The following is a 57,671-nucleotide window of genomic DNA, read 5'->3' on the forward strand; positions in this document are numbered from 1 at the left end:
GGTGCACGCCTACTCCGAGGCGCTGCGCGCACAACTCGCCGGCGCCGACGTGGAGGTCGTAGAACTGGTGCCCCCGGCGGTGGCCATGGTGGGTCAGCAGAAGGTGAACCCGCACGCGCTCCCGCTGGACGGCTTCGCCACCGAGGTCATGGACCTGCTCGCGGAGAACCCGACCCCCCACGAGATCCTGGTGAAGGGCGTCCACATGCACCGCTGGGCCGAGCGGGACGGCACCTACGACGACCTCGTCGCCCAGCGCTCCAAGGCCCTGGCGATGCTCCCCGGCCGCGAGGGCTGAGGCCAGGGGCTCCGTATTCCCTCCTTCGCTACGGCTGTGAAGGCTCCGCTCGTTTCGACGCGCGGGGCCTTCGGCGTGCTGGGTCGAACGGGGTTCAGGGGTGGGGCGCGGGACAATGGCGTCTGCCGCAGAAGGTGACGGGGGGCCAGAGGCCGCCGAGGGTGCTGAGGACGAGGTTCACTCATCGACCAACTCGGCGTCGACACCGGCATACCCGGAACCGACCTGCACGACGACGCCCTCGAAGTTTTCCGGTGCTTCCCGGCGGCACGTAGCTGGTGCCTTTGACTCGGTCGCCGACGAGGAAGGGGGCGTCGGTGCGGGGGCGGGGGTTGGGGGTGAGGTTCTTTCGTGAAGTGGTCATGGGACCACTGCCAGACTCCGGGCACTGACTGCGATTCGCTGGGCACGGTACGGAAAGAGGTGGACGGGGGAGGTGAGTTGGGCAGGGGCATCACGAGAGGCCAGGCGGTGAAGGGGACGAGCGTCTCCGAGTCGTCACTGCACCGCGTGGAGCGGGGGCTGACGAGTCTGCCCAGCGTCCAGGACCTCAAGTCGTTGTTGAATCGGTACGGGGTGAGCGACCCGAGCGATGTCGCGTTCTTGCTGGACATCCACAAGAACTCGCTGAACCGGGGCTGGTGGTCGGTCTACCGGACCTTCATGCCGTCCGGGTTCAACATGAGCGTTGGCCTGGAAGGTGACGCCAAGATCCTTCGGGTCTACCAACCTGAGGTGGTGTTCGGCCTGTTCCAGACCCAGGCGTATGCGCGTGCCCAGTTCGAGACGGCTAAGCCTGTCGACGAGCGCACCACGGAGTTCGTGGAGCGGAACATGGAGATTTGCATGCGGCGCAAGGAAGTGATCACGCGCTCCGAGCGGCCGGTGGAGATCCACGCGATCCTCGAAGAGGCCACGCTGTGGCGGGTGTTCGGCAGCGCCGAGATCATGCGGGAGCAGTACCGGCACCTGGCGGAACTGGCCTCGCTGGATCACATGACCGTGCAGATCCTGCCGATGTCCCGGCCCATCTACCGGGCATCGGGCAACTTCATCCTCATGGATTTTGCGCCGCCACTGCCTACCGTGGTGAGTGTGTACGCCCGCAGGTTCGACGCCATGAGGGCCGAGGCCCCCGCGCCTCGGGAGACGCCGCGATTCCTGGAACGAGCGGCACGAGACTTGGAACAGTCATGAGCAGCCACCCCAACGCCCTCGAACTGGCCCGAGAAGAGGCCTGGTTCAAATCGACGTACAGCAGCGACCAGGGCGCGAGCTGCGTTGAGATAGCCGACCTCATCCCCACCACTCTTCAGCCGGAGGCGTTTACGAGCTTCGTCGCCCACATGAAGTCGGGCCGGCCATGAAGCCAACCTGGTTCAAGTCGTCCTACAGCAACGACTAGGGCGGCAACTGCGTCGAGGTGGCCAACCTGATCGCCACCCACGCCCGCATAGTCATCCGCGATTCCAAACTGGATCGGCCATGAACTCAGCTGCGGAATCTGCCTGGTTCAAGTCCTCGTACAGCAGGGACGCGGGCGGAAGTCGCGTCGAGGTCGCTAACCTCGTTGCCGCCCAAGCCTTGGTCGCCGTCCGAGATTCCAAGCTCCCGCACGGCCCCACCCTCACCCCTTCACCGCGTTCGTGACGTCACCGACAACCGAACGCCCTTCCCCTTCGCCGGACTTGGGCAACCGCCAAGCCAACACCGCGGCCACCCGCGTCGCATCCACAGACGCCTGCACGCCGGCCGCGTGAGCCGCCCTCGCCAGGTGGGCCCGTGGCCGGCGTAGAAACGGGCCAGCACCGTGCCGAACACAGTCGTGCCCAGCGCGTTGCCGAGGGTCTGGAAGAGGCGGATCGACGTCGTGGCCACCCCCAACTGGTGGCGCGGCGCGGAGTCCTGGATCAACAGGATCAGTTGGCCGATGAGCTGCCCGAACCCCGCGCCCGTCAACAGGAGTTCGGCCCGGAGTAGCCACAGGGACGTGTCCGGTCCGATCGTCGTGGCCAGCAGGGCGAACGCGAGGGCTGGCGTTGCCTTACCGCTCAGCGTGAACGTCCGTGCCGACCAACCCCGCTCCCCCAGCGGCCCGGTGAGCACACCGGCCACCCCCAACCCCACCGCCAGCGGCACCAGGACGTAGTAGATCGCGCACATCATCGCGCCGCCGAGAATCGCCGGGGCCCGGAGTTGGCGCCGTAGCGAAGCCCAAGCCACGATCTTCGGTGAAGTCCACCCGTACCGCTTACTGCCCCAGTCCGTCATCAGCAGCAGCGCGCTGGAGAACCCGGCCGCCAGCCCCGCGCCCAAGTAGTCCAACGGGCGTCGGACATGTTGCTCGGGCAGCTTCAAGACGAAGGCGACCGTCACCAACACGGCAATCTCCACCGGCAGGTTGACGTAGAAGATCCACCGCCAACTCGCGTGGTCGGCGAGCAGACCGCCGATCCATGGGCCGATCGCCGTCGCGCCACCGGCCATCAGCCCACCCGCGTTCGTGTCCTTGCCGGAGTCCTTCCCGCCCGGGCCCCTGAGGTGGGCGATCACGATCATCGTGATGCTCATCAAACCGCCCCCGCCCAACCCCTGCAGTGCCCGCGCCGCACAACGCCGAACCCAGCAGGAACGTCGCGATCGCCGCCGACGCGAGCGCGTACGCGTTTACCAGCCACGGGATCTTGTCGACGCCGTGGGAGGGGTCGAGATCCCGGACGATCGGGACGGTGGCGGCGGACACGATCCGCATATCGAGCCGCGCCAGCACGATCGTGACGAGGCAGAAGGCGAAGCCGATTTTTCGCTGGGTCTCGGTCATGGAGCCGAGCCACCATGCAAGCCAGTTATGCCTGGAGACCGCGAGGCGGGTCATCCGGACCGCGATCGCCCTCTTCTCCGAACGCGGCTTCGACAACGCCTCCGTGCAGGGGATCGCCGACGCTTCCGACGTCTCCAAGCCCTGGACGCCGTGCGACGGCGGTTCCTGGAGATGTTCGGCACCCGCGACCCGGCGGTCGGGCTGCACAGTGAACCGTTCGCCCGCCAGCTCCGCGAACTCGTCATGGGGACACCGGCGACCTGATGCAGGCCACCATCGCCGCCGCCGAAGCCCCCGAACGAGCCGAGCGCGCCGCTCCTGAGCGCCGGGCCCGTCAGCCGCCCCTCCCCGGAGGGTACTTCGCGAAGTGTGACACTGACACGAGTAAGTGTCACACTTTCCGAACCTACCCCCCGTCCCCCGGACCCTGCCGCGGCCACGGAATAGGCTCACCGCCATGCCCACGGCCAAGAAGCGCGCGCGTACGTACGACCCCGTCAGGACCCGCACCGCGCTGCTCGCCCAGTTCGGAAACGTGCGGGAGGCCGTCCGCGCCCTGTCCGACGAGCAACTCACCCTGCCCACACGTCTGGGCGTGTGGACCGTACGGGAGCTGGTCGCGCACATCGGGATGGCGGTCACCGCCGTACACCGTTCCCTGGACAGGCCGGCCCCGCCCGCGCAGAACGCCGTGATCCTCGACTGGCCCTTCGCCACCGCGGCCAACTCCTCCGCCATCGCCGACTTCACGCGCACGCTCACCGCCCAGCACCCCGACCTCGACGCCTACCTCGCCGACATCGAGCAGACCTTCACCGAACACCTCGACACCCACCCCGGTACCCGGCTGCTCGACACCAACGTCGGCGCGATGCCCCTGGCCGACTACCTCGTCACCCGCACCGTCGAACTCTGCGTCCACACCGACGACCTCAACGCCGCCGTCCCCGGCCTGGACATCCCCTTCGACCGCCAGGCCCTCGCCGCCTGCACCCGGCTGCTGGCCGATGCCCTGGCCGTAAAGGCACCCGGCGGCTCGACCGAGGTCCGCATCCCGCCGTACGCCGTGGTCCAGTGCGTCGAAGGCCCCCGGCACACCCGCGGCACCCCACCCAACGTCGTCGAGACCGACCCCCTGACCTGGCTCCGGCTCGCGACCGGCCGGACGCGATGGAATGACGCCGTAGAAGAGGCGAGGGTCAGCGCGAGCGGCGAGCGGGCGGATCTGAGCGGACTGCTGCCGATCATGGGGTGAAGTGCCCCGGGGAATCCGGAAGGGAACCCGTCCCTCCCGTCCCACCTCCATGGACAAACAGAGATTCACTCTCGCCGTCCTGGCCATCGTCCCGCTCGTGGTGGCGTGCGACAGGGAGAAGACGACGAGCGGCAGCGGAGACTGGCAGGTGCAGAGCATCACCGTGGCCGGTTCGGCACGACCGGTGCACGGCAAGCCGCACCTCGCCTTCGACGCCAAGACCGGCGAGGTCGGCGGTCGCCTCGGCTGCAACGCCGTCAACGCGACGGCGACCGTATGCGCCGGACACATCACGCTGGGCCGCCCGTCCACCACCCGAATGATGTGCGACGCCTCACTCATGGGCACCGAACGCGCCCTGCTCGGCCTCTTCAACGGTCGGGTCGACTACCGAGTCGATCACGACACCGCCACGCTGACCAGCGCAAACGGCGCGATTGTCCACGCACGCGCCGCCAAGTGATCCACTACCGGCGAGTAACCCGAATTCGGACCAGTGGTCGATCTCGCCTACACTCGGTGCCGTGCCACGTGGTGACGGTCGACTCAGTCATGATCTGCTCCCCGGCGAGAAAGGACCCCAGGACGCTTGCGGCGTCTTCGGAGTCTGGGCTCCCGGTGAAGAGGTCGCCAAGCTCACTTACTTCGGGCTCTACGCCCTCCAGCATCGAGGCCAGGAATCCGCGGGAATCGCGGTCAGCAACGGCTCGCAGATCCTCGTCTTCAAGGACATGGGCCTGGTCTCCCAGGTCTTCGACGAGACCTCGCTCGGTTCGCTCCAGGGTCATATCGCGGTCGGTCACGCCCGCTACTCGACCACCGGCGCCTCCGTGTGGGAGAACGCCCAGCCGACGTTCCGCGCCACCGCGCACGGATCCATCGCGCTCGGCCACAACGGCAACCTGGTCAACACCGCGCAGCTCGCGGAGATGGTCGCCGACCTCCCCAAGCAGGAAGGCCGTACGCCCCGCGTCGCGGCCACCAACGACACCGACCTCCTCACCGCGCTCCTCGCGGCCCAGGTCGACACCGACGGCAAGCCGCTGACCATCGAGGAGGCCGCCCACGCGGTCCTCCCGCAGGTCCAGGGCGCCTTCTCGCTCGTCTTCATGGACGAGCACACCCTCTACGCGGCCCGCGACCCGCAGGGCATCCGCCCGCTGGTCCTCGGCCGCCTGGAGCGCGGCTGGGTCGTCGCCTCCGAGTCCGCCGCCCTCGACATCTGCGGCGCCGCGTACGTCCGCGAGATCGAGCCGGGCGAGTTCGTCGCCATCGACGAGAACGGCCTCCGTACGTCCCGATTCGCGGAAGCGAAGCCCAAGGGCTGCGTCTTCGAGTACGTCTATCTGGCCCGCCCCGACACCGACATCGCCGGTCGGAACGTGTACCTCTCCCGTGTCGAGATGGGCCGGAAACTCGCCAAAGAGGCTCCGGTCGACGCCGATCTGGTCATAGCGACTCCGGAGTCGGGCACCCCGGCCGCGATCGGCTACGCGGAGGCCTCGGGCATCCCGTTCGGCGCGGGTCTGGTGAAGAACGCCTATGTCGGCCGTACGTTCATCCAGCCTTCGCAGACCATCCGGCAGCTCGGCATCCGCCTGAAGCTGAATCCGCTGAAGGAAGTCATCAAGGGCAAGCGCCTGGTCGTCGTCGACGACTCGATCGTGCGCGGCAACACCCAGCGCGCGCTGGTGCGCATGCTCCGCGAGGCCGGCGCCGCCGAGGTCCACATCCGGATCTCCTCGCCGCCCGTGAAGTGGCCCTGCTTCTTCGGCATCGACTTCGCCACCCGCGCGGAACTCATCGCCAACGGCATGACCATCGAGGAGATCGGTACCTCGCTCGGCGCCGACTCGCTGTCGTACATCTCCCTCGACGGCATGATCGAGGCGACCACCATCGCCAAGCCGGACCTGTGCCGCGCCTGCTTCGACGGCGTGTACCCGATGGACCTCCCGGACCCCGAACTGCTCGGCAAGCAGCTCCTGGAGACCGAGCTGGCGGCGGGTCCCGCCGCCACGGCCGCGGCCGACGCGATCCGTCGCCCGTAGAAGCCTCAGGGGGTCTGGGGGTGTCCCCCAGACAATCCGAACCAACCCGAAAGATCCCAGGCAATGTCTGAGACCACTGGTGCCAGCTATGCGTCCGCCGGCGTCGACATCGACGCGGGCGACCGCGCCGTAGAACTCATGAAGGAGTGGGTGAAGAAGACCCGGCGCCCCGAGGTCCTCGGTGGCCTCGGCGGCTTCGCCGGGCTCTTCGACGCCTCCGCCCTCAAGCGGTTCGAGCGCCCCCTGCTCGCCTCCGCCACGGACGGCGTCGGCACGAAGGTCGACATCGCGCGCCGCCTCGGCGTCTACGACACGATCGGCCACGACCTGGTCGCCATGGTCATGGACGACATCGTGGTGTGCGGTGCCGAGCCGCTCTTCATGACCGACTACATCTGTGTCGGCAAGGTGCACCCCGAGCGTGTCGCGGCCATCGTGAAGGGCATCGCCGAGGGCTGTGTGCTGGCCGGCTGCGCCCTGGTCGGCGGCGAGACCGCCGAACACCCCGGTCTGCTGGGCCCGGACGACTTCGACGTCGCGGGCGCCGGTACGGGCGTCGTGGAGGCCGACCGGCTGCTCGGCGCCGATCGCATCCGGACGGGTGACGCGGTCATCGCGATGGCGTCCTCCGGACTTCACTCGAACGGGTACTCGCTCGTCCGGCATGTGCTCCTGAACCAGGCCGGTCTCGACCTGGACGCGCGCATCGACGAGCTGGGCCGCACGCTCGGCGAGGAACTCCTCGTGCCCACGAAGATCTACTCGCTGGACTGCCTGGCGCTGACCCGCACGACCGATGTGCACGCCTACTCGCACGTCACCGGCGGCGGACTCGCCGCCAACCTCGCCCGGGTCGTCCCGGACGGCCTGCACGCGATCGTGGACCGCTCCACCTGGACCCCGGCCCCGATCTTCGACCTCGTCGGGAAGACGGGCCAGGTCGAACGCCTGGAGCTGGAGAAGACCCTGAACATGGGCGTCGGCATGATCGCGATCGTCCCGGAGGAGTCCGCGGACGTGGCCCTGGAGACCCTGGCCGACCGCGGGGTCGAGGCATGGGTCGCCGGCGAGATCACCGAGCGCGGCGACCACGCGACGGGCGCGGAGATGGTCGGGGACTACTCAGCCTGATGAACGGCAGCACAAAACCCGGTCCGGCGGTGTAGCCCCGGACCGGGTGAGGTGCAGTTGTTCCGGAAATGGCGGAAACTGCTGCGAGGGACGCTGTTGCGTTACGCGCCGCGACGTTGCGACTGGGGACCGGACTCCTCGTCCTCGTCCTCGCCGTCGTCGTTATAGAGATCCGCGTACTGAGCGTACGGGTCGTCTTCTTCCTCGTCGTCGTCCTCGAACGGCTCGCCATTCGGCGGCTGGCTCGAAGTCGAAGCGCCCAGCTCATTGGCCAGACGCGAGAGGTCAGTCCCGCCGCTGCTGTACTTCAGCTGGCGGGCGACCTTCGTCTGCTTGGCCTTTGCCCGGCCGCGCCCCATGGCTCGACCCCCTCGGATACGGGGCTCCGTGGCCCCAGAGTCTTGACACGCGTTCATGATCTGGAACGGACTCTCCGTGGAGAGACCGGTCCGTAGGGCTTCCACGGTACCTGAGCCCGCGCCCATACGGTACGTCGCCCGCAGCACGTGCCGGGCTCCAGGACCCGCGAGGTGCCCTGTACTCGCTGGTCAACCGCGATTTTAACCACTTCTTGGCAGGCGACCCGCCGACGAACGTGAGAGTTCTCTCCAAGTCGTCGCCGACGGGTACCGAAGACGCCTGCCGAGCGGCTGAACGGAACCTCAGCGTCCGCGTGCGCCGACGGCCTCGTGCATCCGCTGCTCGGCGATCCGGTCGGCCGCGGCGGCCGGCGGAATACCGTCTTCCTTCGCACGTGCGAATATTGCCAGCGTGGTGTCGAAGATCTTCGCGGCCTTCGCCTTGCACCGCTCGAAGTCGAACCCGTGCAGCTCGTCGGCCACCTGGATCACGCCACCGGCGTTCACCACGTAGTCCGGCGCGTAGAGGATCCCGCGGTCGGCGAGGTCCTTCTCGACGCCGGGGTGCTCCAGCTGGTTGTTGGCCGCGCCGCACACGATCGTGGCGGTCAGCACCGGCACGGTCGCGTCGTTCAGGGCGCCGCCGAGCGCGCAGGGGGCGTAGATGTCCAGCCCCTCGACGCGGATCAGCGCCTCCGTGTCGGCGACGGCCGTCACGCCCGTCGGGTGCTTGTCGAGGATCCGGCGTACGGACTCCTCGCGCACGTCCGTGATCACGACCTCGGCGCCCTCGTCCCGCAGGTGCTCCACCAGGTGGTGCCCGACCTTGCCGACGCCCGCGATGCCGACCGTACGGCCGCGCAGCGACGGGTCGCCCCACAGGTGCTGGGCGCTGGCCCGCATCCCCTGGAAGACGCCGAAGGCGGTCAGCACGGAGGAGTCGCCGGCGCCGCCGTTCTCGGGGGAGCGCCCGGTCGTCCAGCGGCACTCGCGCGCCACGACGTCCATGTCGGCGACATACGTGCCGACGTCGCACGCGGTGACGTACCGCCCGCCGAGCGAGGCCACGAACCGGCCGTAGGCGAGCAGCAGTTCCTCGGTCTTGTCGCGCTCCGGGTCACCGATGATCACGGCCTTGCCGCCGCCGTGGTCCAGACCGGCCATGGCGTTCTTGTACGACATCCCGCGGGCGAGGTTGAGCGCGTCGGCGACGGCCTCCTCCTCGCTCGCGTACGGGTAGAAGCGCGTACCGCCCAGGGCGGGGCCCAGGGCGGTGCTGTGGATGGCGATGACGGCCTTGAGGCCGCTGGCCCGGTCCTGACAGAGCACGACTTGCTCATGACCGCCCTGGTCGGAGTGGAACAGGGTGTGCAGGACGCCGTTGTCTACGTCGGTCACGGTGGTGACTCCTGGGTAAGTGGCGGCGGTTGGAGACAGGCTCCCGTAGGGGTGGCGGGTACCTGTCGCATGAGCGTAGAGCCTGCGTCGGGCCGCCATCCGTGCAGTGTTCAGGATCACCTACCGAAGGGGGGTGTCCGTGCGACGATTTGCATAGTTTTCCCGCGCGTTCGTGAGCGGGTTCCGGAGGTTTTCCCGACGGTCGGCGGGGGAGGGAGCAGGCGTGCCCAAGAAGGTGTCCTCGGTGATCGTCCCGTACGCGACCTATCTGCGCGTCTACGAGCCGCTGGCCGCCTTCCCCGAGCCCGAGCGCGGCCACTGGACGCGTTACGCCCGCCGCCCCGACCGCCCGTCGTACCAGGACGAACTGCGCCGCGCGCTGGCCGACTTGCTGCCCACCCCGCCGGTCCCGGTGCCGGTGCACGAGAGCGCCGACGCCTTCGTGGTGGAGGTCGACGGCGTGGTCTGCGTCTGCCCCTGGCGCACCCGGCTGCGCGGCTGGCAGGCCCTGGGGGACCTCGCGGAGGAGCTTCCGCCGCCGGTCCTGGACGCCGTACTGCCGCCGCTCGTACGGGACCAGGCCACCCAGGACTACGAGCGCTGGCTGGCCCGGAACCCGGATGCCCGGCCGTGGATCCGGACGGCGACCTGGCAGGTGCCGCTGAACTGGTTCGTGCTCGTCGGCGACGAGGAGCGGCGCTACGACCAGGCCGCCGGGGACGTGCCGCCGATGCTGCGGTACCGGACGCCGATGGTGCAGGCGCGGCGGCGGGTGGCGCGCGCGCTGCGGGCGCTGAAGGAGGCGATGGACGACGGGCCGCTGATCGAGGGTCTGGTGGACGTGGGGCGCTGGCTGGAGGAGTTCCATCCGCGGTCCCTGGTCGAACTGGACTACGGCGGTCTCGTGCACGTCCTGCCGGCCGGCGAGCTGGAGGACGACCACTCGGCGGCGGACGTGGCCGCAGGCATCGAGGCGCTGCGGACCGGGGACGGCGCGGCGGCGGGCGAGGCGTACGGGCGGCTCGTGGAGCGCTGGCGGTCGGTCAAGGACCGGCGCTCGGCGAACTGACGCGGAGCCGGACGGGGGCGGGCTCGCCTTCGAACGTGGCTGACATCTTCGAACAGATGCGCATAGGATTCTTACGGTTCGTCAACACGGGACGTAGGTCCCGATCCGGACGTTTGATGCCAAGCGTGACGGACCGCACGTGCAGATGCCTTGCGCCGCTTGCCCCTCCTCATGCCAAAATAGGACAAGGAGTCCGGGGAGGACTCCATCCGTCATGCTTTGGGCGGAATCTCGGCATTGCGCGCTTTGGGGGGTCTGGATGACTCCTGATCACCCCTGTGACTGATCGTCACAGGGGTGTGACTGTCCGCTATGGCATGGTCCATCGGCTTCCGTCGCTGATGGACACCTGGGAGGGCAATTCCATCGGTTTGGCCTACGCGGTTGGACAGATGGTGTAGTTGTAGTGCCGAGGACAAGCCGTTCGTCCTATAACCGACTCGACCCGCACACGCCATTTCGGGCAACGCGGGTCAAGGTGCAGAATTTAGAGGAAAGAACCGAGAAGGTTCGGTTCTCCCGAGGAGGCCGCTCATGACCGCTCGCACCCCTGATGCCGAGCCGCTGCTGACCCCGGCTGAGGTCGCCACGATGTTCCGTGTGGACCCCAAGACGGTCACGCGGTGGGCGAAGGCCGGCAAGCTCACTTCGATTCGCACGCTCGGCGGACACCGCCGTTACCGCGAGGCGGAGGTCCGTGCCCTGCTCGCGGGCATTCCGCAGCAGCGCAGCGAAGCCTGACCAACTGAATAAGGGCACGACGGCTAGTCCCCCAACCGGCCAAGGTGCCCGACAGCACAGCTCCAAGCGACGCGGGTTCTGCCCCAACAGGGCCCACGCCCAACGCTTTTGAAGCAACTTGAACAGGGTGCGTCGTAGATCGCGCTGGACTCCGCCGGGTCCAGCGCGATCTTTTTTGTGCCTGGTCGTGGGTCTGTGCGCGGCCGACAGGCCCTGGGCGCGGGGTCCTGTGAGGGACCTTGTCGGAGTCTGGGGAGGGGTGTCGGATCTCCTGTGCGCGATCCTTCGTAGGGGTGCAATTGCACATATTAAATTGACCAGTTGTAGGTGAGTCGTAAGTTCCGACGTTTCAAAAACTTATGCGGTGACACCCGTCACATGCCAGATGGCTTGTTGCCTCTGACCTATGTGCGCTAGGAGCTTCCGCTCTCCGGGTCGTCCTCCGGCTCCCGCGGTGGCGGGGCGTCCATCGCCAGCCGCAGCAGGCGGTGGCAGATCGAGCAGTGCCGGGTCGCATGACGGTAGGAGCTGGCGGCCGACAGATGCGCACGGAGCAGGGCCCGCGTCTCGTGCCTGACCGAAGCCGCCATGTGCCACCTCCGTGGCCCTGCGTTGAACGGGGCCTGGTTTCTGGGTACCTGGAGGGTTGGGCGGCGTCAAGGGGGCGTGGGGCTCGGCCGGTCACGGGGGCTCACGGGCACCGTCCCTGGGGGCTGCGCCCCCAGACCCCCTTCGGCCCTGAAGGGGCATCGTCCTCAAACTCCCCCAGAGGGGGGACCCCCAACGGGCTGAGTGGTGCGGGCCGGTGCTGACAAGCCGCCGTACGTGCACGAAAAAACCCACCGCCCGAAGGAGGTGGGTTTCATTCACTGCGGTCCTGACGGGATTTGAACCCGCGGCCTCCACCTTGACAGGGTGGCGAGCACTCCAAGCTGCTCCACAGGACCTTGATTCGCGGCACTTGATGGTGCGTTGTGCCGCGAGATGAGACTGTACAGGAGGCGGGCCCGCCTGGTCGAACTCACTCGGTGTACAGGCGCCGTTACGGTGCGGCCGCGTCGATCGCCTTCACGATCCGCTTGTCGGAGACGGCGTACGCCGTGCCGAGCGCGTGGGCGAAATAGCTGACCCGGAGCTCCTCGATCATCCAGCGGATGTCCCGGACGGAGGACGGAACCGGGCGGCCCTGCGGGAGTTGCTCCAGCAGCCACGCGTACTCGTCCTGCATCTCGTGGACCTTCTCCATGCGGGTGGTGTCCCGCTGGACCCCGGTCGGCATCTGTTGGAGACGGCGGTCCGCGGCCACCAGGTAGCGCATCAGGTCGGGGAGACGACGTATCCCCGCCGCCGTGACGAAGCCCGGCTTCACGAGGGCGTCCAACTGGGCGCGTACGTCCGCGAGGTTGGGGAGGAGCGCGGGGCTGTGTGCCGCCTTCAGACGGCGCTCACAGGCCTGCCAGGCGGCCAGCACCTGTTGGACCTGGCCCACCGCGCGGACCGTCGTGTCGACGATCTCGGCGCGCACCTTCTCGTAGAGCTTCCGGTACGACTCCTCGTCCCACGCCGGGCCGCCGAAGTCGCCGATCAGCTTGTCCGCCGCCGCCAGCGCGCAGTCGTCGAACAGCGCCTGGATCGAACCGTGCGGATTCGCGGACAGGGCCAGCTTCTGCGCGTTCGTGAGCTTCTCGGACGCGAACTTCGCCGGATTCACCGGGATGTTGCGCACGATGAGCCGGCGCGTACCCTTCCACATCGCCTCCGCCTGCTCCTCCGCCGTGTCGAAGAGCCGTACGGAGACGGTGTCGCCGTCGTCGACCAGCGCCGGGTACGCCTTCACCGGCTGGCCGGCCCGGCGGGTCTCGAAGACGCGGGTGAGGGAGCCGATCGTCCAGTCGGTGAGGCCCGTGCGCTCCAGGGACTCGCCGCCCTCGCGCTCGGCCGTCGCCGCGGCGGCCTGCGAGATGGCCTGGCGCGCCTTCGGCTTCAGGCGGACCTTCAGCGCCTCCAGGTCCTTGTCCTCGGCGATCTTGCGGCGCCGCTCGTCCACGATCCGGAAGGTGATGAGCAGGTGGTCCGGGACCCTCGACCAGTCGAAGTCGTCGGCGGTGAAGGGGACTCCGACCATGCGCTTCAGCTCGCGCGCCATCGTCGTCGTCAACGGCTCCTGCATGGGGGTCGCCACCGCCAGGAAACGCTGCGCGAAGTTCGGGGCCGGGACGTAGTTGCGGCGGATCGGCTTCGGGAGGGAGCGGATCAGCTCCGTCACCACCTCTTCCCGCAGCCCCGGAATCTGCCAGTCGAAGCCCTCGTCCGTGACCTGGTTCAGGACCTGGAGCGGGATGTGGACCGTGACGCCGTCCGCGTCCGCGCCCGGCTCGAACTGGTACGTCACCCGGAACTTGAGCCGTCCCTGATGCCAGGAGTCCGGATAGTCGGCCTTGCTGATGTCCCCCGCGCGCTCGTTGATGAGCATCGAGCGCTCGAAGTCGAGCAGTTCGGGTTCTCTGCCTTCTTCGGTCCGCTTGTGCTTCCACCAGGAGTCGAAGTGGGCGCCGGAGACGACGTGTTCGGGTACCCGCTGGTCGTAGAAGTCGTAGAGCGTCTCGTCGTCGACCAGGATGTCCCGGCGGCGGGCGCGGTGCTCCAACTCCTCGACCTCGGTGAGGAGTTTGCGGTTGTCGGCGAAGAACTTGTGGTGCGTGCGCCAGTCGCCCTCGACCAGGGCGTTGCGGATGAACAGCTCGCGGGACGCCTCCGGGTCGATCCGGCCGTAGTTCACCTTGCGCTGGGCGATGATCGGGACGCCGTAGAGCGTGACCTTCTCGAAGGCCATCACGGCCGCCTGGTCCTTCTCCCAGTGCGGTTCGCTGTACGTCCGCTTGAGGAGGTGGCCGGCGAGGGGCTCGACCCACTCGGGCTCGATCTTGGCGTTGACGCGGGCCCAGAGGCGTGAAGTCTCCACCAGTTCCGCCGACATGACGAAACGCGGGGTCTTCTTGAAGAGGGCCGAGCCGGGGAAGATCGCGAACTTGGCGCTGCGGGCGCCCAGATACTCGTTCTTCGCGCCGTCCTTCACGTCCTTCATGCCGATGTGCGAGAGCAGTCCGGCGAGGAGGGAGACGTGGACGCTCTGCTCGGCCGCGTCCTCCTCGTTGAACTGGATGCCCATCTGCTTGGCCACCGTGCGGAGTTGGCTGTAGATGTCCTGCCACTCGCGGATCCGGAGGAAGTTCAGGTACTCCTGCTTGCACATGCGACGGAACGCGGACGAGCCGCGCTCCTTCTGCTGTTCGCGGATGTACCGCCACATGTTGAGGAACGCGAGGAAGTCGCTCGACTCGTCCCGGAAACGGGCGTGTTGCTGGTCGGCCTGGGTCTGCTTCTCGGCGGGGCGCTCGCGCGGGTCCTGGATGGAGAGCGCGGCGGCGATCACCATGACCTCGCGCACACAGCCGTTCTTGTCGGCCTCCAGGACCATGCGGGCGAGCCGCGGGTCCACGGGGAGCTGGGCCAGCTTGCGGCCGGTCTGCGTGAGGCGGTTGCGCGGGTCCTTCTCGTCCGGGTCCAACGCGCCCAGTTCCTGGAGGAGTTGGACACCGTCGCGGATGTTGCGGTGGTCCGGCGGGTCGATGAACGGGAACTTCTCGATCTCCCCGAGCCCGGCCGCGGTCATCTGCAGGATGACGGAGGCGAGGTTCGTCCGCAGGATCTCCGCGTCGGTGAACTCCGGGCGCGCGAGGAAGTCGTCCTCGGAGTACAGGCGGATGCAGATGCCGTCCGACGTACGGCCACAACGGCCCTTGCGCTGGTTGGCACTTGCCTGGCTGACGGCCTCGATGGGCAGCCGCTGCACCTTCGTCCGGTGGCTGTAGCGGCTGATCCGGGCGAAGCCGGGATCGATGACGTACTTGATCCCCGGGACGGTGAGGGAGGTCTCGGCGACGTTCGTCGCCAGAACGATCCTTCGCCCGGTGTGCTGCTGGAACACGCGGTGCTGCTCGGCGTGCGAGAGGCGTGCGTAGAGCGGGAGGACTTCCGTGAAGCGGTAGTTCTTCTTCGTCAGCGCGTCGGCGGTGTCGCGGATCTCCCGCTCCCCGGAGAGGAAGACGAGGATGTCGCCCTTGCCCTCGCCCTGAAGCTCCTCCACGGCGTCACAGATCGCGGTGATCTGGTCGCGGTCGGAGTCCTCGGACTCGTCCTCCAGCAGCGGGCGGTACCGCACTTCCACCGGATACGTCCGGCCGCTGACCTCGATGATCGGGGCCTCGCCGAAGTGCCGGGAGAACCGCTCCGGGTCGATGGTCGCCGAGGTGATGACGACCTTCAAGTCCGGGCGCTTGGGCAGCAGTTGGGCGAGGTAGCCGAGCAGGAAGTCGATGTTGAGGGACCGCTCGTGGGCCTCGTCGATGATGATCGTGTCGTAGGCGCGCAGTTCGCGGTCGGTCTGGATCTCGGCGAGCAGGATGCCGTCCGTCATCAGCTTGATGAACGTCGACTCCTGGTTCACCTGGTCCGTGAAACGGACCTTCCAGCCGACGGCCTCGCCGAGCGGGGTGTCCATCTCCTCCGCGATGCGCTCGGCGACGGTGCGCGCGGCGATACGGCGGGGCTGGGTGTGCCCGATCATGCCGCGGACGCCACGGCCGAGTTCGAGACAGATCTTGGGGATCTGGGTCGTCTTGCCGGAGCCGGTCTCACCGGCCACGATCACGACCTGGTGATCGCGGATCGCGGCCGCGATGTCGGCCTTCTTCTGGCTGACCGGCAGCTGCTCCGGATACGAGATCGCCGGGATGCGGGTGCGCCGCGCGGCCATCCGCTCCTCGCCGCGGGCCACCTCGGCCTCGATCTCGGCGAGGACGGCGGCGCGGGCCTCCGGCTTACGGATCCTGCGCGCGCCTTCGAGCCTGCGCCCGAGCCGGTGCGCGTCGCGCAGGGTCAGCTCGGTCAGGCGGGGGGCGAGGTCGCCGAGGGCGGGGGCGGAAGTGCCGGGCGCGGAGGCGGGGTGCGTAGACATACGCCGTCCAGGATCTCACCTCCGCGAAATTCCTGGCGAATGGTTTGCCGGCGGGGGGTGTGCGGGTGGGTCAGGGTGCCGACGCCGGAGTGGTGGGGGTGGGGACGGTGGGCGTTCCCGGGGGCTCCGCCCCCAGACCCCCGTCGGCCTGAACGGCCTCGTCCTCAAGCGCCGGACGGGCTGACTGCTGCCGCTCGGCGTCCTGCTGCCTGCCGGCCTCCTTGGACATCGACTGGGCCGTGTTCGACACGGCCTTGATGCCCAGGTACGCCGTCGTCAGTCCCGCCATCGCGGTGAACGCCGAGGTCAGGACACCCACGATCACCGCCCGGTCGCCGTCCAGCTGCCAGACGCCGAAGATCGCCACCGCCGTGATCGCGATGTTGCTGCCGACCACCGCGAGCAGCCCGTACCGCGCCCGTATCTTCTCCAGGTCGATGTCCTGGCCCATCGCGCCCCACCCTGTGTCGTCCGGGTTACGACGAAAGCCCCGTCCCGGTGGGACAGGGCTTTCGATCCGGTGGCTGGGGCCGGGGTCGAACCGGCGACCTATCGCTTTTCAGGCGATCGCTCGTACCAACTGAGCTACCCAGCCACGAGATTCCTCGCGGAATCTCAGCGGTCCTGACGGGATTTGAACCCGCGGCCTCCACCTTGACAGGGTGGCGAGCACTCCAAGCTGCTCCACAGGACCTTGCTGTTGCGCGCGAACTGGCGGAGCCAGTGTCGCACACGGTGTTGCGTGCCCCCAACGGGATTCGAACCCGTGCTACCGCCTTGAAAGGGCGGCGTCCTAGGCCGCTAGACGATGAGGGCTATCGGCCCGCCTGGGCGCTTCTCAGCGCGTCGGGGACGTGAGAAGCATATGGGATGGCGGGAGGTATCGCCAAAACGGTTTACGGGGCCGATGGGGAGGGGCTCGGGGAGGGGGTCCGGGACGGACTCGGGGACGGACTCGGGGACGGACTGGGGGACTGGACCGCGCCCGGCAGGTTCTCCTTCGGGAGGTGGCGGCTGACCTCTGCCGTCGTCAGGCCGAGGCCGCCGAGTTTGATCTCGTCCCAGGCCTGGAGGCGGTGGGTGTCGCGGTCGATGTAGAGGATCGACGCCTCGATCGGGTCGGGGTACTTGCCTTCCACCGCGCGCAGACCGCTGCCGCCCGTCGAGCCCTCGATGCGCAGGCGCGTGCCGTGCTTCATGACCTCGGTGCCCTCGTGGTGGAGGTGGCCGGCCAGGACGAGGGGGACCTCGCCGTCGGTCTGGCGGGCCGCCGACGGTTCGTGGACCAGGGCGATGTCGACCGGGGTGCCGGCGGTCTGCTGGTCGCGGAGGGAGGAGGCGAGTTGGTCGCCGGCGAGTTCCTCCGCGTTGTTCGCGCCCGGGGCGGTCGAGCGGTCCGGGGTGAACTGGGGGTCGCCGATGCCCGCGAAGCGTATGCCCGCGACCGTTTCCGCCCGGCCCCCGTCCAGGACGTGCACGTTCTTCATCTTCTCCAGGTACCGCTGGGTGGCGAGGGAGTCGTGGTTGCCCCTGACCCAGACGTAGGGCGCGCCCAGGTCGGCGATCGGGTCGAGGAAGCCGTTCTCGGCCGTCGTGCCGTGGTCCATGGTGTCGCCGGTGTCGACGATCACGTTCACCTTGTACTGCTCCACCAGCGACGCGATGATCTTCCAGCTCGCGGGGTTCAGGTGGATGTCCGAGACGTGCAGGACGCGGATCGTGGTCGGGTCCGGCTGGTAGGCGGGGAGGGTGGACGTGACGTCGTAGAGCTTCGTCACGTTCGTCACCAGGCGGGCCAACTCCTTCTGGTAGACGTCGAATTCGGTGACGATGTTGCGCGCGTTGCCGACCAGGGACGGGGCGGAGGAGAGCAGGCCGGAGAACTTCGGTTCGAGGATCGACTTCGGGTTCCAGGTCGCGTACGCCGTCGCTCCGGACGCCGCGAGGAGGGCCAGGGCGAGGCCGCCGGCGGCGAGGGCCCGGCGGGGGCGGCGGTAGACCGCGAGGCCGAGGGTCGTCGCGCCGAGGACCACGGCCGCGCACGACCGTACGGCGAGGTCGAGGGTGCCGTGTTCGACGTCACGGGCGACCTCGGCCTGGAGGCCGGAGATGCGTTCGGGGTGGTCGACGAGGGACTGGGAGCGTTCCGGGTCGAGCTGGTCGACGTTGACGTCCAGGCGGACCGGGGCGTGGTGGCTGTCGAGGGACAGGGCGCCGAGCGGGGACACGTTGATCTTCGTGCCGCCGGTGAGGGACGGGCGCAGGGTCATGGTCGTGTTCATGGGGCCGACCTGGGCCCGTACGTTGCCCACGATCAGCAGGCCGAGCCAGGCCCCGACCACGACGACCATGACGAGGCCGAGGGCGCGGGGCCAGGGGTGGGGCTGGGGGACGAGTTCGAGGCTGGGGCGGGGACGGCGGGCGCGGTACTGGCGGATCAGGGCGTGCTGGGTTCGGCGGAGGCGGTTCAGGGCTGCGACGGGGACGCGGGCCATTGGTCCCGTATGCCCAGAGGTGGGGGTGGGTATGCGGGGCGGGTCGCGGGAATGGGGGCAGGCCCTGTTCGAGGAGAGCGGCGGTGACTGATCGGCGCCGTTGAGCGGGGTGCGATGCGCGCCGGGAGCCCTCCGTCGTCGTAGGAAACGGGGCGTCGGCGGGGGGGCTCCGCGCCCTGGAAGGGGCGCGGGGAACCGCGCGACAAGCCCCCACCGGCGCGCGGCCGAGGAACCGCCACCCGGCGGAGCGCCTAGGGCCTGTCCGGCTGACCAGGTCGCAGGGAAATGAAGGGCAGCTGCTCAGAGCCGTTGAGCGGGGTGTGGTGCGTGCGGCCGCAAGGCGGAGGAGGGAGTCGACGTGGTGGGGGCACCTCCCGGCCGACGGCTGGGGGACGTCGGCGAGCGACGACAACGCGGCTGGGGGTCCCCCACGCCTTTAGGGCAGTGGGGGAGTGCGCGCCAGGCCCCGCGTCTGCGACAGGATCCGCCGGACAGGCCCTAGCCCCAGCCCAGTTCGTGCAGCCGCTCGTCCTCGATGCCGAAGTGGTGGGCGACTTCGTGGACGACGGTGACGGCGACCTCGTGGACGACGTCCTCGGTGGTCGCGCAGTAGCGCAGGGTCGGGCCCATGTAGATCGAGATCCGGTCGGGCAGGACGCCGGCGTACCACTCGCCGCGCTCGGTGAGCGGTGTCCCCTCGTAGAGGCCGAGCAGCTCGGGGTCGGACGGGTCGGGTTCGTCCTCGACGAACACGGCCACGTTGTCCATGACCCGCGTCAGCTCGGGCGGGATCCGGTCCAGGGCCTCACTCACCAGCTCTTCGAACGTCTCGCGTGTCATTTCCAGCACAGGCCCATTGTCCGGGACGAACGCCGGTTCGGGGGCGCGGTCGGGCCCGAAGGTCCGGGAGCAGGGCGGCTGTGCGCTCCAGTTGCTCGCGCTGACCGCGCAGATCCAGGGCGGCCAGGCGGGTGACGAGGTGCCGGGCGCCGGCGGCGACGTACCGGCTCAGACGTTCGCCGACCTGCTCGGCGGTGCCTGTGACGACCGCCTGGATCTTCTCCAGTTCGGTGCGGGGCATGCCGTAGGTGGCGCGGGCGTAGTCGTCCGTCGCCCGGTGCGCGTGCGCCGTGTCCTCGTCGTCCCCGTCGATTCGTACGGTGACGAAGAGCGCCGGGGTGACGGCCTCGGGAGCGCGGCCCGCGGCGGCTGCCGCCTGGTGGATGTCGTGCAGGCCGGTCGTGTAGTCGGCGGGGTCGGGCGGGTAGGGGAACCAGCCGTCGTAGAGGCGGCCGGTGCGGGTCAGGGCCGTCGGGGTCGCGCCGCCGAGCCAGATGGGCGGGCCGGCGGGGCGGTACGGCCGTAGGGCGGGCGGGAGGTCGGTGAAGTGGTGGAACTCGCCGTGGAAGGAGTCGGCGCCGTTCCAGAGGGCACGCCACAGCGCGACCGTCTCGTCGAGGCGGGCGAAGCGGCGGGCCCAGGGGACCTCGGAGAGGTCGTAGAAGGGGCGTCCGAAGCGGCCGGGGTAGCCCGCGCCGACCGCGAGGGTGAGTCGGCCGCCGGAGAGGAGGTCGATGGAGGCGAGGGACTGGGCGGCCTGGACGGGGCGGCGCAGGAAGGGGAGGAGGGCGCCGGTGCCGAGGGTCGCCCTCTCGGTGGCCGGGGCGAGGGCGGCGAGCATCGTGAGGGCTTCGATGCGGGGGCTGATCAGGGAGTCGTTGACGAAGAGCGAGGTGAAGCCGAGGTGTTCGGCGGTGCGGCCGAGGGCGATCAGGTCGCGCGGGTCGTCGGCCGCGTCCCACTGGGCGGTTCCGGTCGGGATCAGTACGCCGACGTCGATGGTGTCCATGGGCCGATGCTCATCGGGGGCGGGCATGGTCTCAATTCCCTGTGGGGAATGGCCGGTTGGCCCGGGTCGTCGTAGAACTGGGCCGTGGACTTCTCCCGGGTGCTGCGTGAACGTCGTACGAGTCGTCGGCTCAGCCAGCTGGAGCTGGCGTTGCGGGCCGGTACCACTCAGCGGCATCTCAGTTTCATCGAGTCCGGGCGGTCCGCGCCGGGGCGGAACATGGTCGTACGGCTTGCCGAGTCGCTCGAACTGCCCTTGCGGGAGCGGAACGAGCTGCTGCTGGCCGCCGGGTTCGCGCCGGTGTATCCGGAGAGTCCGCTGGAGGATCCGGTGCTGGCTCCGGTGCGGGCGGCGATCGGGCACATCCTGCGCGGGCATCTGCCGTATCCGGCGCTGGTCGTGGACCGGGGCGGGAACCTGGTCGCCGCGAACAGCGCGCTCGGTGTGATCACCGAGGGGGCGGCGGCGGAGCTGCTCGGGCCGGGGGCGAACGTGTACCGGCTGGCGCTGCATCCGGACGGGCTGGCGCCGCGGATCCTCAACTTCGCCGAGTGGGCACGGCACATCCTGGCCCGGCTCGGGCGGCTGCCGGAGTTGCGGGCCGAGTTGGCCGGGTACGTGCCCGAACTGGAGCCGTCGGCCGGTCAGTTGGGGTTCGCGGTGCCGTTGCGGCTGCGGTCGGCCTACGGCGAGCTGCGGTTGACGACGACCGTGACGACCTTCGCGACCGCGGTGGACGTGACCCTCTCCGAACTGAAACTGGAGGCGTTCCTGCCGGTGGACGCGGCGACGGCACAGGCGCTGACGGTCGCCGCGTCCGTGGCGGGGGATCAGCCCCCGGGGAACACGTAGTCGACCCGGATACGGCCGTCGGCGCCGAGCAGGAGCACCCCCGGACCGCCGCCGACCACGTCGCCCCCGCCGACGGCCACCGTGCCCCGGCGGACCCGGATCAGGCCGTCCGGGCGTACGGCGCCGGTGTGCGCCCGGAAGGTGAACTCCCCCCTCGCGACGAACCGTTCGGGTCTCCGTGTGACGCGGGTCTCGTGCGGCGGGCGTCGGGAAGGGGCAGTTCCCGGTCAGGAACGGGCGACGGCGGTGCGGCGCGTGTCTTCCGGTGGGCGGTGGGAGTTGAGAGGGGGACTCCCTTTTTCCGCCCTCGGAGGTGGCCCCGTGCGCCCCATCTACGTACCCGTCCGGCTGGCCGCAGCGGTCGCCGTCGTCGTCGCCGCTGCCGCCGGCTGCATGAGCGTGGGCGACGACGCGGGCGGCGGTGCCAAGCCCTCGCACTCCGCCGGGCAGCACGCCGGAGAGGCGCCGGACGGCGGTTCGGGGGCGCCGGGCGGCGGGATCGGGTTCGGCGGCTCGGCGGGCGACGGCAAGCACGGGCACGGGAAGCCGAAGCCGGGGGAGTCCACCTCGGGTTCGGCCTCGCCGAGCGCGCCGGGGGGTGCGGCGAGTCCGTCCGGCTCCAAGGCGCCCGGACCGGGCACGAGCCCGAAGCCGGGGGTGCCGACCACGGCCGCGCCGCAGCCGACCCCGACGCGGGCCAGCCCGTCCGCCGACCCGACGCCGCCCCCGACGCCGCAGTCCCCCGCCCCGACCGTCGCGGAGCCCTCGTCCTCCGCGCACGAGGACCCCGTACCGCAGCTGGTGGACCGGGTACCGGCGCCGGCGGCCGGCTCACCGGCGTAGCAACGGGTGTGACGCACGTCAATGCGGGCCGGTTTGCGTCGGGGGGTGATGGGTGCGTAAGGTGGTAGATCGTTTGATCCCATTGCCCGGCGCCACTGTAGAGCGCGCCGTGTGGCGCGTACTCTCCCTTGCCGTGGCGGACCGCATTGAGGCGGTCGATAGCGAATCACGGAGTTGACGGGCGCGTGCCGACGGATACTCCGGAAGGTTTCGCATTCGCATGTCCATTTCCAGTACTGATCACATCGTCATGCCCGAGAACGAGAACGAGGGTGACGAGACGGCCGTAGAGGCCACCACCGAGGCGGCCCCCGAGGTCACCTTCGCGTCCCTCGGTCTCCCCGAGGGCATCGTCCGCAAGCTCGCGCAGAACGGTGTGACCGCCCCCTTCCCGATCCAGGCGGCGACCATCCCGGACGCCCTGGCCGGCAAGGACATCCTCGGCCGTGGCCGCACCGGCTCCGGCAAGACCCTCTCGTTCGGTCTGCCGCTGCTCGCGACACTGTCCGGCGGCCGCACCGAGAAGAAGCGCCCGCGCGGCATCATCCTCACTCCGACCCGCGAGCTCGCGATGCAGGTGGCGGACGCCCTGCAGCCCTACGGCGACGTCCTCGGCCTGAAGATGAAGGTCGTCTGCGGCGGTACGTCCATGGGCAACCAGATCTACGCCCTTGAGCGGGGTGTCGATGTGCTGGTCGCCACTCCCGGCCGCCTGCGCGACATCATCAACCGCGGCGCCTGCTCCCTCGAAGACGTGCGCATCGCCGTCCTCGACGAGGCCGACCAGATGTCCGACCTGGGCTTCCTGCCCGAGGTCACCGAGCTGCTCGACCAGATCCCGGCCGGCGGCCAGCGCATGCTGTTCTCGGCGACGATGGAGAACGAGATCTCCACCCTGGTCAAGCGCTACCTCAAGGACCAGGTCACGCACGAGGTCGACAGCGCGCAGGGCAACGTCACGACGATGTCCCACCACATCCTCATCGTGAAGCCCAAGGACAAGGCGCCGGTCACCGCCGCGATCGCCTCCCGCAAGGGCCGCACGATCATCTTCGTCCGCACCCAGCTCGGCGCCGACCGCATCGCCGAACAGCTGCGCGAGTCCGGCGTGAAGGCCGACGCGCTGCACGGCGGCATGACGCAGGGCGCCCGTACGCGGACGCTGGCGGACTTCAAGGAGGGCTACGTCAACGCGCTCGTCGCGACCGACGTGGCCGCCCGCGGTATCCACGTCGACGGCATCGACCTGGTCCTGAACGTGGACCCGGCCGGCGACCACAAGGACTACCTGCACCGCGCGGGTCGTACCGCGCGTGCCGGTCGTACGGGCACCGTCGTGTCCCTCTCCCTGCCGCACCAGCGCCGTCAGATCTTCCGGCTGATGGAGGACGCGGGCGTCGACGCCGGGCGTCACATCATCAACACCGGTACGGCCTTCGAGCCCGAGGTCGCCGAGATCACCGGCGCCCGTTCGATGACCGAGGTCCAGGCCCAGTCCGCGGGCGACGCCGCGCAGCAGGCCGAGCGTGAGGTGACCCAGCTCACCAAGGAGCTGGAGCGCGCCACGCGCCGTGCCGCCGAGCTCCGCGAGGAGTCCGACCGCCTGATCGCCCGTGCCGCGCGCGAGCGGGGCGAGGACCCGGAGACGGCGGTCGCCGAGGCCGCCGCAGTGGTCGAGGCCGCCGCCGCCGAGCAGGCGGCCGTCGCCGAGGCGCCGGTGCGCGAGGAGTCCTCCTCCTACGACCGTCCGCGCCAGCAGCGTGACGACCGCGGCAACTACGAGCGCCGTGACCGCGGGAGCAACGACCGCGGCGGTGACCGCGGCGGCCGTTCCTTCGAGCGTCGCGACGACCGTCCGTCCGGTGGCTTCCGCGGCGGCAACGACCGTGGCGGCCGTTCTTTCGACCGTGACCGTCGTGACGACCGTCCGTCCGGTGGCTTCCGCCGTGACGACCGCGGTGGCAACGACCGCGGCGGCGACCGTGGCGGCTTCCGCCGCGACGACCGTCCCTCGGGCGGCTTCAACAACGACCGTCGGGACGGCGACCGCGGTGGCCGTTCTTTCGACCGGCGTGACGAGCGTCCCTCGGGTGGCTTCCGTCGTGACGACCGTGGCGGCAACGACCGCGGCGGCGACCGTGGCGGCCGTTCTTTCGAGCGTCGTGACGACCGTCCGTCCGGTGGCTTCCGCCGTGACGACCGCGGCACCGGCACCGACCGTCCGGCGTCGGGCGGCTTCCGCCGCGACGACCGTCCCGCGACCGGTCACCGGGGCAGCGACCGCCCGTTCAACCGTGACCGCCAGGGCGACCGCCCCGGCTTCCGCGCCGGCGGCCACGACCGTCCGGGCCACCGCGGCACGACCGGCACGGGAACCGGCACCGGCACCTTCGGCCGCCGCGACGACAAGCCGCGCTGGAAGCGCAACGGCTGACGTCAAGTGACGTAGCAGAGCAGTGAGATGGCCCCTGCCCGGGTTCAGGTGGGGGCCACTTTCTTGTGCGGGGGTTGCGGGAGTTGTCGTACGCGGGGGCGCTTTTTGGCCACATCGAGTCCTTATCGATTCCTTAAGTGGCGCATGTCACGCCCCCGGTGAGGGAATCGCTGGGGGCATGACAGATGACGCCATAGCGAGTGGGCTGTCAAAGGGAGATCCCCCCGGTCTCTCCGACGAAGAACGGCTTGCCCAACTCGGCTACACGCAGGTTCTCGCCCGCCGCATGTCGGCGTTCTCCAACTACGCGGTCTCCTTCACGATCATCTCGGTCCTGTCGGGCTGCCTGACGCTGTATCTGTTCGGCATGAACACGGGCGGCCCGGCCGTGATCATGTGGGGCTGGGTGGCCGTAGGCCTGATGACGCTGTTCGTCGGCCTGTCGATGGCCGAGATCTGTTCGGCCTACCCGACCTCGGCGGGCCTGTACTTCTGGGCCCACCGGCTGGCGCCCCCGCGCACGGCGGCGGCCTGGGCGTGGTTCACGGGCTGGTTCAACGTCCTCGGCCAGGTCGCGGTGACCGCGGGCATCGACTTCGGCGCGGCGTCGTTCCTGGGCGCGTACCTGAACCTGCAGTTCGACTTCGAGGTGACGCCGGGCCGCACGGTGCTCCTGTTCGCGGCGATCCTGATCCTCCACGGCCTGCTGAACACCTTCGGCGTGAAGATCGTCGCCATCCTCAACAACGTGAGCGTGTGGTGGCACGTGGTGGGTGTCGGCGTGATCGTCGGCGCGCTGACCTTCGTTCCGGACCACCACCAGTCGACGACGTTCGTCTTCACGAAGTTCGTGAACAACACCGGCTGGGGCAGCGGGGTCTACGTCGTCCTGCTGGGCCTCCTGATGGCGCAGTACACCTTCACCGGCTACGACGCCTCCGCCCACATGACGGAGGAGACCCACGACGCGTCGACGGCGGGCCCCAAGGGCATCGTCCGCTCCATCTGGACGTCGTGGATCGCCGGCTTCGTCCTCCTCCTGGGCTTCACGTACGCGATCCAGTCCTACGACAAGGAGTTGGGCTCGGCGACGGGGGCACCCCCGGCCCAGATCCTGCTGGACGCGCTGGGAGCGACGGCGGGCAAGCTGCTGCTGTTGGTGGTGATCGGCGCGCAACTCTTCTGCGGGATGGCGTCGGTGACGGCCAACAGCCGCATGATCTACGCCTTCTCGCGCGACGGCGCGCTCCCGTTCTCGCGCGTCTGGCACACGGTGAGCCCGCGCACGCGGACGCCGGTGGCGGCGGTGTGGCTGGCGGCGGGGGGCGCGCTGGTGCTGGGCCTGCCGTACCTGATCAATGTGACGGCGTACGCGGCGGTCACGTCCATCGCCGTGATCGGCCTCTACATCGCGTACGTCATCCCGACGCTGCTGCGGCTGGGCAGGGGGGACGACTTCCAGCGCGGGCCGTGGCATCTGGGCCGGTGGTCGCGGCTGATCGGGACGGTGTCGGTGGTGTGGGTGATCGTGATCACCGTGCTGTTCATGCTGCCGCAGGTCTCACCGGTCACCTGGGAGTCCTTCAACTACGCGCCGGTGGCGGTGCTGGTGGTCCTGGGCTTCGCGGCGGCCTGGTGGTTCGCCTCGGCCCAGCACTGGTTCCTGAACCCGGAACACGCCCGCACGAAGGCGCGGGAGGCGGCGCGGGCGGGGGCGCCCGAACCGGTGGATCCGTAGCACGGTCTGCCCGAAGCACGGTGTGCCCGAACCGGTGGATCCGTAATACTCCGGACCAGTCGGTCTCCCGTCCCGGCCCTGCCCGCACCCCGTTTCGCCGTCCGGCGCGGCCGTGTCCCCGATACCCGATCGGAGACACGGCCACCTCCCGCTATGCTCGGGGAGGCAACATCGCGAGGACCCTTAGCTCAATTGGCAGAGCAGTGGACTTTTAATCCATTGGTTGTGGGTTCGAGTCCCACAGGGTCTACGAGGTCGTTCCTCTCCGGAGGGTCTTGACCTGAGGTTTTCCGGTGCCCCGGTCGTCTTCGGACGGCCGGGGCACCGCTGTGTCCGGTGCCGCTACCGGTCGGCCGTGAGGAAGTCCTCCAGGATCTCGACGAACCGCGTCGGCTGTTCCTCGGCCGGGTAGTGGCCGCAGTCGTCGAGGACGACGCCCGTGACGTCGTCGGCCGCGAGCCGCATCGTGTGGGCGGCGTTCTCGCCGCTCCACAGCGCGCCGCCGAGGGCGAGTACCGGCAGCGTCAGCCGGGTCCTGCCGCGCTGTTCGTTCTGGGCGATCGTCTCGTCCAACGCCCGGTAGTACGCGAAGCTCGCCCGCAGCGCGCGAGGGTCCGCGGTGATCGCGTCGACGTAGACGTCCACGGCGTACTCGGGGATCGCGGTCGGGGTGGCGGCCTTGGTGGCGAACTGCCAGCCGAAGAAGAGGCGTTCACGTCCCCGGACCAGTTCCTCGTTGAGGTCGGTGAGCCGGTTGAAGCCGAACTGCCAGAGTTTCAGGTTGGCCGCGGCCGGGCCGAAGAGCGGCGGGGACGGTGTGAGGCCGGGGATCACCGCTTCGAGGACGGCGAGCCGGCCCACCCGCTCGGGGTGATCGGCGGCGAGGGCGTATCCGGTCCACGTGCCGATGTCGTGGCCGGCCACGTCGAACCGGTCGTGTCCGAGCGCGGCCATCAGCGCGACCAGGTCGGCGGCGAGCGTGCCGGCGTCGTAGCCGTCGTCGGGCTTGTCGGAGAGCCCGGCGCCGCGCGAGTCGACGGCGACGACGGTGTGCCGGCGGGCGAGCGCGGGCATCACCTCCCGCCAGGCGTACCAGGTCTGGGGCCATCCGCCGATCAGCAGCAGTGCCGGGCCGTCCCCGCCGGTGACCGCGTGCAGCCGCAGCCCGTTCACCTCCACGACGCGGCTGGTGAAGACGTCGAGGAATCCGTCGGGCAGTCGTAGCGAGCGCAGGCTTGTCATGCCGGTGACCCTACCCATCTTTGAATGATCGGTACAAGATGTGTAGAGTGACGGACCATGGCAGGCCGCAAGCAGTTCGACGTGGACGAGGCGCTACGACGTGCGATGCACGTCTTCTGGCGCTGGGGTTATTCGGAGGCCTCGATCGACCGCCTCACCGAGGGCACGGGCCTGGGGCGGGGCTCGCTCTACGGCACCTTCGGCGACAAGAGCACCCTCTTCCGCAAAAGCCTCCAGCGGTACGCGCAGACCTACCACCCGCTGTACGAGCAGGCACTGGCCGGCCCCCACCCGGGCCCGGGCGCCGTCGTGGCCGCCTACCTGCAGGTCGCCCTGAACCGCATCGCCGACCCGACGGTCCCGGACGGCTGTCTGCTCACGGTGTCGGCGACACAGCTCCCGGCGCTCGACGCGGAGGGCCGGGCGACGGTCCACGCCATGATCGACGGTCTGCGGGCGATGCTGGAGCAGGCCTTGCTGGCGGCGGGGGCCGGTGAACAGGAGGCGGCAGAGCTGGCGTTGTGCACGCTGGCGACGAACAAGTCCCTGGCGGTGCTGAGCCGCGCCGGCTTCTCGGGCGAAGACCTGGCAACCGTCGCGGCAGCCGCCGCCAAGAACGCCCAGGCTGTGCCGAATCAACCGGCCGAACCGTCGGGGCCGCGATAGACGGGAACTACTCCGTCGCCGATGGATCCGCAGAGACCCTTGGGTAGTTGGGTAGTTGGGTAGTTGGGTAGTTGGGCAGTCGGCAGCTCGGCAGCTCGGCGGGAAGTGACCCGGCGGGAAGCGACCAGGCCCAGACCTCAGGGGCTGAGCCGACCCTGGCGACGAAATCGTCCCGCCGGGGCAAGAAGTTGACCTGAGCCGCCTCGGTCTTCGGGCTCTGCAGGGCGACCTGCGCGACACGGGACGCGGGACGCGGGACAGGGGGGCAGGGGGCAGGGGACACGGGACCGTCACACCGTCAGTTCCGTGTGAGGGCACACGACTTCGTGTTCCGTGCAGGGCGGAGCCGACCGATCGGGCCGACAGGCACGGCGCATCCCCCGTGAGAGCTACCCCGACCGTCCCTGCGCGGGTGATTCGCGGATTCCGGCGGATTTCTAGCGTGGTCGTCAGGTCGGTCGCCGTCGGAGTGGCCGTCGCAGGGAGGTCACGATGAGCACGCCGTCCGCCGCACACAATGACGCAGGGTCCCGCCCGGACAAGGACGATGGCGGCCGGGGTGGTCGTCTCGGCCGGATCGTCCGCGCTCCGCTCGGCTGGATGCTGACGGGCCTGGTGGGTGTCGGCCTGGTCTCGGGGCTGACCGCGACCGGCCCCGGTCCGGTGCCGGTGCTGGGCGCGGTCGCGGCGGTCGCCGTGTACTGGGTGGTGATGCGCCGGGTCGCGAGACGCTCCACCCCGGAGATCGCCCGGCAGGGGGCCGGCCGGGAGGCGCTGTTCGGCGGTGCGGTCGGCCTGGGCTTCGTCTTCCTTTCGACCCTCCTGATCACGGTGTTCGGGGGCTACTCGTTCTCCTGGGCGGGCAACGGCTTCTTCTCCGTCGTCTGGTCCGCGGCGATGCTGCAGGCCGGCGCCGCGGTCACCGAGGAGCTGATGTTCCGCGGTGTCGCCCTCCAGGCTCTGGAAGAGCAGTGGGGCAGCCGGGCCGCCATCGTGATCACCGGGCTGTTCTTCGGCGTCGCCCACCTGAGTGCTCCGGGAGCCGGCGTGTGGAGCGCGCTCGCCATCGCCCTGGAGGCCGGTGTGATGCTCGGCGTCGCGTTCCTGTGGCGGCGTAGCATCTGGTTCGTCGCGGGCCTGCACTTCACTTGGAACCTCGCCGAGCAGCTGCTCGGCATCCCCGTCTCCGGACACACTCCCAAGGGCCTGTTCACGGTCGACACCCACGGCTCCGCCCTGCTCAGCGGCGGCACCTTCGGTCTGGAGGCATCGATCGTGCCCGTCCTCATCGGTGTGCTGCTCACCGTCCGGATGTTCGTCCTCGCCGGCCGGAGCGGCGGTCTGCGGCCCCGGCGTCTCGTTCAGCGCTGAGGCAGGCCGCCTCACAGGACACCGGCCGATCGATCGGAGGAAGAGGAAAGCGATGTTCCGTCAGGGCCTTTTGCGGACACCGTGGTTGCGGGTACCGCTGGAACGGTGGAAGGAGCAGGACGCCTTCCTCAAAGATGGTGTCCTCGCCCTGGTACTCACCCTGCTGGCCTTCGTGCCGACCCTGTCGGTCATCGGGGCGCAGATCGGCGATCTGCCCGAGCGGCCGGCGAACGCGCTGGGCCTCGGACTGATCCTGGCCCAGACCCTGCCGCTGGCAGCCCGCCGTCGCTGGCCCGCGGGCTGTCTGGCCGTCGTCGCCGCCGCGTTCGCCGTGCACCAGGCGCTGGGTTTCGCGACGACGTTCGGCAGCATGGGGCTGTATCTGGCGCTGTACTCCGCCGGAGCCCACCAGGTCCGCTTCCGCCTGGGTCTGGCGGCCGTGGCGAGTGCGGGGTATGTGGTGCTGGCCGTCGTCCTGCACCGGCTCGGCTCCCCGCAGGAGACGACGGACTATCTCGCCTTCTATCTGGTGCTGGCCGCGGTCCGGCTGGTGGGGAGCGGGGTGCGCACACGGCGCGGCGAAGAGGCGGAACGGCGGCGGCTGGCCGCCGAGTTGGCCACGGCCGCCGAGCGGGCGCGGATCGCCCGGGAGCTGCACGACGTGGTCACCCACCATGTGACGGCCATGGTGGTGCAGGCGGACGCGGCACAGTTCCTGATCACGCCCGCGCCGGACCGGGCCGCTACGGGAATGGCCTCCGTCAGCGACACCGGCCGCCGGGCCCTGACGGAGCTGCGGTATCTGCTCGGGGTACTGGAGGCGACCGGCGAGTTCACGACTGCTGGGTCCGCGACCGGCGGGTCCGCGACTGCCGGGTCCACGCCCGGTGGGTCCGCGACCGCCGGCCCCGCCCGTGAGGGCATCTCGCACGGGAGCCGGGGACCCGCCCTCGGCCGCCTGGGAGACCTCGTCGAGCAGGCCCGCAGGTCGGGTCAGCCGGTGGAGTTCAGCGAGCGGGGCGAGCGGCGGCCCCGGAGCGTGGACGTGGAGCTGGCCGCGTACCGGGTGGTTCAGGAAGCGCTCACCAACGCGATGAAGTACGCGACCGGGCAGCCGACACGGGTCCTGGTCCGGCACGACGAGGAGTGCGTCGAGATCGGGGTGACCACCGACGGCCCCGTCCCCGTCACCGCCGAAGGCCCCGTCCCCGTCACCACCCCGGCAGTCGTGCCGGCCACCCGCGAGCCGGGCCCCGAGGGCGGACGAGGGCTGGCCGGGCTGCGGGTCCGCGTGCGGATGCTCGATGGTGAACTGGAGGCCGGACCCCGGCCCGGTGGCGGGTTCGAGGTCCGTGCCACGATTCCCTCCCAGCCCCAGCCCCAGCCCGTTCAGGAGTGACCCGTGAGCGACGCGCCGCCACCGATCCGTGTGCTCGTCTGCGACGACCAGGAACTGGTGCGGACCGGCTACGTCACCATCTTCTCGGCCCAACCCGACCTGGAGGTCGTCGGCGAGGCGGAGAACGGGCACGCGGCGGTGGAAGCCGCGCGACGGCTGCGCCCCGACGTGGTCGTGATGGACATCCGGATGCCCCTCCTCGACGGCATCCAGGCGACCCGGCAACTGGCCGGCCCCGGCGCCGGGCAACCACCGAAGGTGCTGGTCGTCACCACGTTCAACGTCGACGCCCATGTCTACGACGCGTTACGCGCCGGAGCCAGCGGGTTCCTCCTCAAGGACGCGCCGCCCGCGGAACTGGTGAACGGCATCCGGACCGTCGCCCGGGGCGAGGCCCTGCTGGCGCCCGCCGTCACCCGGCACCTCATCGGCCACTACGCCGAGCACCTGCGCCCGGCCGAGTCCTCCCGGCCGGCCCGAGAGGACGTCGTACGCGCGCTGACGCCCCGCGAACTGGAGGTGCTCCGGCAGATGGCCGAGGGCCTGTCGAACGCGGAGATAGCGGCGGAGCTGTACATCACCCCCGAGACGGTCAAGACCTATGTCTCGCGCATCCTGGCCAAACTCGCCCTGCGCGACCGGGTCCAGGCGGTCGTCCTCGCCTACCGGGTCGGACTGGCGTCCGGCACACCGTGAACCGCCGGGCCGACCCGGCACGCCACCCGCACCCGCGAGGCGCGACCACAGGCACCGGCTCGGTACGGATCCACCGGTTGATGTGCGGCGGTGAGCCCGACTGCTGGTCAGTGCCTTCTGCGTGCGCGATGCGTGAGCGGACCCTGCGGCAGAAGCAGTCCGGACGTGGACCGCACCCTTACCGAATCCGTCCTGACCGGGCGGTTCCGGACACCGGCTCGGCGCACGGATCCACGTAGTACGATCCCGCCGGACCTGAGAACTTGTGTCCCGGCCGCCTTCGACCCGCCGGGGCCTCGATGTGCGTCCGGGGGGACCCGCATGAAGACGGGGCGTTTTTCGTCGCTCGCCGTTGCGGCGTCGGGGGTGGCACTGCCGATCGCGGGATTCTCGCATCTGCCGGTGGACGCCGCTCACGGGCATTTCTTCCTCAGCGAGGGCGACCCGACGACGATCCAACGGGAGCCCGGTGCCGCGGGGTCGGCGCTGTCCGACGACGGTTCCACGGTCTACGCGGCACTGCCCGACCAGGACGCGATCGCCGCGATCGACACCAACACCCTGACGGAGACGGCCCGTTACGCCATTGGCACGGGTACCCGTCCCGACTCGCCGACCGTGGCCAGGGGCACGCTCCGGTTCGGTTACGGGGGCGCGGGTGCCGGTGGCACCGGGTCGGTGGACGCGACCGGGGCGGTGAAGACGGCGCGGGGTTGCGGGAGTTGGGCCGGCTCCCCGCTGTTGGCGACCACTCCGACGTCGTTCGGCACGCTCGTCGCGGCCGTACGGACGGGAGACACCTCCGCCTCCGCCTCCGCCTCCGCCTTCGTCACGTACCGGGTCGCGGACGGCGGGCTGACCCGGCAGGCGGCCCGGGCGCTGCCCGCCCCCGACCTCCGTTACCGCTACCGCTACCGCGTGAGGGGTCACTACACCCCGCCGGCCGCGGGCGCTCGGACCGGGGCCGTGTGGAGCGGCTGGGTGTATCTCACGGTCCGGCCGGGCCGGCCATGAATCCCGCCCTCCAGCCCGCCTACTCCTCCATGACCGTCCTGGTCGCGGCCGTCATCGTCCACGACAGGGCGGCCGGTCGTGTCCTTCTCCTCCAGCGTGGTGAGAAGGCCAAGTTCGGGTGCGGGATGTGGGATCTCCCGGTCGGCAAGAACGAACCCGGCGAGCCCGTCACCGAGACCGCCGCACGCGAGCTGTACGAGGAGACCGGGGTCGTCGTGGACCCGGCCTCGCTGAAGGTCGTGCATGTCGTCCACGCCGCCCTCGGTGTCGAGGCGCCGAGCGGTTTCCTCACGGTCGTCTTCGCCACCGACGAGTGGACCGGCGAGGCCGAGAACCGCGAACCTCTCAAGCACGCGCAGGTCCGCTGGGCCCAGGTCGACGCCCTGCCCGAGGAGTTCGTGAGAGGCAATGGCCGGGCCCTACGGCACTACCTCGACGGCGTCGAACCGCAGGTGTCCCTGCACGGGTGGGTGTGAGCGCCGGGAGTAGGTTGTGCGGATGTCCACGTCGCCGGTGATCCTGTTGCTGTCGGGGAGTCTGCGGGCCGGCTCCTCCAACGAGGCCGTGCTGCGCACCGCTTGTGCCGTGGCGCCGGACGCGCGGGTGGAGACCGTGCTGTACGACGGCCTCGCCGGGCTTCCGCACTTCAACCCCGACGACGACACCGACCCGCTGCCCGCGCCCGTGGCCGCGCTGCGGGCGGCGATCGACCGGGCGGCCGGGATCCTGGTCTGCACCCCGGAGTACGCGGGCACCCTGCCGGGCTCGCTCAAGAACCTCCTGGACTGGACGGTCGGCGGCACCGAGATCTCCGACAAGCCGGTGGCCTGGGTCAACGCGGCGGCACCGGGGCGGGGCGGGGGCGCGGAGGCCACGTTGCGGACGGTCCTGGGCTATACCGGCGCCGACATCGTGGAGTCGGCCTGCGTGAGGCTCCCGGTGGACCGGGGCATGCTCGGCACGGACGGGCTCATCGCCGATGCGGGGGTACGTCGGCAACTCGCCGACGTGCTGGGCCTGTTGGCGGCGTCCGGTGTCCGATGAGCGAGCAGGGGCGACTCCGACCACTGACACCGACGTACCCCGGGGAAAGCAGACCCCGCCCCACGTACTGAACCCATGGCGCCAACAGCTGGGAAAAGTACCCGAGTCGGTCTGGCAACGCACGGAACTCCAGGTCCTCACCCTCGCGGACAACGGACTCACCGACCTCCCGCCCGAGATCGGTCACCTCCACAGCCTGACCACCCTCGACCCCGGCCACCACCGCCACACCGCGATACCCGACGAACTCGGCACCCTCACCGAACCCGTCGCCTTCCTCTACCTCCACGACAACGCCCTGTCCGAACTCCCGCCCACCCTGGGCAACTTGACTCGCCTGCACTACCTCGACGTCGGCGGGAACACCCTCACCGCGGTCACCAAGTCCCTTCAGAACAAGGGGTTTTCGGCCCACGCGGTCTCCGACCGGGTCCGCGATCTGCCCGGTCTGTTCGGTGCGGCGGATCTCGCGATGCGCATCGGGGTGCCGATCCTGGCGCTCGGCGCCCTCGCGCTGGGTGTCGTCCGGGCCGCGGACAGCGCGCGGGCACGGATCGGCCAGTTCGCCGTGCCGCGGATCCTCGGTGCCGGACGGCCCGAACTGCGCCGGGTCCTGCTCGGCGAGGCCGTGCTGTCCGGTGGGGTGGCGGGGGTGCTCGGCGCGGTCGCCGGCACGGTGCTGTCCGCGTCGCCGGCCGGCCCGCTCACTGACGTGCTCGGCCTGCCCATCACCGCCATGGACGCCCTGCCCGGCCTGGGCCGGAGCGGCACTGCTGCTGCCCGCTGCCGGCCTGGCCGTCGGTACCCTCATCGGCAGCCGGGAAGCCCTCCGCCGGGACCCCTATCTCACCGCCCGAGCGCACAGCTGACTCGACTCCGCGCTCAGTACTCCGTCGCCTGCGACTCCAAGTACCCCTTCAGGAAGGCGTACTTGGCGTCCGTGTCCGCCGCGGGCAACGGGGCGAAATGGTCGCCCAACTCCATCGACTCCGGCCTCGACGTGCGCAACGCCGGCCAGACCGGCAGCCCGTGGCCGTTCGGGTTGCCGGTTGCCGCGAAGTTCGCGACGTACGACGAGGTCCGGTCGGCGATCGCGTAGTCCGTGGCCGTCCATGGGCGGTCCGTGCCGTACAGGTTGCCGAAGAGGTAGTACTTCTCGGCGCCGTGATACGCGCCGACGCCGTCCGCCGGTTCGATCGGGTTGGTGGTGTCGTGGCCCGGGGGGACGTGGGTCCACCAGTAGGTGTAGACGGGGCTGCGGTTGGCGGCCGTCTGCCGGAACTGGGTGCCCCAGAGGAACGTGGAGACCCGTTCCTCGTCGCGGGCGTAGTTGTCGTACTGGACTGCCGCCTCCGTGTCCGTCGTCGCGGGGTAGAGGGCGAGGAAGTCGGCGGCCCGGGCGCCGAACGTCGTTGTCGCGTAAGCCTTGTACGCCGCGACCGTCATCGTCAGGGTCGGGGACGCGCCGTTCTCGTCCTTGTTGTTGCCGGTGAGGACCGGGATGTCGTACTCCGTACGGGACTTCATCGCCGCCGTGTACGACTTCGGCAGGACGTGGCCGTCCAGTACGTTGCCGAAGTTCGTGGCCGTCGACGGGGCGTCCTGTGCGTACACCTTGGCCACGATCTCGTCGGCCGCCAGGGCGCGCAGGTCCGCCGGCGTAGACGCGCCCATGTACGTCGCGAACGCTGTGCCGTTGGCCTCGGCCGCCGCCAACTGCGCGTAGCCGCCCGCCACATGGCCCAGTGCCGGGTCCTTGGTGTACTGCACGCCCGCCGAGAGCACGGCCCGGTGGAACAGGCCCCGGGCCAGCTTCGAGATCATCAGGATGTTCACGAACGACGAGCCGTGCGACCAGCCCGCGAGCGTCACCCGTTCCGGATCGCCCCCGAACGCGGCGATGTTGCGGCGGATCCACTTCAGCGCCGCGACCGTGTCCCGCACACCCCAGTTCCCGGAACCACCGTGCCCGCCCTCCGAACTCAGCGCCGGATGCGCGAGGTTGCCGAAGGCGCCCACGCGGTGGTTGTACGTCACCACGACCGCGCCCTTGGCCGCCAGGTTCGCCCCGTCGTACACCGGCTGCGAAGCCCACATGGCGCTGTTGCGGCCGCCGTAGATCCAGACGAAGACCGGGCGGAGGTCCCGGGAGGGTGTCGAACTGCCCGCCGCCGTCCAGATGTTGAGGTTCAGGCAGTCCTCGCTCAGCGGGGGCACCTTGTCGGCGGTGATGCCCGTGACCGGCTGGGGGCAGGCGGCGCCCCAGGTGTCGGCCTTGCGGACGCCCTGCCAGGAGGGGGGCGCTTGCGGGGCGCGCCAGCGGTTCTCGCCCGCGGTGGAGGCGGCGTACGGGATGCCCTTGTAGACGGTGACGCCGGGGAGGGCGGCGGGGGCGCCTGTGACCAGGCCGGACTGGGTTCTGACGGGGTGGCTCGTGTCGTTGCGCGGGGTGGCTGACGCCGGGGCGGAGGGCAGGGTGTTCAGCAGGGCCGCGCCGGCCGTGACACCTGCCGTACGGCCGAGGAAGGCGCGGCGGCCGACACCGGTGGGGGAGGAATTCACTGTGTCTCCCGATCACTTGAGGACGAGTCGCCTCATGCTGTGCCGGGCCGACCGGGACGGCCTAGCGAGTTTTCGTGACTCACAGTGTCCACGGGTGCAACTTAGGTTGCGGATACACGGGTTGACACCTTGGTTCCTGAACGACGTTCCTACAGCGCCGACTTGATCGTGTGCAGCACTGCGTCCGCCATGCCCCGCTCGCCCCGCGCGTTCGGATGCACCGGCGCCGCCGGGCTCTCCGGTACGAGCGGTTCGATCCAGCGGGTGTCCTTCGCCGCGCAGGCGTTGTGGTCGGCGGAGGGTGTGTACGTGTCGACGTAGCCCGTCCCCGCCTCCGAAGCCCGTTGCCGCAGCATCGAGTTGAGCTGCTGCTCCTTCTCGCGGAGGAAGGTCACGTCACCCGGTGCCAGGGACATCTCCCGGCCGCAGTCGGCGCTGTCGGTCGGCAGGATCGCCGGGTAGGAGACGACGTAGACCCGGGCCTCGGGAGCGCGGCGCCTGACCTCGGTCAGGACCCGGGTGAGGCGTTCGCCCGTCGTGGCGATCTTCTTCTCCACGGCGTCCAAGTCGCCGGTGACGTAGTTCCGTTCGCAGGGCGCGTCCTCGGGGACGTATTTGCCGCTGCCCGTCATCTCGTACAGCGCGCCCATCGCCACGCACCGTTTGATCATCGAGCTGAAGTCGATGTCGTTGCCGCCGATGCCGATCGTGACCAGGCGGGTGGTCGACGAAAGTGCCCTGAGTTGGGGGGAGTTGGTGCCGCCGTCCGTCTTCTGCGGGCCCGTGAGGTCGGCGGTCCTGGCGCCGCTGCAACTCACGTCGCGGAAGTTCCCTCCCTTCAGGCCGAGTTCGGCGGCGACGAGGGCCGGGTAGTTGCCGGCGGAGCGGTCGCAGCCGGCCGGGGTGCCCGTGGGGTCGGTGATGCCGGGGCCCGCGGTGTAGGAGTCGCCGAGGGCCACGTACGGGCCCTTCGACGGGGCCGAGTAGGCGATGCCGGTGTGGCTGTCGTCGTTGCCGTCGCCGTCGCGGGTGACCAGGACGACGGTGAGCAGGGTGCCGCAGGCGAGGAGCCCGGCCACGCCGGCCTGCACTGAGGTTTTCATCGAAGTGCCCTCTCTGGTGGGCGAGTTGGTGTCGTGATGCGCTGTGGACGTCCGCGGGCCCGGCGACGGGCGGGGGGAGTGCCCCGTCGCCGGGCCCGGGACTTGCGCCGGTCCCCGTCCCCACGGGATCCGGCACCGCGGGGCCGCCTCCGCTCTCGGCGGCCCCGGTCTGGGGGAGCTAGGGGACCGGAGTGAGACGGGCGGTGGGCGTGTCGGCGGCCGGTGCCGGGACCTTGCGGCTCAGGGCCTCGCCCTCGACGTCCATGCGGGGGAGGATCCGGTCCAGCCAACTCGGCAGGTACCAGGCCTTGTTGCCCAGGAGGGAGAGGACTGCGGGCACGATCGCCATCCGGACCACGAACGCGTCGAACAGCACCGCGATGGCCAGCCCGAAACCGATCATCTTGATCATCGAGGCGCCCGCGCCGATGAAGCCCGAGAACACCGCCATCATGATCAGCGCGGCGGCCACGACCACCCGGGCGCTGTGCCGGAACCCGGAGACGATCGCCTCCCCGGGCCCGTCCCCGTGGACGTACGCCTCGCGCATCCGGGAGACCAGGAACACCTCGTAGTCCATGGCGAGGCCGAAGACGATGCCCACCAGGAAGATCGGCATCAGGCTCATGATCGGGCCGGTCTGGTCGACGCCCAACAGCGAAGCCCCGTGGCCCTGTTGGAAGACCGCGACCACCGCGCCGAGCGCCGCGAGGACCGAGAGCAGGAAGCCGAGGGCCGCCTTCAGCGGGACGAGGAGGGAACGGAAGACCAGGAGCAGGAGGACGATCGCCAGGCCGACCACCAGCGCCAGGTACGGGATCAGCGCGTCCTGGACCTTCTGCGCCACGTCGATGTTCAACGCGGTGGTGCCGGTGACCTCGAAGCTCGCGCCGGAGGCCTTCGACTCGATGCCCGACCGCTCGTCGCGGATCGTCTGGACGAGCTGCTTCGTCTTCTCGTCGGTGGGGCTGGTGGCGGGAGTCGCGCTGAACACCGCTGTGTCGCCTGCCGAGTTGAAGCGCGCGGGCGATACCGAGACCACCCCGTCCGTCGCCGCGACGTCCTTCGAGATCGTCGCTACGGCGCTCTTCGCGTCGTCCGCCTTCTTCGCGTCCACGACGATGGTCAGTGGGCCGTTGAAGCCGGGGCCGAAGCCCTTCGCGAGGTCGTCGTAGGCGCGGCGTTCGGTGGTGGCCGTGGACTTGGCCTCGTCACCGGGCATGCCGAGCTGGAGGTTGAGGGCCGGCAGGGCCATCGCGCCGAGGCCTACGACGCCGAGCAGCAGGACGGGGATCGGGCGGCGCACGACGAGGCGCGCCCAACGGCTGCCGCCGTTCTCGCTGTTGGCCTCGTCCTTGCCCCGATGAGCCTTGTTCTTCCGGTCGCGGCGGGAGAGGACGGCGTTCGGCCAGAAGCCGAGGACGGCCGGGACCAGGGTGAGGGAGATCAGGACGGACAGGAGGACCGCGCCCGCCGCCGCCAGGCCCATCTTCGTCAGCATCGGGATGCCGACCACCGACAGACCGGCCAGGGCGATGACAACGGTCAGACCGGCGAACACCACTGCCGAACCCGCCGTACCTGCGGCCAGTCCCGCCGCTTCGCGCGGCGCGTGGCCCTTCCCGCGTTCCTCCCGGTAGCGGGAGACGACGAACAGCGCGTAGTCGATTCCGCAGGCGAGGCCGAGCATCGTGGCGAGTGTGCCGGTGGTCTCGGAGAGGCCGAAGGCGCTGCCCAGGGCGAGCACCGCGGACATGCTGATGCCGACGCCCAGGATCGCGGTGAGGAGGGGCAGGCCGGCCGCGGCCAGCGAACCGAAGGTGATCAGCAGGACCACGGACGCTATCGCGATGCCGATCGCCTCCGCGCTGCCGCCCGCCGCGGGCTGGGTCGCGAGGGCGTCGCCGCCGACCTCGACGGTCAGGCCCGCGTCCCGGGCCGTGTCGATGGCCCGTTCCAGATGGGTCTTGGCGGCGCCGGTGAGGTCGTCGGCCTTCACCTTGAAGGTGACGGTGGAGTACGCCGTGGACGCGTCCGCGCTCACCGCCTTCGCCGTGAACGGGTCGACGGTGGAGGCGACTTGGGAACCGTCGGCCGCCTCCGTGACCAGCTTCTCGATCGCCGCCTTGTTCTCGGTCGCGGTGACCTTCTCGCCGTTCGGGGCGACGAAGACGATCCGCGCGCTCGCGCCGTCCGCCGCGGTGCCGGGGAAGCGCTGCTCCAGCAGGTCGAAGGCGCGCTGCGACTCGATGCCGGGCATCGTGAAGCCGTCGTCCGGAGTGGCGGGGGCCTTGGCGGCGGCGAATCCGACGGCGCCGAGGACCGCCACCCACAACAGGGTGACGAACCAGCGCCACCGGAAGGCCACACGGCCCAAGCGATAAAGGAGAGTTGCCATGGCTGGGGAAGGCCTCCACGTCGGCGGTCGGTCGAGATCCAGATCGAGTGCGTGATCGTGGTCTCAAGCCTTCCGGCGGCGGCTCTCCGGCACGAGGGAGTGCCCTCCCGAATGGATGGTGTAGCCCGCTACACCATCGCCGCGCGGCTCAGCCCGCGTTCAGCTCCGTCAACTGGCCCAGCGGCAGCGTGTGGTGGGTCTGGAGGACCTTCGCGCGTAGATACCGGACGTTGTGCGGGGTGGTGAAGACACCGGTCGGCACGCGGTCGTGCACGTCGATGCCGAGCCCGCGCAACTGGTCCGCCTTGTCGGGGTTGTTGGACAGCAGGTCCAGGGACGTGATCCCGAGGGCGGTGAGCATCTGCGCGGCGGCCGTGTAGTCACGGGCGTCCTCGGGCAGGCCCAGCGCGGTGTTCGCGGCGTACGTGTCGAGGCCCTGGTCCTGGAGGGCGTACGCGTCGAGCTTGTTGTAGAGGCCGATGCCGCGGCCCTCCTGGCGCAGGTAGAGCAGGACACCGCCGCGCTCGGCGATGCGCTCGACGGCCTCGCGCAGCTGGGGTCCGCAGTCGCAGCGGGCGGAGCCGAAGACGTCGCCGGTCAGGCACTCGGAGTGCAGTCGGACGAGCGGGGTCGTACCGGGAGCGAGGTCGCCGAGGACGACCGCCACGTGTTCCTGGCCGTCGGTCAGGCCGTGGAAGGTGACGAGTTCGGCGTCGACGCCGTAGCCGTCCTGGAAGCGCAGCGGTACCCGGACGCGGGCACGCGGGGTGGCGGCGGGGAAGTCGGGCATGCGGGTCTCCGTGGTCCGGCGGCAGGTACGCGGATGTGCGTCAGTGAGGTGCTTCAGTTTTGAAGCACATCCACGATGACGGACACTACCTCATGCTTGAAATTTGAAGCAACAGAATTGTGGGACGGGTCACGGATCACACTTCACGGGTCACGTGCACGGCGAGGACGAGCGCCGGCGCCAGGGGACGTCCTCCCGTGCGGTCTCGCTCCCGTCGCCTTCCAGCGCCCGCGCGATCCCGGCGCTGATCTCCTCCATCTGCCGCACCTGCTCCGGGGTGAGGTGATCGAAGATCGCGGCCCGTACGGTCTCGACATGCCCCGGCGCCGTACGCTCCAGGACGGTCATCCCCTCGTCGGTCAGGACCGCGGTGCTGCCCCGCTTGTCCGACGGGCACCCCTCCCGCCGCACCAGACCGTCCTTCTCCAGCCGGGTCACCGCGTACGTCAGCCGGCTACGGGTGATCTTCGACTTCTCGGCGAGGTCGGTCATCCGCAGCCGGCGGTCCGGCACCTCGGAGAGGTTGGCGAGGATGGAGTAGTACAGGTGGGGCATGCCGGCCTCCTGCTGGAGCTGCCGGTCGATCGCGTCCTCCAGGAGGTGCGTCGCGGCGATGTACGCGCGCCAGGCGCGCTGCTCCTCGGCGGTGAGCCAGCGAGTCGTCATGCCCCCAGTGTAGGTTTGTTTCAAACTTGAACCAAGCCCCGCCATTCGACAAAGCCCCGCCGTTCCATCAACCCCCGCCGGGCCTCCCGCCCCGCCCGCCTCCCACAGAGAGCGCGTCGATGCCCTACCCCTACGTCCTGCTGTCCGCCGCCGTCTCCCTCGACGGCTACCTCGACGACACCGGCCCCGACCGGCTGCTCCTCTCCAGCCCGGCCGACTTCGACCGCGTCGACGAGGTCCGGGCATCGGTCGACGCGATCCTCATCGGCGCCGGCACGATCCGCGCGGACAACCCCCGCCTCCTGGTCAACTCCCCTGACCGCAGGGCGAGTCGAGCTGCCGCGGGCAAGCCGGAGTACCCCCTGAAGGTCACGGTCACCGGCTCCGGCGACCTGGACCCGGCGGCCAACTTCTGGCACACGGGCGGCGACAAGCTCGTCTATACGACGGACAAGGGCGCGGAGCGAGCGCGCCAGCTGGGCCTGACGGCGGACGTCGTGGCCCTCGGCCCGGACCTCGACTGGCGCGCGCTACTCGAACACCTGCGCGCGGCAAGGGGAGTTGACCGCCTGATGGTCGAGGGCGGCGGCACGATCCACACCCAGCTCCTCCAACAGGGCCTGGCCGACGAACTCCACCTGGTCCTGTCCCCCCTCTTCGTGGGCGACGACAAAGCACCCCGCCTCTTCGGCCCGGGCACGTACCAGCCAGGCCGCCTGCGTCTCGTCGAGACCCGCCCCATCGAGGACGTGGTCCTCATGCGCTACGAACCCACCGCCCCCGGCACCGGCGACCTCCCCTCCGCGGCCGACCACCACTGGCTCACCCTCGCCTGCGACCTCGCCGCCGACTGCCCGCCCTCGGAGACGGCGTTCAGCGTCGGCGCGGTGGTGGTGGCGGAGGACGGCACGGAGCTGTCCCGGGGCCACTCCCGCGAGGCGGGCGACCCGGTGGTCCACGCGGAGGAGGCGGCGCTGGCGAAGATCGACCCGAAGGACCCGCGTCTCGTGACCGCCACGGTCTACACGAGCCTTGAACCCTGCACCCACCGCGCCTCCCGTCCCAAGCCCTGCGCCCAACTGATCCTCGACGCGGGGGTACGACGGGTGGTGACGGCTTGGCGCGAGCCGGACACGTTCGTGGAGGGGGCGGACGGGAGCGGGGCGCTGGCCGCGCGGGGGGTCACCGTGGTCGTACTCCCGGAGAACGAGGAGCGAGCGAAGGCGCCGAACCGGCATCTGCTCGGCTGAGGTGCGCCACCCCCTCTGGAGAAATGTGACACCTCAGGGGGTGAGTGTCACATTTCTCCGGAACACCCCCTGCCTCCCCGCCCTCGCTGCTCCCCGACCGGCCCATCAGATCCTGCGCCCCACCGCCCGCCGGGTCACGCTCGCTAGGAACCGGTACGGACAAGGCGGAGGTACGGCAGATGAGGGCAGTGGGGCGGCGGCGGGCCGTGACGGTGCTGGGCGCGTCCGTAGCCGTAGGGCTACTCGCCTCGTGCGGAACGGCGGACACCGGTACCCGGACCATGGCCCGGGCACTCCCCGCGGACGCCGCGTTCACTCACCCCGGGGTGCTCGTCAGCGAGGGCCAGCTGGACGCCGTACGCAAGAACGTCGCCGCCGGCAAACAGCCCTGGCTGAAGGCGTACTTCGGGATGCGGGACAGCAAGTACGGGTCGTACAAGTACACGGCGAAGCCGTCCGCGGACGTCGACTGCCCCTGGAACGGCAAGGCCGCGCACGGCTGTGTCGAGGAGCGCGAGGACGCGATCGCGGCGTACACGCAGGCGTTGCTGTTCAGCATCACCGGCAAGCAGCATCACGCGCTGAAGGCGCGGGAGATCATGGACGACTGGTCGGCGAAGATGAAGGAGCACACCTCCGACGACGCCGGACTGCAGACCGCGTGGGCCGGGTCGACCTGGGCGCGGGCGGCGGAGCTCGTGCGGTACGCGCCGGGCGCCGGCTGGCCGGCGGACCGGGTCAAGCGGTTCGGGACGATGCTGCGTACCGCCTACGAGCCGGAAGTCACCAAGGATCTGCCGGACTACAACGGCAACTGGGACCTCGCGATGACGGACGCCGCGATCGGTATCGCCGTCTTCCTCGACGACCACAAGGCCTTCGACGCGGCCGTCAAACGCTTCCGCGACCGCGTGCCCGCCTACTTCTACCTGGCCAAGGACGGCAAGGTGCCGCTCACCCCGGTGGGGTCGAAGCTCACCACCCCGCAGAAGCTGACGACGTACTGGTTCAAGCAGACGACCTTCAAGGACGGCGTCGCCCAGGAGACGTGCCGAAACTTCAAGCACGTCGGGTACTCGCTGGCCGCGACCGCGCACATCGCCGAGACCGCCTGGCACCAGGGCGTCGACCTGTACGACGGGGTCAAGGACCGGCTCAAGGCCGCGCTGGAGTTCCACGCCCGCTACCAGCTCGGCGAGCCCGCGCCCGCCTGGCTGTGCGGCGGCAAGGTCGACCGGAACATGGGCCCCGACCTGGAGGTCGCCGTCAACCACCTGGAGGGCCGGCTCGGCATGAAGGTGCCCGCCGCGCACAAGCTCGCCGAGTCCACCCGCCCGGCCGGCAGCGACGACCTCTTCGTCTCCTGGGAGACCCTCACACACGCCGGGAACACCGCCGACTGAAACCTGTGTGACATCGGACCCCGCGAATGGCGTATAGTTGCAATCACAACGGCGCGGGGTGGAGCAGCTCGGTAGCTCGCTGGGCTCATAACCCAGAGGTCGCAGGTTCAAATCCTGTCCCCGCTACTAAGACCAAGGGCCGGAATCCAGAAATGGGTTCCGGCCCTTGGTGTTTCTCCCCCTGTCGGCCCACCCCGCTCGCCGCACTCCCCCCACCGGGAAAAACTGGACGCGTGGAGGAGGGTCCGTATGTGCGAGCCGGCGGGCGCCTCCACGGCGATCCCACGCCCGACCCGGGTCTCGGTCCCGACGAGGGACGGCGGATCTCGTACACCCTCGGCTTCGTCCGCCGACTGCCCCCGCTGCTGCTGGTCGTCGGGGCGTTCTACGACTACTTCACCCCGCAGGCCTTCACCGCGGCCCCGTTCTTCACCGCCGCCCCGCTCGTCGCCGCCCCCCTCTACTCCCGGCGCGGCACCGTGCTCACCGGCCTGGCCTCGGTCGCCGTCGTCCTCGCGATCCACATCAGGCTCGGCATCGTCCTCCACACGGACGCGATCACAGAGGCGGCCACTGTCGCGACGGTCACGGTCCTGGCCGTCCTGATCAACCTCCTGGTCCGCCGCAGCAGCGAACAGCTCGCCTCCGCGCGCGAGATCGCCGAGGCCGCCCAGCGGGCCGTCCTGCCCGAACCGGCCGAGCGGATCGGCGGGTTCGCGATCGCGGCACGGTACGAGGCGGCGCAGGAGGGCGCGTTCATCGGCGGCGACCTGTACGCGGTGCAGGACACTCCGCACGGCGTACGGCTGGTCGTCGGTGACGTGCGCGGCAAGGGCATGGGCGCGGTCGCCGCCGTCGCCGTGGTCATCGGGGCGTTCCGGGAGGCCGCCGAGCAGGAGGTGACCCTGGAGGCGGTCGCGCAGCGGCTGGAGCGGGCGCTGGCGCGCGAGGGCACCCGGCGCGACGGGCTCGACGCGTTCGAGGGGTTCACCACGGCCGTCCTCGCCGAACTCCCGCACGGCGACGGCGTGGTACGGATCGTCGACCGGGGCCACCCGCCGCCGCTGCTCCTGCACGAGGACGGCACCGTCCGCACGTTGCAGGTCCAGGAGCCCGCACTGCCCCTGGGAATGGGCGAGTTGGGGGTCTGGCCCGACCGTGCCGAGGAGTTCGCGTTCCCGGGCGGGGCCACCCTCCTCGTGCACACCGACGGGCTGTCCGAGGCGCGCGACTCCCGCGGTGTCTTCTACGACCCCGGGGCGCGGCTGGCCGGCCGGACCTTCCGTACCCCCGAGGCGTTGCTCGGCATCCTCGCCAAGGAGGTGCGCCGGTACTCCGGGGGCTGGATGACGGACGACATGGCGATGATCGCCGTACGGCATCCCTGACCGGACATCACGGGCCGTGACCGGTCTGGAGCCGTCCGCACAACAACTGATACACCGTCAATACCTGTGGGAATTCTGAGGCTTGGCCAACTCGCCCGTTTTTCGCCGGTGGTGGGCCCTTCGTCCAGCAAGGAAAGGTTAATGATCAAGCCGAACAGCTTGGAAACGGACGCCCGTGTCTATTAACGTTCGATAACGCAGCGCGGTCGTCCCAGCCGTCACAAGAGATGGCTCCGTGCGCACGCGCCGAATCCTGAAAGGGAACCGGGGAACCACCACCTTGGGGTGAATCGCTCGTCAACCGCCGTGGAAACACGACCGGTTTACGCGCGTAGGAGACCTTCCTGCTCCGAACCCGTCAGCTAACCCGGTAGGCGAGAGGGAAGGAAAGGAGCACGCCCACGTGGCGTCCAACCAGGCTGCCCCAGAAGCCCCTGTCGTCTACGGCGGTTACCGCCCCGACGAGGGCCCCTGGGAGGAGTGGAATCCCAGCGCGGAGACCGTTCTTCCCAACCGCGGCAAGCACCGTGTCGCCAAGCAGCGTGGTGGCGGAGGATTCGCCCGCAGCTCCACCGTCCTGGGCGTCGGTGTCATAGCCGCCGTCAGCGCGGGCGGCATGGCCAGCGCCAACACCGGCAAGCCGCCGGTCTCCATCTCCCTGCCCGACCTGCCCTCCGTGGGCCACCTGCTGGACGACTCGTCCAGCAGTACCCCCAAGGGTTCCGCGACCGCGCTCAGCAGCGTCGGCGTGACCACCACCGAGACCGCCAAGGGCGCCTCGGACGCGGGTGAGCTGCTGCGCAACCGGATCATGGCGCAGGCCGAGTCGCAGCAGGTGCAGGTCGACGGCAAGTCGAAGGCCGCCGTCGAGGCGGCCGTCGCCCAGCAGGTCGACGACGCCGCCGCCAAGGCCGAGAAGGACGCCGCGAAGAAGGCGGACGACGCGAAGAAGGCCGCGGAGGCCGCCGCCAAGAAGAAGGCCGAGGCCGCGAAGCTCGCCGCGCTGGCCAAGCAGTACACGCTGCCGGTCGGCTCGTACACGATCACCGGCACCTTCGGCCAGGCCGGCTCGATGTGGTCCTCCGGGTATCACACGGGTCTCGACTTCGCCGCTCCCACCGGCACGCTGATCAAGGCCATCCACAGCGGCACGGTCACCGAGGCGGGCTGGGCCGGGTCGTACGGGTACCGCACGATCCTCACCCTCGACGACGGCACCGAGCTGTGGTTCTGCCACCAGTCCTCGATCAACGTCAGCGTCGGGCAGAAGGTCTCCACCGGTGAGGTCATCGGCCGCGTGGGCGCGACCGGCAACGTGACCGGGCCGCACCTCCACCTGGAGGTGCACATCAACGGCGCCGCCACCGCCAGCGACCCGGCGCCCTGGCTGCGCAGCAAGGGCCTCAACCCCTGAGGGTCTGGAATATCCGGTTCCGGTCCGGCTGTTGAAGAGGGTCATGACTTCTCTTCGCAAGCTGGGCCGGTCCGATCTTGAGGTCTTCCCGCTCTCCCTCGGCGGCAACGTCTTCGGCTGGACCGCCGACGAGGCGACCTCCTTCGCCGTGCTCGACGCCTACGCGGCCGCGGGCGGCAACTTCGTCGACACCGCCGACTCGTACTCGGCGTTCGCGCCGGGCAACCAGGGCGGCGAGTCCGAGACGATCATCGGCAAGTGGGTCAAGGCCCGCGGCAACCGTTCCGACGTCGTCATCGCCACCAAGGTCAGCCAGCACCCCGACTTCCCGGGCCTGAGCGCCGCCAACATCAAGGCCGCCGCGGACGCCTCCCTGCGCCGCCTCGACACCGACCACATCGACCTCTACTACACCCACTTCGACCAGGTCGAGGTGCCGGTCGAGGAGATCATCGGCGCGCTGGACGAACTGGTGAAGGCGGGCAAGGTGCGGCACATCGCCGCCTCCAACATCACCCCCGAGCGCCTGCGGGCCTCCCTCGACCTCTCCGACCGCGAGGGCCTGGCGCGCTATGTCGCCCTCCAGCCGCACTACAACCTGGTCTCGCGCGACACCTACGAGGGCGAGCTGAGCGAGCTCGCCGCGCGGGAGGGCCTGGCCGCGGTCCCGTACTTCGCGCTGGCCGCCGGCTTCCTCACCGGCAAGTACCGCCCCGGTACGACCGTCGACAGCCCGCGGGCCGGGCGGGCGGCCCAGTACCTCGAATCGGAGCGCGGCCTGAACGTCCTCACCGCCCTCGACGAGGTCGCCCGGGCCCACGACGCCCCGGTCGCCACGGTGGCCCTCGCCTGGCTCGCGGCCCAGCCCACGGTCGCGGCCCCGATCGCGTCGGCCCGGTCGGTGGAGCAGCTCCCCGCGCTGCTGGGCGTGGCCGAACTGGAGCTGACGGCGGCGGAGATCGCCCGCCTCACGCAGGCGTCGGCGTAGATGTCCTTGGAGCTATGACCGGTACGGGTTGTACAGGGGAGACGCGTACGACCCGTACACCGGCGGCCACGGCGGCACCACCACCGGTACCGGTGGTGCCGTCCGTCGCGCCGCGTAGTACAGCGCGGGCCGCGCCACCTCCCGGCGCAGCCACAGCTCGTGCAGCAACTCCCTCTCCCGTACGACGAAGTCGGCGCCGGCGCGGCCCCGCGCGGCCCGGTGTCGCAGGAACGCCAGGGAGGTCGCGTGGGCCTCGTACCGGGCGACCGAGCGGGCCGCCTGCCTGCCGAGGTGGTGGCGGGCGTACTCGCGGGCCAGCCGCCGTGCCTTCATCGAGCCGAGCACGAACGGTTCGGCCGGGGTCAGCCAGCCCGCGTAGACGTAGGCGGGCAACTCCTCGCGCACACTGCGCAGTTCGCGTTGCCGGGTCCAGACGGCGAGCCAGGCCAGCAGGCCGAACACGGGGACCATGAAGAGGCCGTAGACCTCGAAGAAGCCGTACTGGCCGAAGGTGGAGGAGCCGTTCCAGATCGCGTGCATGCCCATCGCGAGGAGCAGGCCGGTCAGGGGGAGCAGGGCGCGGCGGATGTGCTGCCGGTCGGGGGAGAGGGCGGCGATGCCGAAGCCGATGCCGGTGAGGACGGTGAACAGGGGGTGCGCGAAGGGGGACATGACGATGCGCACGAAGAAGGTCGCCGCGGTGACGGAGGTGAAGCCGCGGTCGCCGGTGAGCTGGTCGGTGCCGAAGGCGGTGCCGAGGTAGAGGATGTTCTCGGTGAACGCGAAGCCGGTGGCGGTGACCCCGGCTATCACCACCCCGTCGACGATCCCGGTGAAGTCCCGTCTGCGGAACAGGAAGACGAGGAGTACGGCCGCCGCCTTCGCCGACTCCTCGACGATCGGCGCTATGACGGTCGCGCCGAGGGTGTCCGCGCTGGTCGGGTCGGCGGTCGTGGTCGCTATCCATCTGGTCGCGAAGCTGTTGGCGACGATGGCTATGAGGGCCGCGGCGCAGGCGCCCCACGCGAAGGAGAAGAGCAGGTTCCGCCAGGGGCCGGGGTCGACGCGGTCCAGCCAGCGGAAGGCGGCGAGGAGGAGGGGTACGGGTAGTACGGCGAGCCCGAGGCCGACCAAGAACCCTTCCGTGCCCGTCTGTTGGCGGACCAGCGCGAGGATGACGAGCCCGGAGAGTGTCAGCAGGGCGATCAGCGCGCCGTGGCGGACCCAGTTCCGCTGCCACCAGCGCGTCCGTGGCCCGTGCCCGGGCACACCACCGGCGGGGTGGCCGGGGTGCGGGGGGTACGGCGGAAACGTGGCCACGGCATCGACCCTAACGAGGTAAGGGCACGGCCCGCGATGGAGCCTGGCGTCAGCGCTGGTCGTCGTGGGGTACGCGACGGAAGAGCAGATCGTTCACGACATGACCCTTGTCCAGTCCCTGGCCCTCGAAACGGGTCAGCGGCCGGAACTCCGGACGGGGCGCAAAACCGCCGTCAGGTTGGCTGTTCTCGAAGTCCGGCTGCGCGTCCAGCACTTCGAGCATCTGCTCCGCGTACGGCTCCCAGTCGGTCGCGCAGTGCAGGGTCGCGCCGGGCTTGAGGCGGGTCGCGGCGAGGGTGAGGAACTCCGGCTGGATCAGTCGCCGCTTGTGGTGCCGCTTCTTGGGCCAGGGGTCCGGGAAGTACACGCGCAGGCCGTCGAGGGAGTCCGGGGCGAGCATCTCGCGGAGCAGGATGATCGCGTCCCCGTTGGCGACCCGGATGTTGGACAGGCCGTGGTGGTCGGCCAGGCCCAGGAGGTTGCCCTGGCCCGGGGTGTGCACGTCGGCGGCGAGGATGTTCGTCGCGGGGGCTTCGGCGGCCATCTGGGCGGTGGCCTCGCCCATGCCGAATCCGATCTCCAGGACGACGGGGTTGTCGTTCCCGAACAGGTCGGTGAGATCGAGGGTTCGTTGGCCGTCGATGTCCAGGCCCCACTTGGGCCACAGGCGTTCCAGGGAGTCCGCCTGGCCGGCTGTCACCCGGCTTCTGCGGGGCTGGAAGCTTCGGATGCGGCGTTCGAAGTGGGAGCCGGCGGGGTCGGGCGTCGGCCCGTCGGGGAAACGGGGTTCGCCCTTGGACCGGTTTCGCTGCGCGGGCTCGGTGGGGGTGTTGAGGGAGTCAGACACAATGGGTTGATTTTACTGGGCGTGCGCCTTTGCGTCTGCGTGGCTTGTGTTGTCTGGCGAGCGCGGGGGCGTTGGGGCTGGTCGCGCCCACGCGGCGGAGCCGCATATCGATACAGCCCCGCGTCCCTCAGCGGGGTTGTAGTTCCCGGGGTAGAGCTGCCAAGGCTCGTCTTGCTACCTCTCTGCCGATCGGTAGGGAGGCTGTTGCTGCTGGGCTGGGGGCGTTGAGGACGTGGATCGCCCGCGGGCCCTCCTTGATCAGGAAGTCGTCCACCAGGGTGCCGTCCCGCAGTACCGCCTGGGCGCGGACGCCGGCCGGTGACGGAACCAGGTCGTCCGGGGTCACCGCCGGGAGGAGGCGTCGTACGGCTGCCGTGAACGCGGTCTTGGAGATGGACCGACGGAGTTCCCCCGCGCCGTAGCGCCAGTGCTGTCGGGCCATGTGCCAGGTGCCGGGCCAGGTTGCCGTCGCGGCGACTTCCCGGGGGCTTACGACGCCCCAGTCGTAGCCCTCGCGGGCCAGGGCCGGTACCGCGTTCGGGCCGAGGTGCACGCTGCCGTCGATCCCGCGCGTGAGGTGGACGCCGAGGAACGGGAACGCCGGGTCGGGTACCGGGTAGACCAGGCCCCGCACCAGTTCGGGGCGGGTGAGGGTGTAGTACTCGCCCCGGAACGGCACGATCCGCATCTCCGGGTCGTCGCCGGTGAGACGGGCCACCTCGTCGCAGTGCAGGCCGGCGCAGTTGACCAGCACGCGGGCGCGGACGACGTCACCGCCGGTCGCGGTCACCGTGCGGACGGCGACCCCGCGCTCCGGGCGCCGGTCGATGTGGGCCACGCGCGCGCCGTAGCGGATCTCCGCGCCGGAGGCCTCGGCGAGGTGGCGGGCGACCTCGGTGTAGTCGCAGATGCCGGTCGTCGCGACCTGTATGGCCGCGAGGCCGCGCACCTCCGGTTCGTACTCCGCGATCTGGGCGGCGCCCAGCTCCCGGACCGCAATGCCGTTCTCCCGCCCGCGCTGCACGAGCGCGTGCAGGCGGGGCAGTTCCGCGCGCTCCGTGGCGACGATCAGCTTCCCGGTGACGGCATGCGAAACCCCGTACTCCGCACAGAACTTGACCATCTCGGCAGCCCCGCCCACCGCATACCGCGCCTTGAGCGACCCGGGCCGGTAGTAGATCCCGCTGTGGATGACTCCGCTGTTGCGCCCTGTCTGGTGCCGGGCGGGCCCGGCCTCCTTCTCCAGCACGGTGACGCGCGTACCCGGCGCGGCACGCGTGATCGCATACGCCGTAGACAGCCCGACGATCCCGCCACCGACCACGAGCACGTCACAGTCGAACCCGACCCCAGCCCGCACGTGCACCACCTCCCGCATCCGATAGTGCACTGCACCACTGACAGTGCCTTCAAACACAGGGAGGGCTAGTCGCCGCCAAGGGGCGCGGGGCTGTATCGATATGCGGCTCCGCCGCGTGGGCGCGACCAGCCACAACGAGCCCGCACTCGCAAAACAACACAAGCCACGCAGACGACTAGGCGGGTGCCATCAACAAGGGCCGAGCCCGCTCCCGTAGCTCAACCACCCGCGGCTCATCCCCATACGGCTCCAGCCGATGCAGAAGATCCTTCACATACTCGGTCGTACGGGCAGACGAGATCCGCCCGGCGACCTCCACCGCCCGAACCCCCTGCTCACACGCCGCGTCAAGATTCCCCGACTCCAACTCGGCGACCGCCGAGACAACGAGCCGAAGCCCGTGCGACCGCACGAACTCCTCCGTCGGCTTCGACAACGCCTGCTCGGTGAACCGCCGGACCTGACGCGGTGCCTTCAGATCCCGGTAGCACTCGGCCGCGTCGGCGGCGAACCGGTCGTAGGAGTAGAACCCGAGCCACGACGGATCGTTGTCGCCCTCCCGGGACCGCTCAAGCCACCCCTCGGCGGCCTTCAGGGCAGCGCCGGCCGCCTGCGCGTCCCCCGCCTTCGCGTGGGACCGTGCCTCGACGAGCCGGAAGAAGCTCATGGTGCGGGCGGTCGCGAGCCCCCGGTTGCGTTCCAGGGCCGCCTGCGCGAGGTCGACACCTTCGTCTCCGAAGCCCCGGTAGGTCGCCTGCAACGACATGGACGCCAGCACATAGCCGCCCAGCGGGACGTCCGCCGCCGCGCGGGCAAGACGCAGCGCCTGGATGTAGTACCGCTGCGCCGCCTCCTGTTGACCCGTGTCGAAGGCCATCCACCCGGCGAGGCGGGTGAGTTCGGCACTCGCGCCGAACAGCGCTCTGCCGACCTCGTCGGAGTACGAGCCGAGCAGCAGCGGTGCCGCCTCCACCCGGAGGCACTCGGGCACCATGGACGAACGCCAGTCGCCGCCCCCGTACTTGGAGTCCCAGCGCCTCGCGTCCTCCGCGGCCTCCCGCAGCTTCTGCACATCGCTGTGGCCGACTTTGAGCGGTGTCCCGGAGCTCTCCGCGGAGTTGGCCTCGCGCGCCACCGAACTGTCGGCCGGGGTTATCAGCCACCGTGAGGCGGGCGTTGCGTATGCGCTGACTGCGAACGACCCGGCGAGGGACTGCCAGATGCCGCCGGAGCCGGCCCGGCGGCCGGCGAGGTCGAGCCGGTACAACTCCGTTGCGGAACGCACGGCTTGGCCGACGTCCCTGGGAAAGGCGAGGCCCACTTCCGGTGCGGGATCCGCGTCCGCCAGGCCGATCTCGTGGAGCGGCACCGGGCGGCCGAGCTTCTGGCCGATGGCGGCCGCGATGAGGTGCGGGGCGGCGCCCTGGGGCACCATTCCCTTCGACACCCAGCGCGCCACCGACGTCTTGTCGTAGCGAAGCGTCAACCCGCGTTGAGCGCCAAGATCGTTGACGCGACGCGCGAGTCCTGCATTGCTGATTCCCGCGAGGGCGAGAACGGTGCCGAGTTTTTCGTTCGGCCCGCGTTGCTCCCTGGACATGCGCCACCCCTCGACACAGACGGCTGCCGCGCTGGCATAACCACCCGGCATTCGTAAACCCAGCGTAGTTCGCCGCATCCCAAGCGTTAAGGGGCATTGTTCCGGTTGGCGGGATTGTGGTCCGTACGCGAGTGCGGGGTTTGCACGCAGGGTTGCGACGTGCCCCCGTCGTGTGGCCGTGCGCCCGTGTGTGCGCTCTTCTCCGGCCATCCCGGGAGCGCTTCGATGGATCGTGCGTGGGTCGGCCCGCTGTACTGGATCCAGTGGGCTGGGGGACACCGCCGCCTACATCCCCGCGGGCGGCGGACCGGTCCGGGAGGCGTACTCCGCCTCCCGGACTGTGCGCGGTGCGAAGCGGTGCGCACGGCATGTACGGAGCGTGCGCAAGCCTGTCCTCGTAACACCGATTTGGCCGAAAACCGCCCCTGCCTCCCGATGTCCAATACCGCTCCTACCATGGGAGTTGAGGGCGCGTTAGGTGTTTTGGGGGAGCGTATCGGGGGCGCATTCGCGTCGTGGACGTAGGGTCTTCCTTGTCCGGTTGTCCCTCGTCCAGGGCGTCTTCACGCGATCTCAAGCGGCTTCTCCGGCCCTCCGGAAGGCGTCCTTCATGGCAGCATGGTGCCCAGTTCGTGCGGTGCACTGGTTGTCCACAGCCTGTGGAGGCGTCGATGCGGTGGTTGGTGGGATGGAGCAGTACCGCCGCTGGAGCCGCCGCGATCGGTTCCGCGGGGGCGACCGGCCTCGACGGTGAGACGGTGCACCCGGTCGGGTCCCAACTCCTGTGGGGCGACCCGGATCCGCTGTGGGCGGTCGGCGACTGGCGGCCCGACGAGGTGCGGGTCGTGAAGGTCGACGCCGAGACCCGCATCGCCGTCCTCGGTACGTGCGGTGCCTCCGACGAGGAGCTGCGCCTCAGCCTGTTCTCCGCGCGCGGAGGGGCACTTCGGCATCTGACGGCCTGGTCGGGCAGTTACACGGCGGTCGTCAAGGTCAACCGCCGGACCATGGTCTGCGGTGATCTCGCGGGCGCCAAGCCGGTGTTCTACACCCCCTGGGCCGGCGGTACGGCGTACTCCACGGCCGCGCTCCCGCTCGCCGACCTCATCGAGGCCAACCTCGACTTCGGCCACCTCGCCGCGCTGCTCGCCGCCCCGGACGTCCCCGCCGCGCTGCACGACTCGACTCCGTACGAGGGCGTACGGCGCATTCCGCCGGGGCATGCGCTGGTGTTGCGCGCCGGGGCGCGCGAGATCGCCGGGTACGAGCCGGTCGCCTCCCTCGCGGTCGCCGCGGCGGCCGTGGACCCGGACAGCGCGGTGGACGCCGTACGGGACGCGCTCGTCGAGGCCGTGCGCGCGCGTCTCTCCGCGCCCCGGCACGTTCCCGACATAGACCCGGGGCCCGTCCCCGGTATGGGACCCGCCGAACGCCGTGCCGCGCGCGGGATGCCCGTCCCCGGGATCGGGGCCGACCTCTCCGGAGGGCCCGCCTCCGGGACGCTGGCCCTGCTCGCCGCCGGGCTGCCGGGGGCGCCTGGCACGGTGCTGGGGCACGGCACCGGCGCGGGCGAGCGGCTCCTCGCCGTCACGTTCAACGATCTGGCCGTCCCCGGGCGCGAGTCCGAGGTGGAGCGCGCGGGCACCCTCGCGGCCAACCCGCGCCTGCACCACGTGGTGGTCACCGGCGCCGAGGACGTCCTGCCGTACGCCGAACTCGACGGTCCCCTCACCGACGAACCCGGCCCCTCCCTGATCGTCGCCGCCCGCCACCGCGCGCGGCTCGCCGCGGGCAGCGCCGACCACTTCACCGGCTACGGCGCCCGCCAGGTCCTGGACGCCCACCCGGCCCGCCTCGCGGACCTCCTGATGGACCGCAAACGGCGCCATCTGGTGCGCCCGGTGGCCGCGTTGGCGAAGGCGGACGGTTCGGTCATGGTCCCGGGGCGCGTCTACGGCGCGGCCCGCCGTCTCGCCCGTACGCCCTACGGCGCGGGACTCGAAGTGCTCGCCGACCGGTTGATGAACCAGCGTTTCGACGAGCCGGGGGGCGCCGTCGGGGCCTCCCTCGCCGCGCTCACCTGGGCCAGACCGGGGCCCGCCGCGCGCTGGCTGACCGGCGAGGCCCTGGCTGAAGTATCGGTTCGCCTGCAGAGCGCGCCCAGCCGCCAGGGCAGCGGCCCGGGCCAGCGCCCCGGCGACTTCCGCGCGCGTGCCGCCCTCGCCCGCCACGCCAACGACCTCCGCGTCCTGGAGCAGGCCGCCGAGATCCGCTCCCAGCGCCTGCACGCCCCCTTCCTCGACAACCAGGTGGTCCGCGCCTGCCGTTCCCTCCCCGAGGCGCTACGGGTCCAGCCGGGCGCCCGCGCGGCCATCCTGCGCACGGTCCTGGAGGGCGCAGGCGTGGGCGACCTCCCGCCCGGCTGGGGTGCCCCTTCCCACGCCTCGACGGCAGCCGCGGCCCGTAAGGGTCTACGGGTCGCCGCGGACTCCCTGATGGACCTGTTCGCCACGCCGTTGCTCGCGCAGGCGGGCCTGGTGGAGGCGCGCGTCGTCCGCAAGGCGCTGCGCGCGGCGGCCCAGGGCGAGCCACTGCCCCTGGACGGCCTCGCCGACCTGGTCTCGCTGGAACTGTGGCTGGGACGGCTGCTGGCCCGCCGGGGCACGTGCTGGACGGGCACACCGGCACGCGCGCGTGCGGTACCGGAGGGGATCCGGCCGCAGCGGGGGGCGTTGGCTTCGGGGGCGTGAGTGGCGGGAACTTGAGCGGGTGGGCGTGACGTCCGCGTCGGAACGGCCCGCCCCTCGACAAGCCCCCGCGGGCCTCAACTCCCCATCGCCTCCCGTACGGCGGCCACCAGTTCCGCCACGCCCCGCTCCTTCAGCACCCCGTAGTGGTCCCCCTCCAGCTCGACCACGACCGGCGGCTTCGCGGAGTACCCGGACGCGTTCTCCAGGAACGAGTAGTCGTCACCCCGCGCCTTGAAGACGGTGATCGGGGCCTCCACCCTCCGCTCCGCCAACTCCCGGAACGTGTAGTCGAATTCGTACGTCGTCGCGACGATGCGGGTGATGCGGCGGATCGTCTCCGTGTCGAGCGCCGGGAGCAACTCGCCGATGGACGACACGAAACTCTCCTCGTCCCGCGTCGCGGCGAGGCACGCGTCCAGGGCCGGGCCCTCGATGGTGCCCGCGAAGACGGAGAAGAGGATCGTCACGTACGCGGGGTTCGTGTACGACGCGTCGCGGCCCCAGGTCTGGCCGTCCGCCCGACGGATCTCCGGGTTGCCGGGGCAGATCAGCAGCAGGCGTTCGACCTTCTCGCCCGCCCGCTCCAACTGCCAGGCGGCCTCGAAGGCGACCCGGGCGCCGAAGGAGTAGCCCCACAGGGTGTACGGCCCGCTCGGCTGGACGCGCCGGAGTTCGCGGAGGTCGGCGCTCGCCATCTCGCGGATGGTGGCGTACGGGGTCTCGCCCGCGTTGATGCCGTGTGCCTGGACGCCGAAGAAGGGCCGGTCCAGGGCGACCTGGCCGCCGAGGAGACGCAGGTTCATCGGGTAGCCGCCCAGCCCGGGCCAGCAGAAGACCGGGGTGAAGCCGCCCTCGCGGGCCAGCGGGATCAGCCGGGACACGGGGGTGGTCGGGGCCTCGTCGACGCGGGCGGCCAGTTCGCGCAGGGTGGGTGCCTCGAAGAGGGCCTGGAGGGGGAGCTTCGTGCCGTACTCCCTGTTGATCCGGTTCACGAGGGCGACGGCGATCAGCGAATTGCCGCCGCCGGCGAAGAAGTTGTCCTCGGTGGAGACGTCGGCCGGGTCGGGGTACTTGAGTGCCGTTCCCCAAGTGACCGCCAGGCGGCGCTCGGTGGGGGTCGCCGGTGCGACGTACGGACCCGTCGTGCGGGCCGCGGTGACCTCGGGGGAGGTCGCGAGGGCCTTGGTGTCGATCTTTCCGTTGGCCGTCAGGGGGAGCGCGTCCAGGACGAGGACGCGGCTCGGGAGCATGAAGTCCGGGAGCGAGCGGGCGAGTTCGTCGCGGATCATCTCGGCGGGGCCCTTGGTGTGCACGGCGTCCTCGCGCATGCCCTCGCTCGCGACCTGCTCGGCGCTGACCCGGCCGCCGAGGAAGAAGTACGAGGCCCCGCCCGCGATGCCGGCTGCGCCGAGGATGTCGTCCAGGCGGCGGGCGGCCGGCAGCGGGTGGCCGGTCTTCGAGGAGTAGCCCGAGGACATGAAGCCGAAGCCCGGGGTGCGCTGGAGGTGGTGCAGCCGGGTGCCCAACTCGATGTACTCCAGCCAGGGTTCGGCGGGCCGGGCGACCGCGCTGATGCCGAAGCTCGCGCGGTCGTAGACGCCCTGGTTGATGGCGATGACGTGCCGGGGTTCGATCAACTCCTCGCCCAGCGGCTCCAGTCGGCCCTCGCGGTAGCGGTACTGGCCGCCGGGCAGGCCCTCGACCCGGCCGGGGTGGGCCTGCACGAACAGCTCGGTGGAGTCACGGCGCGGCTCACCGTCGTCCGGCGTGATCGCGAACGTGCCGAGGTAGTGGTCCTCGTCGGCGACGTCGAGCGTGTCCCTGACGGCGGGGAAGTGGCCCAACGGCCGCACCGTCAGGCCGTGTTCGGGGAGCACCTCCTCCAGGACCCCGAGCATGTGGCCGGTCTCGAATTCCAGGACCTCCTGGATGTTGGTCCTGTAGACGGGTTCGATCGCGCGCCGCTTGCCGAGGAAGTGCAGGACGAGCCCGCCGTCCGGGCAGTGGCCGCTCGGGTCGCCCACCCGGACCAGGGTGTGGTCGGCGGGG

47 protein-coding genes, 6 tRNA genes, 2 pseudogenes and 1 riboswitch (2 of these 56 cut by a window edge) are annotated in these 57,671 nt (G+C 70.4%); of the genes and pseudogenes, 31 read left to right on the top strand and 24 right to left on the bottom strand.

Features of this window, described 5'->3' with window-relative positions:
• From OG226_RS26595 to OG226_RS26610, 4 genes are all read left to right on the top strand, one after another.
• A protein-coding gene (locus tag OG226_RS26595; protein ID WP_329350231.1) for an SDR family oxidoreductase crosses the window boundary here: on the top strand, positions 1-298 show its end. The gene continues 464 nt to the left of window position 1, outside the view; the window shows 298 of its 762 coding nt (coding positions 465-762); the start codon falls outside the window, past its left edge; its stop codon occupies positions 296-298.
• Positions 299-721: 423 nt separating this feature from the next.
• Entirely contained in the window at positions 722-1,495 is a 774-nt protein-coding gene (locus tag OG226_RS26600) for a helix-turn-helix domain-containing protein (protein ID WP_329350232.1), read from the top strand.
• Positions 1,492-1,665, top strand: a complete 174-nt coding sequence (locus tag OG226_RS26605) for a DUF397 domain-containing protein (RefSeq protein WP_329350233.1) — start codon at positions 1,492-1,494, stop codon at positions 1,663-1,665. Before OG226_RS26600 ends, OG226_RS26605 begins: the two co-directional genes overlap by 4 nt.
• A 118-nt stretch (positions 1,666-1,783) precedes the next feature.
• A complete protein-coding gene (locus tag OG226_RS26610) occupies positions 1,784-1,948 on the top strand; it encodes a DUF397 domain-containing protein (protein ID WP_328681838.1) in 165 nt (54 codons plus the stop codon).
• Here the strand turns inward: OG226_RS26610 and OG226_RS26615 are convergent.
• Positions 1,934-2,869, bottom strand: coding sequence for an MFS transporter (locus OG226_RS26615; protein ID WP_329350234.1), 936 nt, complete (start codon positions 2,867-2,869; stop codon positions 1,934-1,936). The two genes, OG226_RS26610 and OG226_RS26615, sit on opposite strands and share 15 nt — an antisense overlap.
• A gap of 248 nt (positions 2,870-3,117) precedes the next feature.
• Between OG226_RS26615 and OG226_RS26620 the strand changes: the two are divergent.
• From OG226_RS26620 to purM, 5 genes and pseudogenes are all read left to right on the top strand, one after another.
• Positions 3,118-3,219, top strand: a pseudogene (locus tag OG226_RS26620) (hypothetical protein); the annotation flags it as partial.
• Positions 3,220-3,576: 357 nt separating this feature from the next.
• Complete coding sequence (locus tag OG226_RS26625) at positions 3,577-4,374, top strand: maleylpyruvate isomerase family mycothiol-dependent enzyme (RefSeq protein ID WP_329350235.1); 798 nt, start codon at positions 3,577-3,579, stop codon at positions 4,372-4,374.
• A 49-nt stretch (positions 4,375-4,423) separates the two neighbouring features.
• Positions 4,424-4,837 (top strand): META domain-containing protein, encoded by a 414-nt coding sequence (locus tag OG226_RS26630; protein WP_329350236.1) that lies wholly within the window; start codon positions 4,424-4,426, stop codon positions 4,835-4,837.
• Between the two features lie 61 nt (positions 4,838-4,898).
• Positions 4,899-6,425, top strand: coding sequence for an amidophosphoribosyltransferase (gene purF / locus OG226_RS26635; RefSeq protein ID WP_328681851.1), 1,527 nt, complete (start codon positions 4,899-4,901; stop codon positions 6,423-6,425).
• A gap of 63 nt (positions 6,426-6,488) precedes the next feature.
• Entirely contained in the window at positions 6,489-7,556 is a 1,068-nt protein-coding gene (purM, locus tag OG226_RS26640; RefSeq protein ID WP_328681853.1) for a phosphoribosylformylglycinamidine cyclo-ligase, read from the top strand.
• Between the two features lie 101 nt (positions 7,557-7,657).
• Here the strand turns inward: purM and OG226_RS26645 are convergent, their stop codons facing one another.
• Together OG226_RS26645 and OG226_RS26650 are read right to left on the bottom strand one after the other, a co-directional pair.
• Complete coding sequence (locus OG226_RS26645) at positions 7,658-7,915, bottom strand: DUF3073 domain-containing protein (RefSeq protein WP_329350237.1); 258 nt, start codon at positions 7,913-7,915, stop codon at positions 7,658-7,660.
• Between the two features lie 303 nt (positions 7,916-8,218).
• Positions 8,219-9,313 carry a Leu/Phe/Val dehydrogenase gene (locus OG226_RS26650; RefSeq protein WP_328681857.1) on the bottom strand — a complete coding sequence of 365 codons (1,095 nt, stop codon included), beginning with the start codon at positions 9,311-9,313 and terminating at the stop codon, positions 8,219-8,221.
• Between the two features lie 223 nt (positions 9,314-9,536).
• On the opposite strand from OG226_RS26650, the gene OG226_RS26655 reads away from it, so the two are divergent.
• Positions 9,537-10,382, top strand: a complete 846-nt coding sequence (locus tag OG226_RS26655; RefSeq protein ID WP_329350238.1) for a hypothetical protein — start codon at positions 9,537-9,539, stop codon at positions 10,380-10,382.
• A 534-nt stretch (positions 10,383-10,916) separates the two neighbouring features.
• Complete coding sequence (bldC, locus tag OG226_RS26660) at positions 10,917-11,123, top strand: developmental transcriptional regulator BldC (RefSeq protein ID WP_003949541.1); 207 nt, start codon at positions 10,917-10,919, stop codon at positions 11,121-11,123.
• 413 nt (positions 11,124-11,536) lie between these two features.
• Here bldC and OG226_RS26665 read toward each other — a convergent pair whose 3' ends face one another.
• From OG226_RS26665 to OG226_RS26710, 10 genes are all read right to left on the bottom strand, one after another.
• Positions 11,537-11,713: a DUF6274 family protein gene (locus OG226_RS26665; RefSeq protein WP_329350239.1), complete on the bottom strand. Its 177-nt coding sequence runs from the start codon at positions 11,711-11,713 to the stop codon at positions 11,537-11,539.
• A 282-nt stretch (positions 11,714-11,995) separates the two neighbouring features.
• A tRNA-Asp gene (locus tag OG226_RS26670) sits at positions 11,996-12,070 on the bottom strand.
• Between the two features lie 95 nt (positions 12,071-12,165).
• Positions 12,166-16,140: an ATP-dependent RNA helicase HrpA gene (gene hrpA / locus OG226_RS26675; protein WP_329350240.1), complete on the bottom strand. Its 3,975-nt coding sequence runs from the start codon at positions 16,138-16,140 to the stop codon at positions 12,166-12,168.
• Positions 16,141-16,210: 70 nt separating this feature from the next.
• Positions 16,211-16,591: a hypothetical protein gene (locus tag OG226_RS26680; RefSeq protein ID WP_329350241.1), complete on the bottom strand. Its 381-nt coding sequence runs from the start codon at positions 16,589-16,591 to the stop codon at positions 16,211-16,213.
• Between the two features lie 70 nt (positions 16,592-16,661).
• A tRNA-Phe gene (locus OG226_RS26685) sits at positions 16,662-16,735 on the bottom strand.
• A gap of 24 nt (positions 16,736-16,759) precedes the next feature.
• Positions 16,760-16,834: transfer RNA gene (locus OG226_RS26690), tRNA-Asp, on the bottom strand.
• Positions 16,835-16,883: 49 nt separating this feature from the next.
• Positions 16,884-16,956, bottom strand: a tRNA-Glu gene (locus OG226_RS26695).
• Between the two features lie 80 nt (positions 16,957-17,036).
• Positions 17,037-18,635 (bottom strand): metallophosphoesterase family protein, encoded by a 1,599-nt coding sequence (locus OG226_RS26700; RefSeq protein WP_328681867.1) that lies wholly within the window; start codon positions 18,633-18,635, stop codon positions 17,037-17,039.
• Between the two features lie 498 nt (positions 18,636-19,133).
• Positions 19,134-19,484 carry a metallopeptidase family protein gene (locus OG226_RS26705; RefSeq protein ID WP_328681869.1) on the bottom strand — a complete coding sequence of 117 codons (351 nt, stop codon included), beginning with the start codon at positions 19,482-19,484 and terminating at the stop codon, positions 19,134-19,136.
• Positions 19,441-20,484: an LLM class flavin-dependent oxidoreductase gene (locus OG226_RS26710; RefSeq protein WP_329350242.1), complete on the bottom strand. Its 1,044-nt coding sequence runs from the start codon at positions 20,482-20,484 to the stop codon at positions 19,441-19,443. Before OG226_RS26710 ends, OG226_RS26705 begins: the two co-directional genes overlap by 44 nt.
• 84 nt (positions 20,485-20,568) lie before the next feature.
• On the opposite strand from OG226_RS26710, the gene OG226_RS26715 reads away from it, so the two are divergent.
• The 5 genes from OG226_RS26715 (at position 20,569) to OG226_RS26735 (ending at position 26,601) form a co-directional block, all read left to right on the top strand.
• Positions 20,569-21,336, top strand: a complete 768-nt coding sequence (locus OG226_RS26715) for a helix-turn-helix domain-containing protein (protein WP_329350243.1) — start codon at positions 20,569-20,571, stop codon at positions 21,334-21,336.
• A 321-nt stretch (positions 21,337-21,657) separates the two neighbouring features.
• Entirely contained in the window at positions 21,658-22,179 is a 522-nt protein-coding gene (locus OG226_RS26720; RefSeq protein ID WP_328681875.1) for a hypothetical protein, read from the top strand.
• A 220-nt stretch (positions 22,180-22,399) separates the two neighbouring features.
• The gene (locus OG226_RS26725; RefSeq protein ID WP_328681878.1) at positions 22,400-24,613 is read left to right on the top strand and encodes a DEAD/DEAH box helicase; all 2,214 of its coding nucleotides are present in this window, start codon (positions 22,400-22,402) and stop codon (positions 24,611-24,613) included.
• 178 nt (positions 24,614-24,791) lie between these two features.
• Entirely contained in the window at positions 24,792-26,351 is a 1,560-nt protein-coding gene (locus tag OG226_RS26730) for an amino acid permease (RefSeq protein ID WP_328681880.1), read from the top strand.
• A 177-nt stretch (positions 26,352-26,528) separates the two neighbouring features.
• Positions 26,529-26,601, top strand: a tRNA-Lys gene (locus tag OG226_RS26735).
• 92 nt (positions 26,602-26,693) lie between these two features.
• On the opposite strand, the gene OG226_RS26740 is transcribed toward OG226_RS26735, so the two are convergent.
• On the bottom strand, positions 26,694-27,593 hold the full coding sequence (locus OG226_RS26740; protein ID WP_329350245.1) for an alpha/beta fold hydrolase: 900 nt from the start codon (positions 27,591-27,593) through the stop codon (positions 26,694-26,696).
• Positions 27,594-27,650: 57 nt separating this feature from the next.
• Between OG226_RS26740 and OG226_RS26745 the strand changes: the two genes are divergently transcribed.
• The 8 genes and pseudogenes from OG226_RS26745 to OG226_RS51625 all read left to right on the top strand — a co-directional run.
• Positions 27,651-28,259, top strand: coding sequence for a TetR/AcrR family transcriptional regulator (locus tag OG226_RS26745; RefSeq protein WP_328681884.1), 609 nt, complete (start codon positions 27,651-27,653; stop codon positions 28,257-28,259).
• A 492-nt stretch (positions 28,260-28,751) separates the two neighbouring features.
• Entirely contained in the window at positions 28,752-29,630 is an 879-nt protein-coding gene (locus tag OG226_RS26750) for a CPBP family intramembrane glutamic endopeptidase (protein WP_328681885.1), read from the top strand.
• Positions 29,631-29,682: 52 nt separating this feature from the next.
• Positions 29,683-31,029: a sensor histidine kinase gene (locus OG226_RS26755; protein ID WP_329350246.1), complete on the top strand. Its 1,347-nt coding sequence runs from the start codon at positions 29,683-29,685 to the stop codon at positions 31,027-31,029.
• Between the two features lie 3 nt (positions 31,030-31,032).
• Positions 31,033-31,725 (top strand): response regulator transcription factor, encoded by a 693-nt coding sequence (locus OG226_RS26760; protein ID WP_328681889.1) that lies wholly within the window; start codon positions 31,033-31,035, stop codon positions 31,723-31,725.
• A 321-nt stretch (positions 31,726-32,046) separates the two neighbouring features.
• Positions 32,047-32,739 (top strand): hypothetical protein, encoded by a 693-nt coding sequence (locus OG226_RS26765; RefSeq protein WP_329350247.1) that lies wholly within the window; start codon positions 32,047-32,049, stop codon positions 32,737-32,739.
• Entirely contained in the window at positions 32,736-33,215 is a 480-nt protein-coding gene (locus OG226_RS26770) for an NUDIX domain-containing protein (protein ID WP_329350248.1), read from the top strand. The genes OG226_RS26765 and OG226_RS26770 overlap by 4 nt, the downstream gene beginning before the upstream one ends.
• Before the next feature lie 22 nt (positions 33,216-33,237).
• On the top strand, positions 33,238-33,783 hold the full coding sequence (locus OG226_RS26775; protein WP_329350249.1) for an NADPH-dependent FMN reductase: 546 nt from the start codon (positions 33,238-33,240) through the stop codon (positions 33,781-33,783).
• Between the two features lie 472 nt (positions 33,784-34,255).
• Positions 34,256-34,417: pseudogene (locus OG226_RS51625) on the top strand (FtsX-like permease family protein); the annotation flags it as partial.
• A 248-nt stretch (positions 34,418-34,665) separates the two neighbouring features.
• Here the strand turns inward: OG226_RS51625 and OG226_RS26780 are convergent.
• From OG226_RS26780 to OG226_RS26800, 5 genes are all read right to left on the bottom strand, one after another.
• Positions 34,666-36,345, bottom strand: coding sequence for a carboxylesterase/lipase family protein (locus OG226_RS26780; protein WP_329350250.1), 1,680 nt, complete (start codon positions 36,343-36,345; stop codon positions 34,666-34,668).
• A 149-nt stretch (positions 36,346-36,494) separates the two neighbouring features.
• Entirely contained in the window at positions 36,495-37,448 is a 954-nt protein-coding gene (locus OG226_RS26785; protein WP_329350251.1) for an SGNH/GDSL hydrolase family protein, read from the bottom strand.
• 178 nt (positions 37,449-37,626) lie between these two features.
• On the bottom strand, positions 37,627-39,846 hold the full coding sequence (locus tag OG226_RS26790; protein ID WP_329350252.1) for an MMPL family transporter: 2,220 nt from the start codon (positions 39,844-39,846) through the stop codon (positions 37,627-37,629).
• A gap of 148 nt (positions 39,847-39,994) precedes the next feature.
• On the bottom strand, positions 39,995-40,636 hold the full coding sequence (locus tag OG226_RS26795; protein ID WP_329350253.1) for a GTP cyclohydrolase II: 642 nt from the start codon (positions 40,634-40,636) through the stop codon (positions 39,995-39,997).
• A 150-nt stretch (positions 40,637-40,786) separates the two neighbouring features.
• Complete coding sequence (locus OG226_RS26800) at positions 40,787-41,302, bottom strand: MarR family winged helix-turn-helix transcriptional regulator (protein WP_329350254.1); 516 nt, start codon at positions 41,300-41,302, stop codon at positions 40,787-40,789.
• A gap of 119 nt (positions 41,303-41,421) precedes the next feature.
• Here OG226_RS26800 and OG226_RS26805 point away from each other — a divergent pair, with 119 nt between their 5' ends.
• The 6 genes from OG226_RS26805 to OG226_RS26830 all read left to right on the top strand — a co-directional run bounded on the left by OG226_RS26805 (position 41,422) and on the right by OG226_RS26830 (position 47,745).
• Positions 41,422-42,552: a dihydrofolate reductase family protein gene (locus OG226_RS26805; protein ID WP_329350255.1), complete on the top strand. Its 1,131-nt coding sequence runs from the start codon at positions 41,422-41,424 to the stop codon at positions 42,550-42,552.
• Positions 42,553-42,731: 179 nt separating this feature from the next.
• Positions 42,732-43,955 carry an alginate lyase family protein gene (locus OG226_RS26810; protein ID WP_328681906.1) on the top strand — a complete coding sequence of 408 codons (1,224 nt, stop codon included), beginning with the start codon at positions 42,732-42,734 and terminating at the stop codon, positions 43,953-43,955.
• Between the two features lie 52 nt (positions 43,956-44,007).
• Positions 44,008-44,081 (top strand) — tRNA-Met (locus OG226_RS26815).
• Positions 44,082-44,188: 107 nt separating this feature from the next.
• The gene (locus tag OG226_RS26820) at positions 44,189-45,343 is read left to right on the top strand and encodes a PP2C family protein-serine/threonine phosphatase (protein WP_328681908.1); all 1,155 of its coding nucleotides are present in this window, start codon (positions 44,189-44,191) and stop codon (positions 45,341-45,343) included.
• Between the two features lie 234 nt (positions 45,344-45,577).
• A riboswitch (cyclic di-AMP (ydaO/yuaA leader) is annotated at positions 45,578-45,735 on the top strand.
• 11 nt (positions 45,736-45,746) lie between these two features.
• On the top strand, positions 45,747-46,757 hold the full coding sequence (locus tag OG226_RS26825) for a M23 family metallopeptidase (RefSeq protein WP_328681909.1): 1,011 nt from the start codon (positions 45,747-45,749) through the stop codon (positions 46,755-46,757).
• A 43-nt stretch (positions 46,758-46,800) separates the two neighbouring features.
• Entirely contained in the window at positions 46,801-47,745 is a 945-nt protein-coding gene (locus OG226_RS26830) for an aldo/keto reductase (protein WP_328681911.1), read from the top strand.
• A 12-nt stretch (positions 47,746-47,757) separates the two neighbouring features.
• Here the strand turns inward: OG226_RS26830 and OG226_RS26835 are convergent, their stop codons facing one another.
• From OG226_RS26835 to OG226_RS26850, 4 genes are all read right to left on the bottom strand, one after another.
• The gene (locus OG226_RS26835; protein ID WP_329350256.1) at positions 47,758-49,065 is read right to left on the bottom strand and encodes a PrsW family glutamic-type intramembrane protease; all 1,308 of its coding nucleotides are present in this window, start codon (positions 49,063-49,065) and stop codon (positions 47,758-47,760) included.
• Positions 49,066-49,114: 49 nt separating this feature from the next.
• Positions 49,115-49,912 carry a tRNA (guanosine(46)-N7)-methyltransferase TrmB gene (gene trmB / locus OG226_RS26840; RefSeq protein ID WP_328681914.1) on the bottom strand — a complete coding sequence of 266 codons (798 nt, stop codon included), beginning with the start codon at positions 49,910-49,912 and terminating at the stop codon, positions 49,115-49,117.
• A gap of 127 nt (positions 49,913-50,039) precedes the next feature.
• The gene (gene lhgO / locus OG226_RS26845) at positions 50,040-51,290 is read right to left on the bottom strand and encodes an L-2-hydroxyglutarate oxidase (RefSeq protein ID WP_328681916.1); all 1,251 of its coding nucleotides are present in this window, start codon (positions 51,288-51,290) and stop codon (positions 50,040-50,042) included.
• A gap of 157 nt (positions 51,291-51,447) precedes the next feature.
• A complete protein-coding gene (locus tag OG226_RS26850) occupies positions 51,448-52,872 on the bottom strand; it encodes an MFS transporter (protein WP_266858824.1) in 1,425 nt (474 codons plus the stop codon).
• Between the two features lie 671 nt (positions 52,873-53,543).
• Between OG226_RS26850 and OG226_RS26855 the strand changes: the two genes are divergently transcribed.
• Entirely contained in the window at positions 53,544-55,622 is a 2,079-nt protein-coding gene (locus tag OG226_RS26855; RefSeq protein WP_328681920.1) for an asparagine synthase-related protein, read from the top strand.
• A 74-nt stretch (positions 55,623-55,696) separates the two neighbouring features.
• Here the strand turns inward: OG226_RS26855 and OG226_RS26860 are convergent, their stop codons facing one another.
• On the bottom strand, positions 55,697-57,671 hold the 3' portion of the coding sequence (locus tag OG226_RS26860) for a non-ribosomal peptide synthetase family protein (protein ID WP_329350257.1). Its footprint extends 1,865 nt past the window's final position; only the last 1,975 of its 3,840 coding nucleotides appear in the window; its start codon lies off the right edge, out of view; the stop codon is at positions 55,697-55,699.

The sequence above is a fragment of the Streptomyces sp. NBC_01261 genome (assembly GCF_036226385.1).
Classification (GTDB): domain Bacteria; phylum Actinomycetota; class Actinomycetes; order Streptomycetales; family Streptomycetaceae; genus Streptomyces.

Bases quoted from the DNA above. Each gene is read 5' to 3' on its own strand.
- OG226_RS26605 (WP_329350233.1), top strand. From the start codon at position 1,492: ATGAGCAGCCACCCCAACGCCCTCGAACTGGCCCGAGAAGAGGCCTGG.
- OG226_RS26610 (WP_328681838.1), top strand. From the start codon at position 1,784: ATGAACTCAGCTGCGGAATCTGCCTGGTTCAAGTCCTCGTACAGCAGG.
- OG226_RS26615 (WP_329350234.1), bottom strand. From the start codon at position 2,869: ATGAGCATCACGATGATCGTGATCGCCCACCTCAGGGGCCCGGGCGGG.
- OG226_RS26625 (WP_329350235.1), top strand. From the start codon at position 3,577: ATGCCCACGGCCAAGAAGCGCGCGCGTACGTACGACCCCGTCAGGACC.
- OG226_RS26630 (WP_329350236.1), top strand. From the start codon at position 4,424: ATGGACAAACAGAGATTCACTCTCGCCGTCCTGGCCATCGTCCCGCTC.
- purM (WP_328681853.1), top strand. From the start codon at position 6,489: ATGTCTGAGACCACTGGTGCCAGCTATGCGTCCGCCGGCGTCGACATC.
- OG226_RS26645 (WP_329350237.1), bottom strand. From the start codon at position 7,915: ATGGGGCGCGGCCGGGCAAAGGCCAAGCAGACGAAGGTCGCCCGCCAG.
- bldC (WP_003949541.1), top strand. From the start codon at position 10,917: ATGACCGCTCGCACCCCTGATGCCGAGCCGCTGCTGACCCCGGCTGAG.
- OG226_RS26665 (WP_329350239.1), bottom strand. From the start codon at position 11,713: ATGGCGGCTTCGGTCAGGCACGAGACGCGGGCCCTGCTCCGTGCGCAT.
- hrpA (WP_329350240.1), bottom strand. From the start codon at position 16,140: ATGTCTACGCACCCCGCCTCCGCGCCCGGCACTTCCGCCCCCGCCCTC.
- OG226_RS26680 (WP_329350241.1), bottom strand. From the start codon at position 16,591: ATGGGCCAGGACATCGACCTGGAGAAGATACGGGCGCGGTACGGGCTG.
- OG226_RS26700 (WP_328681867.1), bottom strand. From the start codon at position 18,635: ATGGCCCGCGTCCCCGTCGCAGCCCTGAACCGCCTCCGCCGAACCCAG.
- OG226_RS26710 (WP_329350242.1), bottom strand. From the start codon at position 20,484: ATGGACACCATCGACGTCGGCGTACTGATCCCGACCGGAACCGCCCAG.
- OG226_RS26725 (WP_328681878.1), top strand. From the start codon at position 22,400: ATGTCCATTTCCAGTACTGATCACATCGTCATGCCCGAGAACGAGAAC.
- OG226_RS26730 (WP_328681880.1), top strand. From the start codon at position 24,792: ATGACAGATGACGCCATAGCGAGTGGGCTGTCAAAGGGAGATCCCCCC.
- OG226_RS26740 (WP_329350245.1), bottom strand. From the start codon at position 27,593: ATGACAAGCCTGCGCTCGCTACGACTGCCCGACGGATTCCTCGACGTC.
- OG226_RS26745 (WP_328681884.1), top strand. From the start codon at position 27,651: ATGGCAGGCCGCAAGCAGTTCGACGTGGACGAGGCGCTACGACGTGCG.
- OG226_RS26750 (WP_328681885.1), top strand. From the start codon at position 28,752: ATGAGCACGCCGTCCGCCGCACACAATGACGCAGGGTCCCGCCCGGAC.
- OG226_RS26755 (WP_329350246.1), top strand. From the start codon at position 29,683: ATGTTCCGTCAGGGCCTTTTGCGGACACCGTGGTTGCGGGTACCGCTG.
- OG226_RS26765 (WP_329350247.1), top strand. From the start codon at position 32,047: ATGAAGACGGGGCGTTTTTCGTCGCTCGCCGTTGCGGCGTCGGGGGTG.
- OG226_RS26770 (WP_329350248.1), top strand. From the start codon at position 32,736: ATGAATCCCGCCCTCCAGCCCGCCTACTCCTCCATGACCGTCCTGGTC.
- OG226_RS26775 (WP_329350249.1), top strand. From the start codon at position 33,238: ATGTCCACGTCGCCGGTGATCCTGTTGCTGTCGGGGAGTCTGCGGGCC.
- OG226_RS26785 (WP_329350251.1), bottom strand. From the start codon at position 37,448: ATGAAAACCTCAGTGCAGGCCGGCGTGGCCGGGCTCCTCGCCTGCGGC.
- OG226_RS26790 (WP_329350252.1), bottom strand. From the start codon at position 39,846: ATGGCAACTCTCCTTTATCGCTTGGGCCGTGTGGCCTTCCGGTGGCGC.
- OG226_RS26795 (WP_329350253.1), bottom strand. From the start codon at position 40,636: ATGCCCGACTTCCCCGCCGCCACCCCGCGTGCCCGCGTCCGGGTACCG.
- OG226_RS26800 (WP_329350254.1), bottom strand. From the start codon at position 41,302: ATGACGACTCGCTGGCTCACCGCCGAGGAGCAGCGCGCCTGGCGCGCG.
- OG226_RS26805 (WP_329350255.1), top strand. From the start codon at position 41,422: ATGCCCTACCCCTACGTCCTGCTGTCCGCCGCCGTCTCCCTCGACGGC.
- OG226_RS26810 (WP_328681906.1), top strand. From the start codon at position 42,732: ATGAGGGCAGTGGGGCGGCGGCGGGCCGTGACGGTGCTGGGCGCGTCC.
- OG226_RS26830 (WP_328681911.1), top strand. From the start codon at position 46,801: ATGACTTCTCTTCGCAAGCTGGGCCGGTCCGATCTTGAGGTCTTCCCG.
- lhgO (WP_328681916.1), bottom strand. From the start codon at position 51,290: ATGCGGGAGGTGGTGCACGTGCGGGCTGGGGTCGGGTTCGACTGTGAC.
- OG226_RS26850 (WP_266858824.1), bottom strand. From the start codon at position 52,872: ATGTCCAGGGAGCAACGCGGGCCGAACGAAAAACTCGGCACCGTTCTC.
- OG226_RS26855 (WP_328681920.1), top strand. From the start codon at position 53,544: ATGCGGTGGTTGGTGGGATGGAGCAGTACCGCCGCTGGAGCCGCCGCG.